50 protein-coding genes and 2 tRNA genes (2 of these 52 cut by a window edge) are annotated in these 57671 nt (G+C 67.4%); 22 read left to right on the top strand and 30 right to left on the bottom strand.

The genetic code is table 11. From position 1 onward, the window contains the following. A protein-coding gene (gene hslU, locus ACV229_RS06140; protein ID WP_448082220.1) for an ATP-dependent protease ATPase subunit HslU crosses the window boundary here: on the top strand, positions 1 to 9 show its 3' portion. Its footprint begins 1335 nt before the window's first position; 9 of the gene's 1344 nt are visible here — the last part of the coding sequence; its start codon lies off the left edge, out of view; it ends in the stop codon at positions 7 to 9. Positions 10 to 101: 92 nt separating this feature from the next. On the opposite strand, the gene ACV229_RS06135 is transcribed toward hslU, so the two are convergent. The 3 genes from ACV229_RS06135 to ACV229_RS06125 form a co-directional block, all read right to left on the bottom strand. Then, complete coding sequence (locus ACV229_RS06135; RefSeq protein WP_448082219.1) at positions 102 to 644, bottom strand: response regulator transcription factor; 543 nt, start codon at positions 642 to 644, stop codon at positions 102 to 104. 13 nt (positions 645 to 657) lie between these two features. Further along, positions 658 to 2019, bottom strand: a complete 1362-nt coding sequence (locus ACV229_RS06130) for an ATP-binding protein (RefSeq protein WP_448082218.1) — start codon at positions 2017 to 2019, stop codon at positions 658 to 660. A gap of 86 nt (positions 2020 to 2105) precedes the next feature. Beyond that, positions 2106 to 2330 (bottom strand): cysteine-rich CWC family protein, encoded by a 225-nt coding sequence (locus ACV229_RS06125; RefSeq protein WP_448082217.1) that lies wholly within the window; start codon positions 2328 to 2330, stop codon positions 2106 to 2108. A 276-nt stretch (positions 2331 to 2606) separates the two neighbouring features. Here ACV229_RS06125 and argB point away from each other — a divergent pair, with 276 nt between their 5' ends. From argB to ACV229_RS06085, 8 genes are all read left to right on the top strand, one after another. Continuing rightward, complete coding sequence (gene argB / locus ACV229_RS06120; protein ID WP_017334603.1) at positions 2607 to 3506, top strand: acetylglutamate kinase; 900 nt, start codon at positions 2607 to 2609, stop codon at positions 3504 to 3506. Further along, positions 3503 to 4294, top strand: coding sequence for a pyrimidine 5'-nucleotidase (locus tag ACV229_RS06115; RefSeq protein ID WP_448082216.1), 792 nt, complete (start codon positions 3503 to 3505; stop codon positions 4292 to 4294). The genes argB and ACV229_RS06115 overlap by 4 nt, the downstream gene beginning before the upstream one ends. Beyond that, positions 4261 to 4950 (top strand): nucleoid occlusion factor SlmA, encoded by a 690-nt coding sequence (gene slmA / locus ACV229_RS06110; protein WP_448082215.1) that lies wholly within the window; start codon positions 4261 to 4263, stop codon positions 4948 to 4950. The genes ACV229_RS06115 and slmA overlap by 34 nt, the downstream gene beginning before the upstream one ends. Positions 4951 to 5380: 430 nt before the next feature. Continuing rightward, positions 5381 to 8509 (top strand): autotransporter family protein, encoded by a 3129-nt coding sequence (locus tag ACV229_RS06105; protein WP_448082214.1) that lies wholly within the window; start codon positions 5381 to 5383, stop codon positions 8507 to 8509. Between the two features lie 295 nt (positions 8510 to 8804). Next, a complete protein-coding gene (gene metX, locus ACV229_RS06100) occupies positions 8805 to 9950 on the top strand; it encodes a homoserine O-succinyltransferase MetX (protein WP_448082213.1) in 1146 nt (381 codons plus the stop codon). After that, positions 9947 to 10555: a methionine biosynthesis protein MetW gene (metW, locus tag ACV229_RS06095; RefSeq protein WP_448082212.1), complete on the top strand. Its 609-nt coding sequence runs from the start codon at positions 9947 to 9949 to the stop codon at positions 10553 to 10555. Before metX ends, metW begins: the two co-directional genes overlap by 4 nt. Positions 10556 to 10718: 163 nt before the next feature. After that, positions 10719 to 12032 carry an AmpG family muropeptide MFS transporter gene (locus ACV229_RS06090; protein ID WP_448082211.1) on the top strand — a complete coding sequence of 438 codons (1314 nt, stop codon included), beginning with the start codon at positions 10719 to 10721 and terminating at the stop codon, positions 12030 to 12032. Next, positions 12022 to 13101, top strand: a complete 1080-nt coding sequence (locus ACV229_RS06085; protein ID WP_448082210.1) for a M48 family metallopeptidase — start codon at positions 12022 to 12024, stop codon at positions 13099 to 13101. The genes ACV229_RS06090 and ACV229_RS06085 overlap by 11 nt, the downstream gene beginning before the upstream one ends. A gap of 34 nt (positions 13102 to 13135) precedes the next feature. Here the strand turns inward: ACV229_RS06085 and ACV229_RS06080 are convergent, their stop codons facing one another. Next, positions 13136 to 14086 carry an AraC family transcriptional regulator gene (locus ACV229_RS06080; RefSeq protein WP_448082209.1) on the bottom strand — a complete coding sequence of 317 codons (951 nt, stop codon included), beginning with the start codon at positions 14084 to 14086 and terminating at the stop codon, positions 13136 to 13138. 214 nt (positions 14087 to 14300) lie between these two features. Here ACV229_RS06080 and ACV229_RS06075 point away from each other — a divergent pair, with 214 nt between their 5' ends. Next, entirely contained in the window at positions 14301 to 15359 is a 1059-nt protein-coding gene (locus ACV229_RS06075; protein WP_448082208.1) for an NAD(P)-dependent alcohol dehydrogenase, read from the top strand. Positions 15360 to 15485: 126 nt separating this feature from the next. Here ACV229_RS06075 and ACV229_RS06070 read toward each other — a convergent pair whose 3' ends face one another. The 5 genes from ACV229_RS06070 to gatC all read right to left on the bottom strand — a co-directional run bounded on the left by ACV229_RS06070 (position 15486) and on the right by gatC (position 20731). Next, positions 15486 to 16256: an exodeoxyribonuclease III gene (locus ACV229_RS06070; RefSeq protein ID WP_448082207.1), complete on the bottom strand. Its 771-nt coding sequence runs from the start codon at positions 16254 to 16256 to the stop codon at positions 15486 to 15488. An 87-nt stretch (positions 16257 to 16343) separates the two neighbouring features. Then, a complete protein-coding gene (locus ACV229_RS06065) occupies positions 16344 to 17183 on the bottom strand; it encodes a PPK2 family polyphosphate kinase (protein ID WP_448082206.1) in 840 nt (279 codons plus the stop codon). A 111-nt stretch (positions 17184 to 17294) separates the two neighbouring features. Then, positions 17295 to 18767, bottom strand: a complete 1473-nt coding sequence (gene gatB, locus ACV229_RS06060) for an Asp-tRNA(Asn)/Glu-tRNA(Gln) amidotransferase subunit GatB (protein ID WP_448082316.1) — start codon at positions 18765 to 18767, stop codon at positions 17295 to 17297. A 2-nt stretch (positions 18768 to 18769) separates the two neighbouring features. Beyond that, positions 18770 to 20341, bottom strand: coding sequence for an Asp-tRNA(Asn)/Glu-tRNA(Gln) amidotransferase subunit GatA (gatA, locus tag ACV229_RS06055; RefSeq protein WP_448082205.1), 1572 nt, complete (start codon positions 20339 to 20341; stop codon positions 18770 to 18772). Positions 20342 to 20431: 90 nt separating this feature from the next. After that, entirely contained in the window at positions 20432 to 20731 is a 300-nt protein-coding gene (gene gatC, locus ACV229_RS06050) for an Asp-tRNA(Asn)/Glu-tRNA(Gln) amidotransferase subunit GatC (RefSeq protein WP_448082204.1), read from the bottom strand. Positions 20732 to 21095: 364 nt separating this feature from the next. Between gatC and ACV229_RS06045 the strand changes: the two genes are divergently transcribed. From ACV229_RS06045 to rodA, 5 genes are all read left to right on the top strand, one after another. Beyond that, complete coding sequence (locus tag ACV229_RS06045; RefSeq protein ID WP_004189550.1) at positions 21096 to 22139, top strand: rod shape-determining protein; 1044 nt, start codon at positions 21096 to 21098, stop codon at positions 22137 to 22139. 126 nt (positions 22140 to 22265) lie between these two features. Then, on the top strand, positions 22266 to 23333 hold the full coding sequence (gene mreC / locus ACV229_RS06040; protein WP_448082203.1) for a rod shape-determining protein MreC: 1068 nt from the start codon (positions 22266 to 22268) through the stop codon (positions 23331 to 23333). Next, positions 23330 to 23842, top strand: a complete 513-nt coding sequence (gene mreD / locus ACV229_RS06035; RefSeq protein WP_448078998.1) for a rod shape-determining protein MreD — start codon at positions 23330 to 23332, stop codon at positions 23840 to 23842. Before mreC ends, mreD begins: the two co-directional genes overlap by 4 nt. 128 nt (positions 23843 to 23970) lie before the next feature. Beyond that, positions 23971 to 26232, top strand: coding sequence for a penicillin-binding protein 2 (gene mrdA / locus ACV229_RS06030; protein WP_448082202.1), 2262 nt, complete (start codon positions 23971 to 23973; stop codon positions 26230 to 26232). 11 nt (positions 26233 to 26243) lie between these two features. Continuing rightward, entirely contained in the window at positions 26244 to 27392 is a 1149-nt protein-coding gene (gene rodA / locus ACV229_RS06025; RefSeq protein ID WP_448082201.1) for a rod shape-determining protein RodA, read from the top strand. A 64-nt stretch (positions 27393 to 27456) separates the two neighbouring features. Here the strand turns inward: rodA and ACV229_RS06020 are convergent, their stop codons facing one another. The 14 genes from ACV229_RS06020 to def form a co-directional block, all read right to left on the bottom strand. After that, the gene (locus tag ACV229_RS06020; RefSeq protein WP_448082200.1) at positions 27457 to 28251 is read right to left on the bottom strand and encodes a tetratricopeptide repeat protein; all 795 of its coding nucleotides are present in this window, start codon (positions 28249 to 28251) and stop codon (positions 27457 to 27459) included. Next, positions 28248 to 29033 (bottom strand): HpcH/HpaI aldolase family protein, encoded by a 786-nt coding sequence (locus ACV229_RS06015; protein ID WP_448082199.1) that lies wholly within the window; start codon positions 29031 to 29033, stop codon positions 28248 to 28250. Before ACV229_RS06015 ends, ACV229_RS06020 begins: the two co-directional genes overlap by 4 nt. A 332-nt stretch (positions 29034 to 29365) precedes the next feature. Further along, positions 29366 to 29818, bottom strand: coding sequence for a 6-carboxytetrahydropterin synthase QueD (gene queD / locus ACV229_RS06010; RefSeq protein WP_448082198.1), 453 nt, complete (start codon positions 29816 to 29818; stop codon positions 29366 to 29368). An 18-nt stretch (positions 29819 to 29836) separates the two neighbouring features. Beyond that, entirely contained in the window at positions 29837 to 30469 is a 633-nt protein-coding gene (gene queE, locus ACV229_RS06005; protein ID WP_448082197.1) for a 7-carboxy-7-deazaguanine synthase, read from the bottom strand. Positions 30470 to 30538: 69 nt separating this feature from the next. Beyond that, complete coding sequence (queC, locus tag ACV229_RS06000; protein WP_448082196.1) at positions 30539 to 31273, bottom strand: 7-cyano-7-deazaguanine synthase QueC; 735 nt, start codon at positions 31271 to 31273, stop codon at positions 30539 to 30541. 327 nt (positions 31274 to 31600) lie between these two features. Continuing rightward, a tRNA-Phe gene (locus tag ACV229_RS05995) sits at positions 31601 to 31676 on the bottom strand. Between the two features lie 61 nt (positions 31677 to 31737). Further along, on the bottom strand, positions 31738 to 32427 hold the full coding sequence (gene esaR, locus ACV229_RS05990; protein ID WP_448082195.1) for a response regulator transcription factor EsaR: 690 nt from the start codon (positions 32425 to 32427) through the stop codon (positions 31738 to 31740). After that, on the bottom strand, positions 32428 to 34851 hold the full coding sequence (gene esaS, locus ACV229_RS05985; protein WP_448082194.1) for a sensor histidine kinase EsaS: 2424 nt from the start codon (positions 34849 to 34851) through the stop codon (positions 32428 to 32430). Beyond that, positions 34841 to 35431 (bottom strand): DUF4390 domain-containing protein, encoded by a 591-nt coding sequence (locus ACV229_RS05980; protein WP_448082193.1) that lies wholly within the window; start codon positions 35429 to 35431, stop codon positions 34841 to 34843. The genes esaS and ACV229_RS05980 overlap by 11 nt, the downstream gene beginning before the upstream one ends. Next, positions 35428 to 36831: a 16S rRNA (cytosine(967)-C(5))-methyltransferase RsmB gene (gene rsmB / locus ACV229_RS05975; protein WP_448082192.1), complete on the bottom strand. Its 1404-nt coding sequence runs from the start codon at positions 36829 to 36831 to the stop codon at positions 35428 to 35430. Before rsmB ends, ACV229_RS05980 begins: the two co-directional genes overlap by 4 nt. A 192-nt stretch (positions 36832 to 37023) precedes the next feature. Further along, positions 37024 to 37881, bottom strand: coding sequence for a zinc metalloprotease HtpX (htpX, locus tag ACV229_RS05970; RefSeq protein WP_205799862.1), 858 nt, complete (start codon positions 37879 to 37881; stop codon positions 37024 to 37026). A gap of 106 nt (positions 37882 to 37987) precedes the next feature. Further along, the gene (locus ACV229_RS05965) at positions 37988 to 38629 is read right to left on the bottom strand and encodes a LysE family translocator (protein ID WP_448082191.1); all 642 of its coding nucleotides are present in this window, start codon (positions 38627 to 38629) and stop codon (positions 37988 to 37990) included. A gap of 111 nt (positions 38630 to 38740) precedes the next feature. Continuing rightward, a complete protein-coding gene (gene fmt / locus ACV229_RS05960) occupies positions 38741 to 39733 on the bottom strand; it encodes a methionyl-tRNA formyltransferase (RefSeq protein ID WP_448082190.1) in 993 nt (330 codons plus the stop codon). A 34-nt stretch (positions 39734 to 39767) separates the two neighbouring features. Beyond that, a complete protein-coding gene (gene def / locus ACV229_RS05955; protein ID WP_448082189.1) occupies positions 39768 to 40271 on the bottom strand; it encodes a peptide deformylase in 504 nt (167 codons plus the stop codon). Positions 40272 to 40457: 186 nt separating this feature from the next. On the opposite strand from def, the gene dprA reads away from it, so the two are divergent. From dprA to ACV229_RS05940, 3 genes are all read left to right on the top strand, one after another. Next, positions 40458 to 41915, top strand: coding sequence for a DNA-processing protein DprA (gene dprA / locus ACV229_RS05950; RefSeq protein WP_448082188.1), 1458 nt, complete (start codon positions 40458 to 40460; stop codon positions 41913 to 41915). A 37-nt stretch (positions 41916 to 41952) separates the two neighbouring features. Next, a complete protein-coding gene (locus ACV229_RS05945; protein ID WP_448082187.1) occupies positions 41953 to 42333 on the top strand; it encodes a thioredoxin family protein in 381 nt (126 codons plus the stop codon). Positions 42334 to 42524: 191 nt separating this feature from the next. Further along, entirely contained in the window at positions 42525 to 45122 is a 2598-nt protein-coding gene (locus ACV229_RS05940) for a DNA topoisomerase III (RefSeq protein ID WP_448082186.1), read from the top strand. Between the two features lie 121 nt (positions 45123 to 45243). Here ACV229_RS05940 and ACV229_RS05935 read toward each other — a convergent pair whose 3' ends face one another. After that, a complete protein-coding gene (locus ACV229_RS05935) occupies positions 45244 to 46293 on the bottom strand; it encodes a LysR family transcriptional regulator (protein WP_448082185.1) in 1050 nt (349 codons plus the stop codon). Between the two features lie 422 nt (positions 46294 to 46715). Here ACV229_RS05935 and ACV229_RS05930 point away from each other — a divergent pair, with 422 nt between their 5' ends. Then, positions 46716 to 47729: a D-2-hydroxyacid dehydrogenase family protein gene (locus ACV229_RS05930; RefSeq protein ID WP_448082184.1), complete on the top strand. Its 1014-nt coding sequence runs from the start codon at positions 46716 to 46718 to the stop codon at positions 47727 to 47729. 40 nt (positions 47730 to 47769) lie between these two features. On the opposite strand, the gene ACV229_RS05925 is transcribed toward ACV229_RS05930, so the two are convergent. Together ACV229_RS05925 and ACV229_RS05920 are read right to left on the bottom strand one after the other, a co-directional pair. After that, entirely contained in the window at positions 47770 to 48636 is an 867-nt protein-coding gene (locus ACV229_RS05925) for a patatin-like phospholipase family protein (RefSeq protein WP_448082183.1), read from the bottom strand. Positions 48637 to 48644: 8 nt separating this feature from the next. After that, on the bottom strand, positions 48645 to 49049 hold the full coding sequence (locus tag ACV229_RS05920; protein WP_448082182.1) for a PaaI family thioesterase: 405 nt from the start codon (positions 49047 to 49049) through the stop codon (positions 48645 to 48647). A gap of 192 nt (positions 49050 to 49241) precedes the next feature. On the opposite strand from ACV229_RS05920, the gene ACV229_RS05915 reads away from it, so the two are divergent. Further along, a tRNA-Lys gene (locus ACV229_RS05915) sits at positions 49242 to 49317 on the top strand. Positions 49318 to 50304: 987 nt separating this feature from the next. Here ACV229_RS05915 and ACV229_RS05910 read toward each other — a convergent pair. Continuing rightward, the gene (locus ACV229_RS05910; RefSeq protein WP_448082181.1) at positions 50305 to 50427 is read right to left on the bottom strand and encodes a hypothetical protein; all 123 of its coding nucleotides are present in this window, start codon (positions 50425 to 50427) and stop codon (positions 50305 to 50307) included. A gap of 422 nt (positions 50428 to 50849) precedes the next feature. Then, the gene (locus ACV229_RS05905) at positions 50850 to 53714 is read right to left on the bottom strand and encodes a bifunctional YncE family protein/alkaline phosphatase family protein (RefSeq protein WP_448082180.1); all 2865 of its coding nucleotides are present in this window, start codon (positions 53712 to 53714) and stop codon (positions 50850 to 50852) included. Between the two features lie 406 nt (positions 53715 to 54120). Between ACV229_RS05905 and ACV229_RS05900 the strand changes: the two genes are divergently transcribed. Continuing rightward, a complete protein-coding gene (locus ACV229_RS05900; protein ID WP_448082179.1) occupies positions 54121 to 54402 on the top strand; it encodes a hypothetical protein in 282 nt (93 codons plus the stop codon). Positions 54403 to 54593: 191 nt separating this feature from the next. Here the strand turns inward: ACV229_RS05900 and phnY are convergent, their stop codons facing one another. Both phnY and phnA read right to left on the bottom strand, forming a co-directional pair. Beyond that, positions 54594 to 56048: a phosphonoacetaldehyde dehydrogenase gene (gene phnY / locus ACV229_RS05895; RefSeq protein WP_448082178.1), complete on the bottom strand. Its 1455-nt coding sequence runs from the start codon at positions 56046 to 56048 to the stop codon at positions 54594 to 54596. A 28-nt stretch (positions 56049 to 56076) separates the two neighbouring features. Continuing rightward, on the bottom strand, positions 56077 to 57315 hold the full coding sequence (gene phnA, locus ACV229_RS05890; RefSeq protein ID WP_448082177.1) for a phosphonoacetate hydrolase: 1239 nt from the start codon (positions 57313 to 57315) through the stop codon (positions 56077 to 56079). Positions 57316 to 57518: 203 nt separating this feature from the next. On the opposite strand from phnA, the gene ACV229_RS05885 reads away from it, so the two are divergent. Continuing rightward, positions 57519 to 57671: the 5' end (the start) of a putative 2-aminoethylphosphonate ABC transporter substrate-binding protein gene (locus ACV229_RS05885; protein ID WP_448082176.1), read on the top strand. 912 nt of this gene lie beyond the right edge of the window; only the first 153 of its 1065 coding nucleotides appear in the window; it begins with the start codon at positions 57519 to 57521; the stop codon falls past the right edge of the window.

The raw sequence follows: 57671 nt of genomic DNA, 5'->3' as shown, positions 1-57671 counted from the left end.
GTGCTGTAACGCGCACGCAGTCCGCAGCAAGAACGGGCGGCGCCTTCGGGCCCGCCCGTTTTTTTATGCGCGGGCGGCCGGCGCGGGCAGCCGGCCCGAGCTTACTGGCGCACCGGCTTCTTCGCGAGCTTGCGCTGCAGCGTGCGGCGATGCATGTTCAGCGCGCGCGCGGTTGCCGAGATGTTGTTGTTGTTTTCCGCGAGCACGCGCTGGATGTGCTCCCATTCGAGCCGGTCGACCGACAGCACGACCGGATTCTCGAGCGCCTCGTCCGCCTGCACCTCGCTCGCATTGGTCTGCAGCGCGGCCAGGATCGATTCGATGTTCGCGGGCTTCGCGAGATAGTTGTCGGCCCCCTCCTTCACCGCCTGCACGGCGGTCGCGATGCTCGCATAGCCCGTCAGCACGAGGATCCGCGCGTCCGGCTGCAGGTCGCAGAGCGGCGCGATCAGGCTCAGGCCCGAATCCTCGCCGAGATGCAGGTCGACGGTGATGAACTGGAACTTGGCGCCGGCGGCGAGCTTGAGCGCCGTCTCCTTGTCATGCGCCTGCTGGACCGCATAGCCGCGGCGTTCGAGGCCGCGTGCGAGCGTGCCCGCAAACACCTCGTTATCGTCGATCACCAGGAAATTGTTGTCGCTCATGTGGTTTCTCCGTCTACGTGTTGGGGGTGGCGGCGGGCGACGCCGCATGGCGCGCGACCGGCAGGCGCAGCACGGCCCGCGTGCCGCGACCGACGGAAGCGCCGGCGGGGCGGCCGGCCGCCGTCCCGTTCGCGCCGTTCGGACGCCCGGCCGCATGGCCCGCGGGACGCGGCGTCACGTCGGACAGCTCGATCACGCCGCCGAGCCGCGCCGCCGCGCTGAACGCCAGGTACAGGCCGACCCCGTGCCCGCCCTGCGTGCTGTCGACCGGCATCGCGCCGAGCGACTCACGCAACGCGGCCGGAATGCCCGGGCCATCGTCGCATACTTCGAATTCGATTTCGTCCGCCGTGCCGCCATGCGCGACCTTCGCGGCGAGCGTCACGCGCTGCGGGCTCGCGCGCGCGGCGTTGTCGAGCAGGATCGTCAGGATCTGGCCCGCCGCGACGGTATCGTCGAGCGCGACGCCCGCGGGCCGTGCGCCGAGCAGCTCGAACTGCACGTGCGGATGCCGCAGGCGCCAGTGCTCGACAAACGTGTCGAGCCAGTCGTCGACCGGCTGGCGGTTCGCCGGCGCGCTCGCGCGGCTGCGCAGTCGCGCGAGCGCCGACGTGCACAGCATCATCTGTTCGTCCAGCACCTTCAGGTCGGCCTCGTAGCGGGCGAGCCCCGCGTCGGCGCGCGCGGCGTCGCGCAACTCCTCGGTCAGCATCGCGATCGTCGACAGCGGCGTGCCCATCTCGTGCGCGACGGTCGCCGCCTGCACGCCGAGCGCCACCGCACGCTCGTCGCGCAGCAGGCGCTGCTGCGCTTCGCCGAGCGCCGCGTCGCGCTGGCGCAGCGCATTCGACATGCGCGCGACGAACCACGCGATCAGGCCGACGCTCACCATGAAGTTCGCCCACATCCCGGTGCGGTAGTAGTCGAACAGGTTCGCCGGGTTGTCCAGGTTGAGCGGCACCGAATCGAAGCCGAGCAACGCATAGCACGCGACCGCGAACGCCGCGAGCCAGATCATCAGGTGCCACGGCAGCACGGCCGCCGCGATCGCGAGCGATGGCAGGTACAGCGACACGAACGGGTTGGTCGTGCCGCCCGACAGGAACAGCAGCGCCGACAGCGCGCCCAGATCCACCCACAGCTGGCCGAGCAGCTCGAAATTGGTCTCGGGCCGCGCGCGCAGCACGCGCACCCAGGTCAGCGCGTTGAAGACGATCTCGAGCGCGATCACCATCAGCATCGCCGGCAACGGCAGATGCACGCCGAAATAGGTCTGGACGACGCCGATCGTCACGAGCTGGCCGATGATCGCAAGGTTGCGCAGCCAGAACAGGTGGCTCAGGTTGACGCGGCCGGTGGTAGTGATTCGTTGCATCCGCGCAGTTTACCCGTTTAGCCGACGGTGCCTCCAGCAGAGGGCCAGACCATGGACGCGCCGGGCTTCATCCCGGCCGGTCCGCGCTAACCCGACGCCCCGGCGACGCGCCGCGCGGTCTCGTCGGCCAGGCATTCCGGGCACAGGCAGCGCGCGCCGAGCGCCGGCTGCGCGCCGTCGGGCAGTCCGGGCATCGACGCGCACCAGCATTCGAACGGCTGCGTGCGCGCGCCGCAATCGAAGTTGCGTCCGCAACGCGGACAGCGCGCGCGTCGCGGCTCGGAACGGCGGTCGGTGGCGGAGTCGGTCATCGGGCGGCGATAAAGGGTGGCGATCGAGAACGACGATCAACGGCGGGCGCGGCAGCGCCCAACGCGACAAGCATAGCGCGGCGGCCGGATTTTGCACGTCGGCCGACCGGCCGATGTCGCCGGCCGCCGCGTACGGGTACGCTTGCCGCAACCGTGTCGCCGCAGCCCCCGAGCCTGTTGCCGGACCTGCGCCGCCGGGCCAAAATCCCGATGCTGCGCTGCGCCACTCCTGTACAATTCGCCGTGTTTCAACCGTTCCCAGCCAGAGCCGCCGCCATGTCCGAGCCCATCGACCTCTCGCAGATCGCCCCCACGCTGAAAGCCGAAATCCTCGCGGAGGCGCTGCCGTACATCCGCCGCTACCACGGCAAGACCGTGGTCATCAAATACGGCGGCAACGCGATGACGGAAGAGCGGCTCAAGCAAGGCTTCGCACGCGACGTGATCCTGCTGAAGCTGGTCGGCATCAACCCGGTGATCGTCCACGGCGGCGGCCCGCAGATCGACCAGGCGTTGAAGAAGATCGGCAAGCAGGGCACCTTCATCCAGGGCATGCGCGTCACCGACGAAGAGACGATGGAAGTCGTCGAATGGGTGCTGGGCGGCGAAGTGCAGCAGGACATCGTGATGCTGATCAACCACTTCGGCGGCCACGCGGTCGGCCTGACGGGCAAGGACGGCGGCCTGATCCACGCGCGCAAGCTGCTGATGCCGGATCGCGACAATCCGGGCCAGTACATCGACATCGGCCAGGTCGGCGAGGTCGAGGCGATCAACCCGGCGGTCGTGAAGGCGCTGCAGGACGACGCGTTCATCCCGGTGATCTCGCCGATCGGCTTCGGCGAAGACGGCCTGTCGTACAACATCAACGCCGACCTGGTCGCCGGCAAGCTCGCGACGGTGCTGAACGCCGAGAAGCTGCTGATGATGACCAACATCCCGGGCGTGATGGACAAGGACGGCAACCTGCTGACCGACCTGTCGGCGCGCGAGATCGACGCGCTGTTCGAGGACGGCACGATCTCGGGCGGCATGCTGCCGAAGATCGCGTCGGCGCTCGACGCCGCGAAGAGCGGCGTGAAGTCGGTGCACATCGTCGACGGCCGGATCGAGCACTCGGTGCTGCTCGAGATCCTGACCGAGCAGCCGTTCGGCACGATGATCCGCTCGCATTGAGCGCCCGTCGCAAGACCGCCGCACCCGACCTGCCGGCCGCAGCCCTGCGCCGGCGCGTATCGCGCAGCCGGCCCCGCGCCGGCGCCCCGGTGTGGCTGTTCGACCTCGACAATACCCTTCACCACGCATCGCACGCGATCTTCCCGGAGATCAACCGTGCGATGACGCAATACATCATCGACGCGCTCCAGGTCGAGCGCGCGGAAGCCGATCGGCTGCGCACCGGCTACACGCAGCGCTACGGCGCGGCGCTGCTCGGCCTCACGCGGCATCATCCGATCGATCCGCACGACTTCCTGCGCGTCGTCCACACGTTCCCGGACCTGCCCGCGATGCTGCGCGCCGAGCGCGGCCTCGCACGGATCGTCGCCTCGCTGCCGGGCCGCAAGTTCGTGCTGACCAACGCGCCGGAAAACTACGCGCGCGCGGTGCTGCACGAGCTGCGCATCGAGCGGCTGTTCGAACGCGTGATCGCGATCGAGCACATGCGCGACCGCCGCACGTGGCGCGCGAAGCCCGACCACACGATGCTGCGCCGGACGCTGCGCGCCGCCAACGCGCGGCTGGCCGACGCAATCCTCGTCGAGGATACGCGCGGCCACCTGAAGCGCTACAAGCGGCTCGGCATCGGCACCGTGTGGATCACCGGCCATCTGCCGGGCCACCTGCCGAGCACCGGCCGTCCGCATTATGTCGATCAGCGCATTCGTTCGCTAAAATCGCTGCGACTGGGCACTCGATCGGGGCGACAGAAATGCAGCCGACTCACCCGCAGGACCAAGCGGTAACGGACGACCAGGCCACACCCACCCGCACCCGCGCGCGTCCGAAGCCCGGCGAGCGCCGCGTGCTGATCCTGCAGACGCTCGCGGCGATGCTCGAGGCGCCGAAGCGCGAGAAGATCACGACGGCCGCGCTCGCGGCCCGGCTCGACGTGTCGGAAGCCGCGCTGTACCGCCATTTCGCGAGCAAGGCCCAGATGTTCGACGGCCTGATCGAGTTCATCGAAACCACGTTCTTCGGCCTCATCAACCAGATCGCCGCGAAGGAGCCCGACGGCGTGCTGCAGGCGCGCGCGATCGCGCTGATGCTGCTCAATTTCGCGGCGAAGAATCCCGGCATGACGCGCGTGCTGACGGGCGAGGCGCTCGTCGGCGAGCACGAGCGGCTCGTCGAGCGCGTCGACCGGATGATCGAGCGTGTCGAGGCGACCGTCAGGCAGAGCCTGCGCGTCGCGGTGATGGAAGCGAACGCGCGCCGCGACGGCAACGCGCACGCGGACGCGGCGGGCGCGGTCCCGCTCCCCGCCGACTACGATCCTGCCGTGCGCGCGAACCTGCTCGTCAGCTACGTGATCGGCTGCTGGCATCGCTTCGAACGCAGCGGGTTCGCGAAAGCGCCCGGCGAGCAGGCCGACGCGAAGATCCGGCTGATCCTGCAGTGACGGTGCCCGGGCAGGCGCTGCTGAGCGGCGACGAGCCCTACCAACGGTCGAACGCCGCGGCCTGACCGAGTCGCGCAACTCTTTATGCAGAGTGGTACCCACCCTGGTTTTGCGAAGCTTCTCGAAGCGATGACGAAATAGGTTGAACCAGCACCCCGAAGCCTGTCTTTCGTGCCGGCTGCCGCTCGCGGCGAGCCGTGATTTTGCTAAGGACCGGGTGCGCGGATCTCATCGAGGCTGCGGGCGTGCTTCGGCGATCGCCCATCGGGCAAGCCGGATACATGCATGCAGACCGTTTCGACATCACAAAAAAGAAGCTTGCAAAAGGCGTTGGGTCCATACACGCACGAAAGTTCGTACACGTCCAATTTCAATTATCTCGTCTCTTCATTATTTTCGCCTATTCAAGCGAAATTCAGAAGGGGCAGCAATGCGATACAGGCTACAACGCGCCGGCGGGCTGCCCGCGTCCGGCGACATCGCGCCGCCGCGTCCGGCCGCCACATCGTCGCATGGCCGGCGCGGTCCGCGGCGGCTCGTGCATTCCGCGCTGATCGCCGGCGCCGCGCTGCCGCTCGCGCCGCTCGCCGAGGCCACGGCCGGTGGCGCGCAATACGCGAACGGGATCGCGCTCGAGGTCGCGCCGGGCGACTATGCAACGACGATCTCCGGCCAGCATGTGCTCTACGCGACCAACGGCGGCGTACTGACCACGGCCGGCAAGGTACGGCTGGCGTCGGCGGGTTTCGCCGCAGCAGGCGCCTATGCGGACGGCGTCGGCTCGCACATCGAGCTCGACGGCGCGGAAATTCGTACGATGAACATGCTCGGCATCGGCCTTCAGGCCCAGTATGGCGGCACGGTATCGGCGCGCGACGTCACGATCGACACCGAAGACGTCAGCGGACACGGTCTCTATATCAACGGTGGCCGCAACGACGGCAGTACCCCAAACCGGATCGACGTCTCCGGCGGCGCGATCCGCACGAGCGGCCGCGACGCGGCCGGCATCATGATCAACCATGCGCCAGGCTCCTCGATCAACGTGACGGATGCGCAGGTCCGCACGACCGGCGCGACCGCGTACGGCGTGTTTCTCAGCTATGACGACATCGGTGCGACGCTCGAGCGCGTGGATCTCGGCACGACGGGCGACCTCGCGTCGGCCGTCTACATGCCTGGCCAGTCGACGGCGACGATACGGGACTCGCATCTTCGGACCGAAGGAGACATGTCGCTCGGCGTGGATAGCCGCGCGGGCCATGTCGAACTCGCGCGCACGCGCGTGCTGACGCAAGGCGCGAGCGCGCACGGGCTGTACGCGTCGATGGAGTACGCGGCGACGCCGACGGTGCAGGCGACGGACACCGACGTCGTGACGACCGGCAACCGCTCGATCGGCGCGCTTGCCCGGCGCGGCGGACAGGTCGCGCTGTCGGGCGGCAGCATCGAAACCTTCGGTGAGCGATCGTACGGGTTGTTTGCTTCTGGCGCGAATTCGCTCGCGTCGCTGAGCGACGGCACACTCACGACACATGGCGCCGGCGCCCCAGCCGTCTACGCGGGCTCCCTCGCGCGCGTCGAATTGCGCAACACGGACGCGCGCACCACAGGCGACGACGCATGGGGAGCCGTCGTCACCGGCGGTTCGCTCACCGTCGACGGCGGTTCGCTCGCGAGCGAGCGTCATGGCGCCATCGAGGCTGCCGACGCGACGATCGCGTTGAAGAACGGCGCACACGTGACGGGCGGCAACGGCATGCTGCTGGCGGTCAATGCTGCGGCCGGCGCGCCCGTCAGCCTGTCGCTCGACGGCAACGCGCGCGCCGTCGGCGATATCGCGAACCTGCCGGACGACGACGGCCACGTGCCGCCCGCGGTGACGAACGTCGTGCTGTCGAACGGCTCGACGTGGCGCGGCGCAAGCGACGCGGTGCACACGCTGTCGCTCGATGGCGGCAGCAACTGGCACGTGACGGGCGATTCGACGATCGGATCGCTGTCGCTGAACGACTCGGCCATCACGTTCGCGCCGCCGTCACCGGGCACATTCCGTTCGCTCGTCGTGGCAGGCGACTACGCGGCGCGTCACGGCCGCGTCGTCGTCAACACCGTGCTCGGCGACGACGCGTCGCCGTCCGACCGGCTCGTGATCGACGGTGGCCGCGCGTCCGGCGATACAGCCATCGTCGTGCGGCGCGCCGGTGGCGACGGCGCGCAGACGACGGTCGGCATCCCGCTGGTCGAGACCCGCAACGGCGGTACGACCGATGCGACCGCGTTCACGCTCGATGCCGGGTCGGACGGCTACCGGAAGGGCTTCGGCACGCTGTCCGCGGGCGGCTACGACTACATGCTTGCACGCGGCGGCAACGGCGGCCGTGCGGAAGACTGGTATCTGGTGTCCGCCGCGAAACCTGTCGAACCGCCCCCTGTCGACCCACCGCCCGTCGAACCGCCGCCCATCGAGCCGCCGCCCATCGAGCCGCCACCCATCGAGCCGCCACCCATCGAACCGCCGCCAGCGCCCGATCCAGGCGAAGACAACTCGGCCACCCATCCGGAAACCATCGATCCGCCCCACCCCGCCGCCGTCGCACCGGAGCCGGACGCCTATCTCGCGAATGCCGACGCAGCCGCGGCGATGGCGATCCACACACTGCGCCAGCGTGAGAGCCGCTCGCTACGCAGCGACGGCCCGCGCTCGGGCCCGCTCGACGGCGCAGTCTGGGTGCGTGCGGAAGGTGAACTCGCGTCGCATTCCGGCGGCGAGCGCAGCGTGCGCGGCAACGGCCGCCTCGTGCACGCGGGCGCCGACCTGCTGCGCTTCGACGACGGCCGCGGCGGCAGTTTCCGGCTCGGTGCGATGGGGATGTACGGCAGTTTCACGAGCTGGTCGACGCGCACGCTGTGGAACGCGGCCGAGCAGCGCGAAGCGCCGGCGACCGCGCGCGGCAGCGTCGACGGCTACAACGTCGGCCTGTACGGTACGTGGTACGGCAATCGGGACATCCTGTCGGGGCCGTACGTCGATACGTGGTGGATGTACGGTGCCTACCAGAACTCGATCGGCGGCAGCCTCGCCGGCGATTCGTACCGGTCGAGCACGGTGACGGGCTCGGTCGAGGCAGGCTATTCGCTGCCGTTCTACGAACAGGGCGAGTCGCGCTTCTTCGTCGAGCCGCAGGCGCAGGTCGTCTATTCGCACTACCACGCATCGGCGCACGACGCGCCGTCCGGGCGCATCGGCACGCAAAGCGCGAACGACGTGCTGGCGCGGCTCGGCGTGCGCGTGCACGGCGTGACCGCGATGCCTGCGGGACGCGAATTGCGGCAGTTCGTCGAAGCGAACTGGTGGCACGGCCCCGGCTCGCGCTCGCTGACGATCGACCGCAACACGTTCGACTACGGCGTGCCGCGCGATCGCGCCGCGCTCGCGGCCGGCGCGACCGGGCAACTCACGAAGCGCGTGAGCGTGTCGGCGAGCATCGGCGTCGATACGGACTTCGGCGACTACGCGACCGTGAAGGGGCAGCTCGCGGCGAAGTACCGGTGGTAAAGGCGCCCCGACACCACGACGGCGCGCACGGACGCAGCCCGGACGACCGCGCGCCGCCCGCTGCGCCCCGCCGGCCGAACTTCGGCTATACTCTGCCGACTGCCGCCACCTTGGCGGCAGGTCGGAAGCGCGCCGATTTGCTGACTCGATTGCGGGCGCGCGAACCGGCCGGGGCCTTGGTTTGTCTTGGTCCCGGCGGTTCACTACAAATGCGGCTAAAGAGGTCGTCAGCCGCGCATCTTCGACTCCGCGCATCGCCGACACCATTTAGCCGCCCAGTCATAAGGCGGAACGAATGGAATCGATCGGCATCGTCGCTCCACAGACCATGCATTTCGCCGAACCGCTGCGCTTGCAAAGCGGCAGCGTGATCGGCAACTATCAGCTCGTCGTCGAGACGTACGGCGAGCTCAACGCCGCACGTTCGAACGCGGTGCTCGTCTGCCACGCGCTCAACGCGTCGCATCACGTCGCCGGCGTCTACGCGGACGATCCGCGCAGCACCGGCTGGTGGGACAACATGGTCGGCCCGGGCAAGCCGCTCGACACCAACCGCTTCTTCGTGATCGGCGTGAACAACCTCGGCTCGTGCTTCGGCTCGACCGGCCCGATGAGCACCGATCCGTCCACCGGCAAGCCGTACGGCGCGCGCTTTCCGGTCGTCACCGTCGAGGACTGGGTGCATGCGCAGGCACGCGTCGCCGACGCGTTCGGCATCGAGCGTTTCGCCGCGGTGATGGGCGGCAGCCTCGGCGGGATGCAGGCGCTCGCGTGGAGCCTGATGTATCCGGAGCGCGTCGCGCACTGCATCGACATCGCGTCGACGCCGAAGCTGTCCGCGCAGAACATCGCGTTCAACGAAGTCGCGCGCTCGGCGATCCTGTCCGACCCCGACTTCCACGGCGGCGACTACTACGCGCACGGCGTGAAGCCGAAGCGGGGCTTGCGCGTCGCGCGGATGATCGGCCACATCACCTACCTGTCCGACGACGACATGGCCGAGAAATTCGGCCGCGCGCTGCGCCGCGCCGACGGTGCGCTCGATGCGTACAACTTCAGCTTCGACGTCGAGTTCGAGGTCGAGTCGTACCTGCGCTACCAAGGCGACAAGTTCGCCGACTACTTCGACGCGAACACCTATCTGCTGATCACGCGCGCGCTCGACTACTTCGACCCGGCGAAGGCGTTCGACGGCAACCTGACGGCCGCGCTCGCGCACACGCAGGCGAAATACCTGATCGCGAGCTTCTCGACCGACTGGCGCTTCGCGCCGGCGCGCTCGCGGGAAATCGTCAAGGCGCTGCTCGACAACAAGCGCACGGTCAGCTACGCGGAGATCGACGCGCCGCACGGCCACGACGCGTTCCTGCTCGACGACGCGCGCTATCACAACCTGATCCGCGCCTATTACGAACGAATCGCCAACGAGGTGGGCGCATGAACCAGCAAGCGCTGAAATCCCTGTCCTCACGCGCGGACTTCCGCGCGATCGCCCGCTGGGTCGAGCCGCGCTCGACCGTGCTCGATCTCGGCTGCGGCGACGGCTCGCTGCTGTCGCTGCTGATGGAGGAACTGGACGTCACCGGCTACGGGATCGAACTGAACGACGCGGGCGTGCTCGCGAGCGCGAAGAACGGCATCAACGTGATCCAGCAGAACCTCGAGGACGGCCTGCGCCTGTTCGAGGACCACAGCTTCGACTTCGCGATCCTGTCGCAGACGCTGCAGACGATCCACCAGACCGCCGCGATCCTGCGCGAGACGGCGCGGGTCGGGCGCGAATGCATCGTGTCGTTCCCGAACTTCGGCTACTGGGCGCACCGGCTGTCGGTGCTGCGCGGCCGGATGCCGGTGTCGAAATCGCTGCCGTACCAGTGGCACAACACGCCGAACGTCCGGGTGCTGACGATCAAGGATTTCGAGGCGCTCGCGCCCGAGGTCGGCGTCACGATCCTCGACCGCATCGTGCTGCACGAAGGGCAGCCGATTCGATGGGGCGAGAACTGGCGTGGTAGTCTTGCTGTCTATCGCGTCAAGCGCAGCTGAGCCGGGGGGCCGTTGACGAACGGTACGGCCGGTCAGGTACGGCCGGTCAGGTACGGCCGGTCACGACCGGCCCGCGCCGTACGGGCGGCCGACACGCTGCGCCGCCCCGGCCGCCGCATGCGCTGCCGCCGCCCTAACGCCCAACGCCACCCAGTTCCAGTACATGTCCAAAACGCCACACGAGGCGCCCGCACTCACCGCTCACGAGGATCATCCCGGCTGGCGCGCCTTCCTGAACACGCACATGCTGATCTGCGTGTTTCTCGGCTTCACGTCCGGCCTGCCCCTCTTCACGCTCGTCTATCTCGTCCAGGCCTGGCTGCGCTCCGAAGGCGTCGACCTGAAGGCGATCGGCCTGTTCGCGCTGATCCAGTTCCCGTATACGTGGAAGTTCCTGTGGGCGCCGCTGATGGACCGCTACGTGCCGCACCTGCCCGGCTGGCGGCCGGGCCGCCGGCGCGGGTGGATGCTGCTCACGCAGATCCTCGTCGCGGGCGCGATCGCCGCGCTCGGCTTCGTGTCGCCGCGCGACTCGATCTGGACGGTCGCCGCGCTCACGACGCTCGTCGCGTTCTTCGGCGCGAGCTCGGACATCGTGATCGACGCGTATCGCCGCGAGCTGCTGCGCGACACCGAGCAGGGCCTCGGCAACGCGGTGCACGTGAACGCCTACAAGATCGCCGCGCTGATCCCGGGCTCGCTGTCGCTGATCCTGTCCGATCACCTGCCGTGGAGCGGGGTGTTCGCGTTCACCGGCGCGTTCATGCTGCCGGGCATCGTGATGACGCTGCTCGTGCGCGAGCCGGAAGTGATTGGCGCGCCGCCGCGCAACCTGCGCGACGCGGTGATCCTGCCGTTCCGCGAATTCATCCTGCGCGACGGCTGGGCCGGCGCGCTGCTCGTGATTGCGTTCATCTTCCTGTTCAAGCTCGGCGATACGATGGCGACGACGCTGTCGACGTCGTTCTTCCTCGACATCGGCTTCAACAAGACGCAGATCGGCGTGATCGCGAAGACGACCGCGTTCTGGGCGAGCCTCGCGGGCGGCATCATCGGCGGCGTCTGGCTCGTGAAGATCGGCATCGCGCGCGGGCTGTGGATCTTCGGCATCCTGCAGATCGTGTCGACGCTCGGCTTCGCGTGGCTCGCGAAGGCCGGCGCGCAGCCGGGGCTGATGGCCGCCGTCTACGGCTTCGAAACGTTCTCGACGGGCCTCACGCTCGCCGCGTTCACCGCGTACATCGCGAGCACCACCGACCCGCGCTACACCGCGACGCAGTTCGCGCTGTTCACGAGCCTCGCGTCGGTGCCGCGCACGCTCGCGTCCGCCGCGAGCGGCTACATCGTCGCCGACATGGGCTGGTTCAACTATTTCCTGCTGTGCGCCGCGCTCGGCATTCCCGGCATGCTGCTGCTGTTCAAGGTCGCGCCGTGGAACGGCGACGCACGCGACAACGGGGTCGCCCGTGCGCAATGACCGACTGCGGCGCCTCGCGCATCGCAGCGCATCGCTGAGCATCATCGCTGCGGCGGCGCTCGGCGCGGGTTTCGCGCACGCGGGCGACACGGGGGCGGCCGCGCCCGGCTCGGCGCCGTCGGCCGCGCCGAACCCGCCTGCGTTGCCCGCGCAGGCGATCTCCGCGCCAGCCACGCCGCCCGCACCACCGGCCGCGCCCGCCACCGCCGAGCCGGCCCAGCCGACCGGCGCCGCCGCGTCCGCGAAGGCGTACACGCCTGCGCCGCAACAGGTTCGCTTCGGCGAGGCGGTCGCATTCCGCACGTTGATTCCGTCGCCGTTGCTCGAGCAGCTGACCGCGAACGAATACGCGCAGATCGTGGTGGCCGCCGCCCAGGCCAACCGGCTGCTCCCCGCGAACCAGCCGCGCGTGAAACGCCTGCGCGCGATCGTCGCGAAGCTCGCGCCGTATTCGGTGAAGTGGAACGACCGGGTCAAGACGTGGTCGTGGGAAGTCAATGCGATCCGCTCGCGCGACATCCGCCTGTCCTGCCTGCCGGGCGGCAAGATCCTCGTCTACGGCGGGATGCTCGACCGTGTCCGCCTGAACGACGACGAGTTCGGCGTGCTGCTCGCGCACGGCATCGCGCATGCACTGCGCGAACACGCGCGCGGCAATTTCAGCGAAGCGTCGCAGACCTCGCTGCGCGCGGCGTCGCTGCCGCCGCTGTTCGGCGTCGGCGATCCGCTGCCGCAGCCGCTGAACCTCGGCGAGCGCCTGCAGACGCTGCGCTACGACCCGACCGACGAGACCGAAGCCGACGTGATCGGCGGCGACATCGCCGCGCGCGCCGGCTTCGACCCGCGCGCCGCGATCACGCTGTGGGACAAGCTCGCGGTTGCGACGCGTGCGAACAAGGCGACGGGCTACATCTACGCGCATCCGTACAGCGCCGCGCGCCGGCAGGATCTGCTGAACCGCCTGCCCGACCTGATGCCGCTGTACGCGAAAGCGATCGGCAAGCACGTCGACACGCTGCCCGACTACGCGGGGATCAGCGCGCAGCGACGCAAGGTCGTGCGGCGCTGAACGGGCTGCGCTATGCACAGCCCTTCGTCCCGGCCTACAGATCGATCGCCGTACGCGCCTCGAATCGCTGGCTCCCCATCTCGCGCATCCAGCGCACTTCGTCGCCGGGGCTGCGGCCGAACAGCCGCTTGAACTCGCGGCTGAACTGCGACGCGCTCGCGTAGCCGACCCGCGCGGCCGCCGTGCCCGCGCCCACCCCGTCCTGCACCATCATCAGCCGCGCCTGGTGGAGGCGCGCGGCCTTCACGTACTGCATCGGCGATGTCGCCGTCACGTGCTTGAACTGCGCGTGGAACACCGCGAGGCTCATGCCGGCCTCGCGCGCGAGCATATCGACGTCGAGATCGGCGGTCGGGTCCGCGTGGATGCGCGTCAGCGCCTTCGCGACGCGGCCGAAATGATGCCGCTGCACGAGCGCCGCGCGGATCGCGTCGCCCTGCGCGCCGGTCAGCACGCGGTACGCAATCTCGCGCATGATCGACGGCCCGAGCACGCGCGTGTCGTGCGGCGACACGAGCGTCTCGAGCAGCCGCAGCACCGCATCGGCGAGCGGCGTGTCGAGCGGGGTCGAATACACGCCGCGCGGCTCGCTGACGGCGGCGCCGCGCGTCTCGTCGAGCAGGATCGACAGCTCGGCGACCACCGCGAGATCGATACGGATCGAGATGGCGAGAAACGGCTCGTCCGCGCTCGCGAACGTCTCGCATTCGAACGGCAGCGGCACCGACAGCAGCAGATATTGCTGCGCGTCGTAGACGAACGACTGCTCGCCGAGATAGCCGAGCTTGCGCCCCTGGCAGACGACGACGATGCTCGGCTCGTACAGCACCGGCATGCGCGGCACCGGCCGGTTCACGCGAATGAAGCGCACGCCTTCGAGATCGGCACGCGTATCGCCTTGGTTCGGCGCGAGACGCCCGAGCAGGTCGATCATGCGGCGCTGCACGCGGTCACCGGTATCGGCAAAAAGGGGCTGGAAGCTCATCGGCGCAATCCTGTGCTGCAAGAGAAACTGGCTTGCAATGTAGCACTTCGAAAGCGTTTTTTCGGCAGCCGGGCGGCAATTCGAGAGGAATAGGCAAAGCTTCGAGATCTTCAGGTATTTCACCGTGGCGGCCTGCTCCTTACGATGGCGTCCTGTCTCGCCGCACCGCCACATGGTGCGACGGCAGTCTCTTTTGCCGAACCAGGAGCCACGCATGAGCACAACCTATGCCTACGCCGCGACCGACGCGCAGTCGCCGCTCGCCCCGTTCGAATTCCAGCGCCGCGCGCTGCGCGACCTCGACGTGCAGATCGAGGTCCTCTATTGCGGCGTCTGCCACTCGGACCTGCACCAGGCCCGCAACGAATGGAAGAACACGATGTATCCGGTCGTGCCCGGCCATGAGATCGTCGGCCGCGTGACCGCGACCGGCGCGCAAGTGTCGCGCTTCAAGGTCGGCGAACTGGTCGGCGTCGGCTGCCTCGTCGATTCGTGCCGCACCTGCGCGAGCTGCGCGGAAGGGCTCGAGCAGTATTGCGAGAACGGCTTCGTCGGCACCTACAACGGCCAGGATCGCGTGACCGGCGACATCACGTACGGCGGCTATTCGACGCAGCTCGTCGTCGACGAGGCGTTCGTGCTGCGCGTGCCGGAGACGCTCGATCCGGCCGGCGCCGCGCCGCTCCTGTGCGCGGGAATCACGACCTATTCGCCGCTGCGCCAGTGGAACGTCGGCCCCGGCAAGAAAGTCGGCATCGTCGGTCTCGGCGGCCTCGGCCACATGGGCGTGAAGCTCGCGCGCGCGATGGGCGCGCACGTCGTGCTGTTCACGACGTCGCCGTCGAAGGTCGAGGACGGCAAGCGGCTCGGCGCACACGAAGTGGTGATCTCGAAGGACGAAGCGCAGATGAACGCGCACCTGAACAGCTTCGACTTCATCCTGAACACGGTCGCCGCGCAGCACGACCTGAACCCGTTCCTGCACCTGCTGAAGCGCGACGGCACGATGACGCTCGTCGGCGCGCCGGAGCACGACCACCCGTCGCCGCAGGTGTTCAACCTGATCTTCAAGCGCCGCCGCCTCGCGGGCTCGCTGATCGGCGGAATCGCCGAGACGCAGGAAATGCTCGACTTCTGCGCGGAGCACGGCATCACGTCGGACATCGAAACGATTCCGATGCAGCAGATCAACGCCGCTTACGAACGGATGCTGAAGAGCGACGTGAAGTACCGGTTCGTTGTCGACATGGCATCGATCAAGCCGAAGCGCTGAGCATCAGGCGACGTGCGGCGATGGCTGTGCACGCCATTGCCGCGCCAAGCACAAAGGGCCGCGACATTCGCGGCCCTTTGTGCATCCGACGGCATCCGGCGCCCGCGCAACGCGCGGACCGGCTGCTTACTTGTAGTCGTAATCGACCGTCAGCGGCGCATGGTCGCTGAACTTGATGTCGCGGAAGATCGACGTCTGCTTCGCGGTGCTCGCGACACCCGGCGTCGCGATCTGGTAGTCGATCCGCCACCCGACGTTCTTCGCATACGCCTGGCCGCGGTTGCTCCACCACGTGTACTGCTCGGGACGCGCATCGAGGGTGCGGAACACGTCCACGTAGCCGACATCGTCGAACAGCTTCGTGAGCCATGCGCGCTCGTCCGGCAGGCAGCCCGAGTTCTTCTGGTTGCTCTTCCAGTTCTTGATGTCGATTTCCTTGTGGACGATGTTCACGTCACCGCACAGGATCACTTCGCGCTTCTTCTTCAGCTTGGCGAGATGCGGCATGAACTCGTCCATGAAGCGGTACTTCGCCTGCTGGCGCTCGTCGCCGCTCGAGCCGGACGGCACGTACACCGACACGACCGACAGCTTGCCGTAGCGCGCCTCGACGTAGCGCCCTTCCGAATCGAATTCGCTGCTGCCGAAGCCGATGATCACGTCGTCGGGCTCGTGGCGGCTGTACAGGCCTGCGCCGCTGTAGCCCTTCTTCTCCGCGTGGTGGAAGTAACTCTTGAAGCCGTGCGGCTCGACGAATTCGGCCGGCAGGTCGTCGGCCGAGACCTTGATCTCCTGCACGCATACGCAATCGGCGTTCTGCTCGCCGAGCCAGTCGAAGAAGCCTTTCTTCGCGGCGGAGCGGATGCCGTTCAGGTTGGCGGTAATCACACGCATCATGTCGGTTCCGTTCAGTGTTCTCAGGTTCGTATCGTAGCGCAGCGCCGCGTTGGCCGCGCACGGCCAGGCGCGCGTGCCCGGCCGCGCCTAGCTGATCTTCACGCCTTCGAGCTCGGGCTTCGGCGGCGGGAATTCCAGCTTCATGTCGGTCAGCGTGCGCAGCAGCAGCTCGGCGATCATCACGTTGCGGTGCGTCTTCGAGTTCGCCGGAATCACGTACCACGGCGCATGCTCGGCCGACGTCGCGGCGAGCGCGTCGCGGTAGGCGGCCTGGTACCCATCCCAGTGCTTGCGCGCGTCGAGATCGGAGATGTCGAACTTCCAGTGCTTGTTCGGATCGTCGACCCGCGCCTGCAGCCGGTCGCGCTGCTCGTCCTTCGAGATGTGCAGGAAGCACTTGATGACCGTCGTGCCGTTCTCGACGAGCATCGTCTCGAAGTCGCGGATCTGCCGGTAGCGGCGTTCGCACTCCTTGTCGTCGATCGTCCCCAGCACGCGCGGCACGAGCACGTCCTCGTAGTGGCTGCGGTTGAAGATCGCGAGCTCGCCGGCCGCCGGCACCTGCGCGTGCACGCGCCACAGGAAGTCGTGCGCAGCCTCGATCGGCGTCGGCGCCTTGAACGACACGACGCGCAGGCCCAGCGGGTCGACCTCGCGGAACACCGCGCGCACGGTGCCGTCCTTGCCGCTCGTGTCCATTCCCTGCAGCACGAGCAGCACGCGCTTCTTCTGCTGCGTGTGCAGCCGTTCCTGCTGCGTGTCGAGCTCCGTCGACACGGCCGACAGCCGTTCGCGGTCGGTTTCCTTCGAGCCCGACGAGAACGGCTTCGCGGACGGATCGAACGCGTCGAGCGCGAACGCCGCGGCGTCCTTCTCGCGCGTGTGGTACGGCACCCGGTAGTCGTCGAGCGACGGTTGTTTCGCCATGCGTTCCTCCGTGTGACGGCGCGCACGCGGCGTGCGCACCCGTTAAAACGGGCCGCCCCGAACAGCGTCGGCGGCGGCCCGTCGTCAAGCGCGGTTCAAGGCGTGCGCCGCTTACCCGAGCTTCTTCTTCAGCAGTTCGTTGACCTGCTGCGGGTTTGCCTTGCCCTTCGTCGCCTTCATCGCCTGGCCGATCAGCGCATTGAACGCCTTTTCCTTGCCCGCGCGGAATTCCTCGACCGATTTCGCGTTCGCCGCGAGCACCTCGTCGATGATCGCCTCGAGCGCGCCGGTGTCGGAGATCTGCTTCAGGCCCTTCGCGTCGATGATGCGATCGGCGGCAGCTTCGTCGGTCGCCTTCTCGTCCCACATCGTCGAGAAGATTTCCTTCGCGATCTTGTTCGAGATCGTGCCGTCGGCAATGCGCTGCAGCACGAGCGCGAGCTGCGCGGCCGACACCGGGCTCGCGTCGATCTCGATGCCGTCGCGGTTCAGCTGCGACGACACGTCGCCCATCAGCCAGTTCGCTGCGATCTTCGCGTTCGCTGCGCCGGCCTTCGCGACCACCGCCTCGAAGTACGCGGCCATCGCCTTGCCCGACGTCAGCACGCCCGCGTCATACGCGGACACGCCGTACTGCTCGACGAAGCGCTGCTGCATCGCGGCCGGCAGCTCGGGCATGCCGGCCTGCACGCGCTCGACCCAGTCGGCGCCGATCACGAGCGGCATCAGGTCCGGATCCGGGAAGTAGCGGTAGTCGTGCGCGTCTTCCTTGCTGCGCATCGAGCGCGTCTCGCGCTTGTCCGGGTCGTACAGGCGGGTTTCCTGCACGACTTCGCCGCCGTCCTCGATCAGCTCGATCTGGCGGCGCACTTCGAAGTTGATCGCTTCCTCGAGGAAACGGAACGAGTTCAGGTTCTTGATCTCGGCGCGCGTGCCGAACTTCTCCTGGCCGACCGGGCGCACCGACACGTTCGCGTCGCAACGGAACGAGCCTTCCTGCATGTTGCCGTCGCAGATGCCGAGCCACACGACGAGGCCGTGCAGCGCCTTCGCATACGCGACCGCCTCGGCCGCGCTGCGCATTTCCGGCTCGGTGACGATTTCGAGCAGCGGCGTGCCCGCGCGGTTCAGGTCGATGCCCGTCATCCCCGCGAAGTCTTCGTGCAGCGACTTGCCTGCGTCCTCTTCGAGGTGCGCGCGGGTCAGGTTGACGGTCTTCGAATACGCGTCCTTGCCGGCCTTTTCATTCGCCGGCACCTGGATCGTGATCTGGCCGCCCTGCACGACCGGAATCTCGTACTGGCTGATCTGATAGCCCTTCGGCAGATCCGGGTAGAAATAATTCTTGCGCGCGAACACACTGCGCGGCGCGACGGTCGCGCCGATCGCGAGGCCGAAGCGGATCGCCCGCTCGACCGCGCCGCGGTTCAGCACCGGCAGCACGCCCGGCAACGCGAGGTCGACCGGACAGGCTTGCGTGTTCGGCTCCGCGCCGAACTGCGTCGGCGCGCCCGAGAAAATCTTCGAGACCGTCGACAGTTGCGCGTGCGTCTCGAGACCGATAACGACTTCCCATTGCGTCATATTCATGCCTCCCGCCGAGCCGCCTCAAGGGAGGCATGCGCCCCCTCGCGGGGCAGCGAACAAAGTGAGCGTGGGGGCTCGTTCCCCACCCCCGCCGGAACTTGCTTGTGCCAATCGGTCGCGCGCTGGAACGCGTCGGCGACCTGCAGCATCCGGGCTTCGTTGAAATAGTTGCCGATGATCTGCAGGCCGACCGGGCGCTTCGCGTTCGCGCCCGCGCCGAAGCCGCACGGCACGCTCATGCCGGGCAGGCCCGCGAGGCTCACCGACAGCGTGTAGATATCCGCGAGATACATCTGCACCGGATCGTCGCCCTTCGCGCCGAGGTCCCATGCGACCGTCGGCGACGCCGGGCCCATGATCACGTCGCAGGACTTGAACGCTTCCTGGAAATCCTGCGCGATGATGCGGCGGATCTTCTGCGCCTGCAGGTAATACGCATCGTAGTAGCCGTGCGACAGCACGTAGGTGCCGACCAGGATGCGGCGCTTCACCTCGGGCCCGAAGCCCTCGGCGCGCGACTTCTTGTACATGTCGAGCAGGTCGCGGTACTCGGCCGCGCGGTGGCCGAAGCGCACGCCGTCGAAGCGCGACAGGTTCGACGATGCCTCGGCCGGCGCGATCACGTAATAGACGGGGATCGACAGCTCGGTCTTCGGCAGCGACACGGGCACGAGCGTCGCGCCGAGCGCTTCGTATTGCTTGAGCGCCGCGTCGATCGCCGCGCGCACGTCGTCGGCGAGGCCGTCGCCGAAGTATTCGTTCGGCAGGCCGATGCGCAGGCCCGCGAGCGGCCTGGCCGCATCGTTGCCGGGCGCCCACGGCTCGCCGAGGTGGCGCGTGAAATCCTCGTCGTCGCGCTCGAGGCTCGTCGAGTCGCGCTCGTCGAAGCCTGCCATCGCGTTGAGCAGCAGCGCGCAGTCGGCGGCGCTCTGCGCCATCGGGCCGCCCTGGTCGAGCGACGACGCGAACGCGATCATCCCGTAGCGCGACACGCGGCCGTAGGTCGGCTTGATGCCCGTCACGCCGGCGAACGACGCCGGCTGGCGGATCGAGCCGCCCGTGTCGGTGCCGGTCGCGGCCGGCGCGAGGCGCGCGGCGACGGCGGCCGAGCTGCCGCCCGAGCTGCCGCCCGGCACCGCGCGCGTGTCCCACGGGTTCTTCACGGGGCCGAATGCCGAGTTCTCGTTCGACGAGCCCATCGCGAACTCGTCCATGTTGGTCTTGCCGAGCGTGACCATGCCGGCCGCCGACAGGCGGGCGACGACGGTCGCGTCGAACGGGCTCGCGTAGTTCGCGAGCATCTTCGAGCCGGCGGTCGAGCGCCAGCCGCGCGTGACGAACACGTCCTTGTGCGCGATCGGCAGGCCGGTCAGCGCGCCGGCCGCGCCGCGCGCGAGCTCGGCGTCGGCGGCCTTCGCCTGCGCGAGGGTGAGATCGGCGTCGACATGGACGAACGCGTTCAGGTCCTGCGCGGCGTCGATCCGTTTCAGGTAGTGCTGGGCCAGCTCGACGGCCGAGCATTCCTTGGCGGCGAGCGCGGCGCGCAGTTCGGTCAGGCTTTTTGCGTGCATTGAGTGATTTTCCTGGGAATTCCTGGGCGCGTGCGGCGCAAAGTGGTACGAAGTGGCCATGAAGCGGCGCGCACGCTTGTAGTCGAACGCTTACTCGATCACCTTCGGCACGAGGTAGAGGCCGTCCTGGACGGCCGGCGCCGGCTGCTGGTTGTCGTCGCGGTTCACGGTTTCCGTGACGGCGTCGTCGCGCAGGCGCTGCGCGACTTCCTGGATCTGTTCGATCGGGTGGGCGAGCGGCGCGATGCCGGTGGTGTCGACTGCCTGCATCTGCTCGACGAGGCCGAAGAATTCATTGAGCTGGCCGAGCGTATGCTCGGCGTCGGCGTCGGCCATTTCGAGCCGCGCAAGGTGCGCGATGCGTTTCACATCGGTCAGGGTCAGGGCCATGCGGTCACCGGAAAACAAGGCGGCGCAGCACGCGAAATGCGGGGCTGCGGCGTGGGTTGGAGGGTGCGATCCCACCCTCAAAAATCGGGGACGAAGCGGCAAAAATACCGTCCGTTTCGATTCAAATACCGCGAAATTATAAGGTATCATTACGCGTTCGACCCAAACCCGGCAGCCTTTTCCCGCACCGTTTCGCCCCGCTTCGGCAAGCCGTGCGAGCTTCGTGCGACTCCCGGTAGATTTCACTCGCAGCTTCGAGCGCCGCGGCGGCCGCTTCCGCCACGATCCGAGGCTGTTATTTTTTCCGCTGCCCGCCCTCGGCGATCGCTATGCAGGGCCGGCCCAGAGCGAAACAGGATTCTGAATGTTCGGTTTTTTGCGCAGCTACTTCTCCAACGATCTCGCGATCGACCTCGGCACCGCAAACACCCTGATCTACATGCGCGGCAAGGGCATCGTGCTCGATGAGCCGTCCGTGGTGTCGATCCGCCAGGAAGGCGGCCCCAACGGCAAGAAGACGATCCAGGCGGTCGGCAAGGAAGCCAAGCAGATGCTCGGCAAGGTGCCCGGCAACATCGAGGCGATCCGCCCGATGAAGGACGGCGTGATCGCCGACTTCACGGTGACCGAGCAGATGATCAAGCAGTTCATCAAGACGGCCCACGAGTCGCGCATGTTCTCGCCGTCGCCGCGCATCATCATCTGCGTGCCGTGCGGCTCGACCCAGGTCGAGCGCCGCGCGATCAAGGAAGCGGCCCACGGTGCAGGCGCATCGCAGGTCTACCTGATCGAGGAGCCGATGGCGGCCGCGATCGGCGCCGGCCTGCCGGTGTCGGAAGCGACGGGCTCGATGGTCGTCGACATCGGCGGCGGCACGACGGAAGTCGGCGTGATCTCGCTCGGCGGCATCGTCTACAAGGGCTCGGTGCGCGTCGGCGGCGACAAGTTCGATGAAGCGATCGTCAACTACATCCGCCGCAACTACGGGATGCTGATCGGCGAGCAGACCGCCGAGGCGATCAAGAAGGAAATCGGCTCCGCCTTCCCGGGCTCCGAAGTCAAGGAAATGGAAGTGAAGGGCCGGAACCTGTCGGAAGGCATTCCGCGCAGCTTCACGATCTCCAGCAACGAAATTCTCGAAGCGCTGACCGATCCGCTGAACCAGATCGTGTCGTCGGTGAAGATCGCGCTCGAGCAGACCCCGCCGGAACTCGGCGCGGACATCGCGGAACGCGGGATGATGCTGACGGGCGGCGGCGCGCTGTTGCGCGACCTCGACCGCCTGCTCGCGGAAGAAACCGGCCTGCCGGTGCTCGTCGCGGAAGATCCGCTCACCTGCGTCGTGCGCGGCTCGGGCATGGCGCTCGAGCGCATGGACAAGCTGGGCAGCATCTTCTCGTACGAGTGATCGTCTAAGCTGTTTCGTTGACATGACGCACCCGCGGCGTGGCCGGCTCGCTCGTTTAGAACGAACCGCCGCGCCGTTTGCGCGTCTGAGCATCATTTAACCGATCACATGCGCCCGGCGCCGACCATGGAATACAGTCCGCCGCCCCTCTTCAAGCAAGGCCCTCCCGCGCTCGCGCGGCTCATCTTCTTCGTCGCCGTCGCGATCGCACTGCTCGTGTCGGACGCGCGCTTCAACACGCTCGAGATCGTCCGCGGGGTGCTCGGCACCGTGCTGTATCCGCTGCAGCGCGCAGCGCTCGTGCCGCGCGACCTGTTCATGGGCGCGGCCGACATCGCCACGACCGGCGCGACGCTGCGCCACGACAACCAGCAATTGCGCGCGCGCAACCTGCAGCTGTCGACGCAGGCCAACCAGGCCGCCGTGCTCGCGCAGGAGAACATGCATCTGCGCGCGGTGCTCGAGCTGCGCCAGCACATCGCGACGCAGTCGACGCCCGTCGAGATCCAGTACGACACCGCCGACCCGTTCACGCAGAAGATCGTGATCGGGCAAGGCTCGCAGCAAGGCATCCAGAACGGCGCGCCCGTCGTCAGCGAAGACGGCGTGGTCGGCCAGGTCACGCGCGTGTTCCCGCTGCAGGCCGAAGTCACGCTGATCACCGACCGCGATCTCGCGATTCCGGTCCAGGTGCTGCGCACCGGCCTGCGCAGCGTGATCTACGGCACGCCGAAGGGCGATTCGCTCGACCTGCGCTTCGTGCCGACGAGTTCCGACGTCATCGTCGGCGACGAGCTCGTGACGAGCGGCCTCGACGGCGTCTATCCGCCGGGCCTGCCGGTCGCGAAGGTCGTGCGCGTCGACAAGCTCGCCGACACCGCATTCGCACGCGTGACCTGCGCACCGGTCGCAGCCGTGCGCGGCGCGCGGCAGATGCTGGTGCTGCATTACCAGAACGACATCCCGCCGCGCCCGGCCGAGCCGGAACCGGCCACCGACAAGAACGCGAAGGGCGGCAAGAAGGCCGCCAAGGCGGCCGCAAAGCCGGCCGACAAGGCCGCCGACGCAGGCGCGCAGCCGGCCGCCGCCGCGCCGCCGGGCGCGAAGCCCGCGCCGGCCGCCAAGGGCGCGCCGGCCAAACCCGCCGCCGCACCTGCGAAGCCCGCGGCTGGGCAATCAGGAGCCCAGCGATGAACCGCCCGCAATACATCCTGCAGCCGGTCAACCCGTACTTCATCGTCTTCAGCCTCGCCGCCGCGTTCCTGCTGAACCTGATGCCGTGGGGCCGCCTGCCCGGCATCCCCGACTTCGTCGCGCTCGTGCTGCTGTTCTGGAACATCCACCAGCCGCGCAAGGTCGGGATGGGCGTCGCGTTCGCGCTCGGCATCCTGATGGACGTGCACGACGCAGGCCTGCTCGGCGAGCATGCGCTCGCGTATACGCTGCTGTCGTACGGTGCGATCACGATCCACCGCCGCGTGCTGTGGATGCCGATCGGCGTGCAGGTGCTGTACGTGACGCCGCTGCTCGTCGTCGCGCAGCTCGTGCCGTTCGTGATCCGCCTCGTGATGGGCGCCGCGTTTCCCGGCTGGCGCTACCTGGTCGACGGTTTCGTCGAGGCCGCGCTGTGGCCCGTCGCGAGCCACCTGCTGCTGATGCCGCAGCGCCGTCCGGTCGATCCGGACGACACGCGCCCCATCTGAGCCGCGCCCGCGCCGCCTGGATCGAGCCTTGAACACCCGCCGCCCGTTCACCCGCCGCGCGCTGCGTCACGGGCAGGCGCCACGCCCGTGTGCGTTCGCCGCGCGCGGGTCCGATCGACCGTAATCGCATGACCGAATTCAACGACACCCAACAGCAGCTCTCGAGGTTTCGCTTCCGCGTCGCGGCGGCGGGCCTGTTCGTGTTCGTCTGCTTCGGGCTGATCGCGAGCCGTTTCTTCTACCTGCAGCTGTTCCAGCACGGCAAGTACGCGCTGCAGGCCGAGGAAAACCGCATCTCGGTCGCGCCGATCGTGCCGAACCGCGGCATCATCACCGACCGCAACGGCGTCGTGCTCGCGAAGAACTACTCGGCGTACACGCTCGAGATCACGCCGTCGAAGCTCACCGACACGCTCGAGAACACGATCGACAAGCTGTCGACGATCGTCCAGATCGACGCGCGCGACCGCCGCCGCTTCAAGAAGCTGCAGGAAGACTCGAAGAACTTCGAGAGCCTGCCGATCCGCACCCGCCTCACCGACGACGAAGTCGCGCGCTTCACCGCGCAGCGCTTCCAGTTCCCCGGCGTCGACGTGCGCGCGCGGCTGTTCCGCCAGTACCCGCTCGGCACGACGGCCGCGCACGTGATCGGCTACATCGGCCGGATCTCGAAGCGCGACCAGGACAAGATCGACGCGATGAGCGACGACAACGACAGCGATCAGGAAAACTACGATCCCCGCCGCGACGCGAACAACTACAAGGGCACCGACTACATCGGCAAGATCGGCGTCGAGCAGAGCTACGAGACCGAGCTGCACGGCCTGACCGGCTTCGAGGAAGTCGAGGTGACGGCCGGCGGCCGGCCGGTGCGCACGCTGTCGCGCACGCAGGCGACGCCCGGCAACAACCTCGTGCTGTCGCTCGACATCGGGCTGCAGCAGGTCGCCGAGCAGGCGTTCGCCGGCAAGCGCGGCGCGCTCGTCGCGATCGAGCCGAAGACGGGCGACGTGCTTGCGTTCGTGTCGTCGCCGAGCTTCGACCCGAACTCATTCGTCGACGGCATCGACCAGCAGACCTGGGACGAGCTGAACAACTCGCCCGACAAGCCGCTGCTGAACCGCCCGCTGCACGGCACCTACCCGCCGGGCTCGACCTACAAGCCGTTCATGGCGCTCGCGGGCCTGACGCTCGGCAAGCGCACGCCGAGCTGGGGCATCCAGGATCCCGGCTACTTCACGTTCGGCGGCCATACGTTCCGCAACGACGTGCGCTCGGGCCAGGGTTTCGTCGACATGAACAAGGCGATCATGGTGTCGAACGACACCTACTTCTACATGCTCGCGCGCGACCTCGGCGTGAACGCGATCGCGAGCTTCATGAAGCCGTTCGGCTTCGGCCAGATCACCGGCATCGACATCCAGGGCGAGGCGCGCGGCATCCTGCCGTCGCCGGACTGGAAGCGCAAGACCTTCAAGAAGGCCGCGCAGCAGAAGTGGTTCGACGGCGAGACGATCAGCCTCGGGATCGGCCAGGGCTACAACTCGTTCACGATCCTGCAGCTCGCACACGCGACCGCGACGCTCGCGAACAACGGCGTCGTGATGAAGCCGCACCTCGTGAAGGAAGTCGAGGATCCGATCACGCGCGGGCGCCACCTGACGGTGCCGAAGGAAAGCGACGTGATCCCGCTCAAGCAGTCGGATATCGACGTCGTGAAGCGCGGGATGGAGAACGTGATCGAGAACCCGTCCGGCACCGCGTACAAGCTGTTCCGCGGCACGCCATACCTCGCCGCCGGCAAGACCGGCACCGCGCAGGTGTTCTCGCTGCAGGGCGGCAACTACAAGGGCCACCTGCTCGCCGAGCACCTGCGCGACCACGCGCTCTTCATCGCGTACGCGCCCGTCGACCATCCGCAGATCGCGCTCGCGCTGATCGTCGAGAACGGCGGCTGGGGGGCGCAGGCGGCCGCGCCGATCGCGCGCCGCGTGCTCGACTTCTACCTCGTCGATCGCCAGAAACCGGAAAACGAGGTGGCCGCCGTCGCCGCCGCCGCGTCGGCGACCGAGCCGATCAACGCGCCGGTGATCGGCGATGCGTCGAAGGCCGTGACCGTCGCGGCCGGCTTCAAGGCGCTGCCGCAGCCGGTCGTGCCGACCGCGGCCAGCGCGGCGGACGCGGCGTCGGCCGCATCGGCGCCGGAACCCTCGGGCGCATCCGCGGCCAGCGCCGCGGCGCCGGTGGCCGCGAGCCTGCCGCCGATCCGGCGCATGCCGCACCGGCCGCGCCGGCCTGCAAGCGACGCGCAGCCGCTGGCCGCCGCGCCGCGGGACGACAACCGTGCAACGTCCGCCGCGAAGACGGCGGACGCCGGCACCGCTCATTAACGGAGAAAGGCATGCAATTCGACAAGCGCGCCTGGCTCGACAAGATCAAGCAGATGTTCGCGGGCTTCGACCGCCCGCTCGCCCTCATCGTGTTCCTGCTGCTGTGCGTCGGCATCGTCACGCTGTACAGCGCGAGCATCGACATGCCGGGCCGGGTCGAGGACCAGTTGCGCAACATCCTGCTGACGTTCGTGCTGATGTGGGTGATCGCCAACATCCCGCCGACGACGCTGATGCGCTTCGCGGTACCGCTCTATACGTTCGGCGTCGCGCTACTGGTCGCGGTCGCGCTGTTCGGGATGACCAAGAAGGGCGCGAAGCGCTGGCTGAACGTCGGCGTCGTGATCCAGCCGTCTGAGATCCTGAAGATCGCCACGCCGCTGATGCTCGCGTGGTACTACCAGCGCCGCGAAGGCGGCGTGCGCTGGTACGACTTCGTCGCCGCGTTCGGCATCCTGCTGCTGCCGGTCGGGCTGATCGCGAAACAGCCCGACCTCGGCACCGGCCTGCTCGTGTTCGCCGCCGGCTTCTTCGTGATCTACCTCGCGGGCCTGTCGTTCAAGCTGATCGTGCCGGTGCTCGTCGCCGGCGTGATCGCGGTCGGCTCGATCGCGGTATTCGAGGAGCGGATCTGCCAGCCGGAAGTGCAGTGGCCGCTGATGCACGATTACCAGAAGCATCGCGTCTGCACGCTGCTCGACCCGACCTCCGACCCGCTCGGCAAGGGCTTCCACACGATCCAGGCGGTGATCGCGATCGGCTCCGGCGGCGTGCTCGGCAAGGGCTACCTGAAGGGCACGCAGGCGCACCTCGAGTTCATTCCGGAAAAGCACACCGACTTCATCTTCGCGGTGTTCTCCGAGGAGTGGGGCCTGGCCGGCGGTCTCGTGCTGCTCACGCTGTACATGGCGCTGATCGCGCGCGGGCTGTACATCGCCGCGCAGGGCGCGACACTGTTCGGCCGGCTGCTCGCCGGATCGCTCACGCTCGCGTTCTTCGTCTATGCGTTCGTCAATATCGGGATGGTGAGCGGCGTGCTGCCCGTCGTCGGCGTGCCGCTGCCGTTCATGAGCTACGGCGGCACTGCGCTCACGACGCTCGGCATCGCGATCGGCATGATCATGAGCGTCGGCCGGCAGAGACGCTTGATGAAAAGCTGACCGGGGATCGGTCTCGGGCGGCGGCGCGTCGTACGTGCCGCCGCATTGCGGTGTTATTGCGTCGTCATTGCGGCGTCCCGTGCGGGCTCGAGTCGGTCGCCGGGCCCTGCGCCTTCAGGCGCTCGCTCAGCTCCTTGAATTTCAGGCCGGCCGTCTCGTCGCCCTGCGCGGCCGCCGCCGCGTAATACGCGCGCGCGATGTTCAGGTTCTGCTCGACGCCGTCGCCGCCGCGCTCGTAGAACGATGCGGTCACGTACTGCGCGGTCGGCTCGCCGGCGTCGGCGGCCTGCTTGTACCAGACGAACGCCTGGCGGTTGTCGCGCGGCGTCCCGCGCCCGTCGAGGAACTGGTTCGCGAGCGACAGCTCGGCCTGCACGTGGCCCTGCCGCGCCGCCTTCAGGAACCAGCGATGCGCTTCAGCGGGATTGCGCGCGACGAACTCGCCGTCGTCGAGCATCCGGCCGTACACATACTGCGCATGCGACATGTTCGCGTCTGCCGCGCGCCGCAGCCAGCGCACGCCCTCGTCGACATTCGCCGTCACGCCCTCGCCCGTCAGCAGCATCATCGAGTAGTTGAATTCCGCGAGACGGTCGCCGCGCTCGGCCGCGTCGCGGAACTGCACGAGCGCGGCCCGAAAGTTGCCCGCGTTGTAGTCGGCGATCGCGGACTGCGTCTCGCGCGCCGCGTCCGGCTGCGTGCGAGCGCCCGGCGCATTCTGCGCGCTCTGCGAACTCTGCGCGGCTGCCAGGCCGCAGGCGGCCCACAGGCCGAGTGCCGCGGCGCCTGCACGCAGCGCGCCTGCATGGGCGCGCGCCCAGTCGCACGCACCGTCGCACGCACCGTCGATGCCGTTCATGACCGCACCTCCTGCAGCGCCTGCCGCGTCGCGCGCAGCAGCCAGCTCACGTCGGCGGACAGCGAGATCATCCGGTAGCCGGCCTCGCGGTATTGGCGCGCGGCCGCCGTGTCCGCCGCAAAGATGCCGACCGCGACACCCGCCTGCCGGCCCGCCGCGAGCACACGCGCCATCGCCGATTCGACGTCCGGATGCCGGATATCGCCGAGGTGCCCGAGGCTCGCCGCCAGGTCGGCCGGGCCGATGAACAGGCAGTCGATGCCGGGCGTCACCGCAATCCGCTCCACGTCGTCGACGCCGCGCGCCGATTCGATCTGCGCGATCACCGCGACCTGCGCATTCGCGGTCTGCAGATAATCGCGCCGCATCCCGAATGCCGCCGCACGCACCATCCCCGCGACGCCGCGCTGCCCGTCCGGCGATTCCGGCGACGGGTAGCGGGTGAGCCGCACCGCGTGCGCGGCGTCGTCGACGCTTTCGATGCTCGGGAACATCAGCGTGCGCGCGCCCGCGTCGAGCGCGCGCTTCACGAGCCACGGCTCGCGCGCCGGCACGCGCACGACCGGCTCGCTCGGCAGGTGCGCGGCGGCCAGCGCCCGCAGCTGCGACGCGACGTCGTGGCTGTCGTTCGGCGCGTGCTCCATGTCGATGCAGAGCCAGTCGTAGCCGGCATGCGCGAGCGCCTCGGCGGCGGCGTCGCTCGCAAGCGTCAGCCACAGGCCGTACAGCGGGTCGTCGCCGTCGTGCAGACGTTGTTTGAGGGAATTGGTGAGCGTGCTCATCGAAACGGCCTCCTGGCGGAACGGCAATCGAAAGGGACAAGCAACAGGCGGGGCGCGACGCCGGACGGCGCCGGGCAGTCGAATCGTTCGGCGGCGGCGCCGGACCCGGCCGTCGAACGTCAGTCGGTCGATGGCGGCCGATCTGACAGCGCAAACCGCTCGACCGCGGCGCGTGGACGCATTTCGCGACGCCACGCAACGATCATAGCGCGGCGCCGTACGGAATGTGGGAACGGACAGGCCGGCGGGCCGGAACGGATGACGGCGGTGGCGCGCCGTGGCGGGCAGCCCGCACCGGCGTGCGGGACTGCCGCGAAGGGAAGCTCAGCGGATCAGCGGCCGGGCTCGCGCTCGACGTCGGCCCAGCAGTTCGGGGTTTCGTACAGGCGCACGCGCTCGAGGCGCAGGTTCACGCCGTAGTGCGCGTCGTAGACGTTCGCGAGGATGTCGAACGCGATCGCAGCGAGGTTCTCGACGGTCGGGATCCGGTCGATCACGACGGTCTTGTGGTCGGCCATCTGCTCGAGGAACGAGCGTACGACCTCGTCGCGTGCATAGACGAGGAACGCGTGATCCCATTTGCCGACCAGATGCTCCATGGCAAGCGCTTTCACGTCGGCGAAATCCATCACCATGCCGCGGTCGGGCGCGCCCTCGACATCGACGAGATCGCCGCGCAGCGTGATTTCGAGCACGTAGCGATGGCCGTGCAGGTTCCTGCACTGGCTGCGGTGATCGGGGATGCGGTGGCCCGCGTCGAATTCGAGTTTTCGGGTAATCAGCACGATGTCAAAAGCCGTGGCTCAGGGAATGTTCAGATATTTGTGCGTCTGCATCGACAGGCGCCATTGCGGATGGCGCTTGCACCAGTCGATCGCGAGCTTCGTGTTGAGGTCGCGCGACGGGCCGTCCATCGGCTGGACGAGGAAATAGTCGAAGTCGAGCTTCGCGTAGTCGGCGAGCCGCTGGTTGTCCTGCGGGATCACGACCTTCAGCTCGTTGCCCTTCGTGACGACGAGCGGCGCGTCGGCCTTCGGGCTCACGCAGATCCAGTCGATCGTTTCGAGCACCGGCAGCGAACCGTTGGTCTCGATCGCAATTTCGAAGCCTTCCGCATGCAGCGCGTCGACGAGCGGCTGGTCGAGCTGCAGCATCGGCTCGCCGCCCGTGCAGACGACGAAGCGGTGTGCCTCGCCTTCCGGCCACAGGCTCGCGACCTTCGCGGCGAGCGCCGCGGCGTTCTTGAACTTGCCGCCGTTCTCGCCGTCGGTGCCGACGAAGTCCGTATCGCAGAAGCGGCACACCGCTGCTTCGCGGTCTTCTTCGCGGCCCGACCACAGATTGCAGCCGGCGAACCGGCAGAACACGGCCGGACGGCCCGCATTCGCGCCCTCGCCCTGCAACGTGTAGAAAATTTCCTTGACCGCGTAAGTCATCGTTCCTGGTCCGGCTCGCGCCGTGCGTTGTCGATCAGTTCATCCATTGTGCGCCGCCGCGCGCACGCGTCACAGCGGCGCTTCGGTCACCCGTTCGCCCTTCAGGTAAGCCTCGTAGCCGCGCTTGCGCAGCTTGCAGGCCGGGCATTCGCCGCAGCCGAAACCCCAGTCGTGCAACTCGGCGCGCTCGCCGACATAGCACGTATGCGTCTCGACGCGAATCAGCTCGACGAGCGCCGGGCCGCCAAGCTGCTCCGCGAGTTGCCAGGTCTGCGCCTTGTCGAGCCACATCAGCGGCGTCTCGAGCACGATGCGCGTGTCCATCCCGAGGTTCAGCGCGACCTGCAGCGCCTTCATCGTGTCGTCGCGGCAGTCCGGATAACCGGAGAAGTCGGTTTCGCACATCCCGCCGACCAGCACGCGCAGCCCGCGGCGGTAGGCGATCGCCGCGGCGATCGTCATGAACAGCAGGTTGCGGCCCGGCACGAACGTGTTCGGCAGCCCGTTCGCCGACGTCTCGATCTCGATCGCGCGCGTCATCGCCGTATCGCTGATCGCGCCCAGCACCGACAGGTCGATCATGTGATCGTCGCCGAGCCGGTCCGCCCACGCGGGAAACTGGCGCTTCAGCGCTTCGCGCACGCCTTCGCGGCACTCCAGCTCGACGCGATGGCGCTGGCCGTAGTCGAAGCCGAGGGTCTCGACCGTCTGGTAACGCTCGAGCGCCCATGCCACGCACGTGGCCGAATCCTGCCCGCCGGAAAACAACACGAGCGCGCCGTCTTTAGCGTCTGTCCGAATCACCGTGATACTCCGTGAATGTGTAGGCTCGCGTCGCGCTGCGCGCTGGCGGCCGGCTGCAGCCAGGCGGCCCGACGCGTGCCGGCATGCGCCGGCCCGACCAGTATAGGCAGCGCCGCTCGCCGCGAAGACGGCGGGACGCTTATACCGCCCATCGCGCGGCATCGCGCTGCATACCGGACCGGCCGCTTCGCGATGCTCGCGAAGCAATGCGCTAAGTCATTGAGCGGACACGGATTTTATCACGCCGCCACCGATGCCGCCCGGCGGCATGCGCCACCACAAACGAAAAACCCCAAGAATCTTGCGATCCTTGGGGTTCGGTAATGCTGGTGGCCTGGGACGGAATCGAACCATCGACACGCGGATTTTCAATCCGCTGCTCTACCAACTGAGCTACCGGGCCAACGAAGAAATGAGAGTATATCGGTGTATCTGGTACTGCACAAGAGGTTTCGTGAAATTTTTTACACGGCGCCTTCCGAGGGCTTCTTGCCGAGCTCGACGCCGAGCTGCTTGAGCTTGCGATACAGGTGCGTGCGCTCGAGGCCCGTCTTCTCCGCGACGCGCGTCATGCTGCCGTTCTCGCGCGCGAGGTGATACTCGAAGTACGCGCGCTCGAATGCATCGCGCGCCTCGCGTAACGGAATGTCGAACGGAATGGCCGCCGTCTGCCCCGCGAGGCCGAGCGTCGACGCGATGTCGTCGCCGAGCGTCGGCAGCGCCGCCGAGGACGCGACCGACGCCATGCCCGCGACCGGCTTCGACGACGCGTTGACGGTCACCGGCGCCGCGCCGCGCGCGAGCCCGTGCTCGACCGCCTTCAGCAGTTTCTGCAACGCGATGGGCTTCTCGAGGAAATCGAGCGCGCCGATCTTCGTCGCCTCGACGGCCGTGTCGATCGTCGCGTGCCCGGACATCATGATCACGGGCATCGTCAGCAGGCCCTGTGCCGCCCATTCCTTGAGCAGCGTCACGCCGTCGGTATCGGGCATCCAGATATCGAGCAGCACGAGATCGGGCGCCTGATCGAGGCGGTATTCACGCGCGGCCTGCGCGTTCTCCGCCGCCTCGACGACATGTCCTTCGTCGCTGAGGATCTCCGAGAGCAATTCCCGGATGCCCATTTCATCATCTACCACCAGGATGGTTGCCATTTACGCTGCCTTTGTCTGCACACTTGCTTTTGTCTTTGCCGGGGCCGGCCCACCCTGCGCGCCTGGTTCGGCGCCCGGCGCATCGCTCGCCAGCTGCAGGAACAGGATCGACACCTGCGCACCCTCGACGGTCTCGCCGTGCATGCGATTGCGCAGATCGATCCGCGCGCCGTGCTCGTCGACGATCTTCTTGACCGTGGCCAACCCGAGGCCTGTGCCCTTCGCCTTCGTCGTCACGTAAGGCTCGAACGCGCGGGTCAGGATCCGTGCCGGAAAGCCCGGCCCGTTGTCCGACACGACAAGACGAACCGCGACGCGCGTTTTGCCCTCGGCGTCGGGATCGCCATATTCTACTGTCTTGGTTTCGATCACCACACGCGGTTGCGCGACGTCCGCAACCGAATCCTGCGCATTCTGCAGCAGGTTGTGGATCACCTGACGCAGTTGCGTCGCATCGCCGCGGATCACCGGCAGCGGCGCGAGCTCGACCGCGATCGGGCTCTTGCCTTCGCCGACACCGTACAGCCCAAGCACTTCGCTCACAAGCTCATTGAGCTGCAGGTTCGCGAGCACAGTGGGCGGCGTGCGCGCATATTCGCGGAAATCGTCGACCATCCGCTTCATCGCCGCGACCTGGTTGACGATCATCGTCGCGCCGCGCTTCAGCACGTCCGCGTCGGACGGCGCGAGCTTGTCGGTGAGCTTCATCTGCAGCCGCTCGGCCGACAGCTGGATCGGCGTCAGCGGATTCTTGATCTCGTGCGCGAGCCGGCGCGCGACTTCGCCCCATGCGACCGAACGCTGGGCCGAGATCACGTCGGAGATGTCGTCGAACACGACGACGTAACCGGACGTCTGCGGATCGTCCACCTGCCCGTCCGCCTGCCCTTCCGCCGTCGACACGAGACGCGTGCCGCGCACGAGCAGCGTCAGCGGATCGGCCTCGCCCGGCACCTCGATCGCGAACTGCTGCTGCCAGTGGCCGTGATCGCCGCCGCCGTTGTCGGACGCCGCCTCGCGATCGGCGAACGCCTTGCGCACCATCGCGCCGAATTCCGCGACGACGCCGACCTGGTCGAGCGTCGCGCCGATCAGCGCATTGAACGGCTGCCGGAAGATCCGCTCGGCGCCGCGGTTCGCCGTCGTCAGCCGGAACTGGCGGTCGAGCACGAACACGCCCGCGGTCAGGTTCGCGAGGATGCTTTCGAGATACGTCTTCGAATGCTCGAGCGCGATGCGGTTCTTCTCGACCGCGAGCCGCGCCTCGGACAGCTGGCGCGTCATCGCGTTGAACGACTGCGTGAGGAAGCCGAGCTCGTCGCGCGTCTTGATCTCGCGCTTCGGCGTGTAGTCGCCTTCCGCGACCTCCTTCGTGCCCTGCGCGAGCAGGAACAGCGGCCGCGCGAGCTGCTGGCCGAGCGCGAGCGCAAGCATCATCGCGATGAAGGTCGCGAGGAACAGCGCGAGCGTCAGCGTGCCGATGTACATCTTGCGCAGACCCGTGCGGCCGAGCGCCTTCTCCTGGTATTCGCGATACGCGCGCTGCACCGCGTCCGCGTTGTGCGCGAGCGTCGGCGGCACCGGCTGCGTGAGCTGCAGGAAACGCTCGGCCGGCTGCAGCATCGATGTGGTCGCATCGGGGATCACGCGGATCACGCGCAAGCGCAGCGCGCCCTTCGCGCCGTGCGCATGCGGATCGCCGTCGACCTCGCCTTCGATCGCCGCGTACACGCCGTGCTCGCGCGCCTGGCTCAGCATCAGCGGGGTCGGCAGGTCGTCGGGAATCAGCGCCGCGAAATTGCCGGACGCCTGCGCGACGATGTGAAGATCGGGCGCGGCGCCCGAACCGCTGCGGCCGGGCTCGACGATCGTCGCGTCCTGCACGCCGAACTGGTCGCGCAGGCGCAGCAGTGTGAGCGTCGTGCCGTTCGTGTTCGTATCGGCGCTCGCGAGCTGGTCGGACATCAGCCGCGCCTTCGTCTGCAGGTCGGACAGCGATGCATCGAGCATCCCGCGGCCGAGATTGAGGCCGGCCGTCAGCGCGGTCTCGACGTTCACGTCGAACCACGATTCGATGCTGCGCGACACGAACTGGTACGAGACGACGTAGATGATCCCGCCCGGCACCACGCCGACGAGCGCGAAGAACACCGCGAGCTTCGCGAGCAGCCGCGTGCCGAACTTGCCCTTCCTCAGGCGCAGCACGATCATCCCGATCAGGCCGACCACGACCAGCAGGAACACGAGCGCGACGATGATGTTCGCCGCGTACAGCCACGAGTAGTAGCGATCGAAGAATTCCGTGTTCGCGCTCGCGGCCGCGAGCAGCACGAGCAGCAACAGCGCGGTGATCGCGACCGTCGACACGATCACGCGAACGAGGAGGCTCTTCCCGCTGGTCGCGCGGCGCACTCTATTTAGCACGTTCGGCCACCGTGAAGGTAAAGCGCTTCCAGTCCGAGCCGAGCGACCAGTCGCGGTTGTTGACCGCGTCGACCTGGAACGGCTTCGGCATCAGCGCCGTGTCGAGCTGCATTCGCACCGAGGCCGTATAGCTCTCGCCCTGGTGCACCTGATTCCGGTCGATCACGTGCCACGACGTGATGTGCCTGACGACCGCGAGCGCATCCTTCAGCGTCGCGAAGCCGAGCTGCAGCCCGCCCGTCGACACGCGGTATTCGCGCGTGAGCGGCTGGAACGACAGGCGGATCGTCTGCGACACCGCCACCGGCTGCTCGTCGAACCAGTACCAGCGCGCGCGGCTCAGTTCGAAGTCGGTCGTGAAGTAAAGCGGAATGCCTTTGTTGACGGCGTCCTCGAGGTTCGCGTTCAGCTCGAAGTCGAAGCGGGCGTCGAGACTCCAGCCGCTGCCGTCGGCTTGCAGCGATGCGCGCTGTACGGCGATCGACTGCGCGTGCGCCGGCCTCGCGACAGCCAGGCACAGCGTCAGCGCGACCATCAGCACGGTCGCGAGCCGGAGTGGAATGAGGCGTTTGATCGTCACCGTTTCTGAAACCGCGCGTAGAAAAATCCGTCGTGATCGGTGGTCGGGTCGAGTGCGCTCGCGACCGAACCGCCCTGCGCCCCGCCCTGGACGGCGCGCGGCAGCAGCTGGCCGGGCGCGTCCAATCGTACCGCATCTTCACAGGCGGCTTCAAACCAGCGCGCCTGCTGCTCGCCTTCTTCCGGGAAGATCGAGCACGTGACGTAAAGCAATTCGCCGCCCGGTTTCACGAGCGGCCACAACGCCGACAGGATGCGGCGCTGCTCGGCGACGAGCGCCGGGATGTCGGCCGCGCGGCGCAGCCAGCGGATGTCGGGGTGACGGCGCACGATGCCGGATGCGGAGCACGGCACGTCGGCGAGGATGCGGTCGAACGGCCGGCCGTCGTGCCAGTCGCCGGGTGCGCCTGCATCGCCGACGCGCACGTCCGCAACGAGCGACAGGCGCGCGAGATTCTCGCCGATGCGCGCCGCGCGGGCCGCGTCGCTTTCGAGCGCGACCACCTCCGCGTCGGCCAGCTCGAGAATGTGCCCGGTCTTGCCGCCGGGCGCCGCACACGCGTCGAGCACACGCATGCCGTCGGCCGCGCCGAGCCATTCGGCGGCGAGCTGCGCGCCGGCATCCTGCACGGACACGACGCCGTCGGCGAAGCCCGGAATGCGGTCGACCGGCAGCGCGGACGCGAGCCGCACCGCATGCTTGCCGATTGCGGCCGCATCGATGCCGTGCGCACGCAACGTGTCGAGATACGCGTCGACCGTCGTGCGGCGCGCGTTCACGCGCAACGTGAGCGGACCCGGACGATCGCCGGCCGCGAGCATCGCCCGCCAGTCGTCGGGCCAGGCGGCCTTCACCGCGTCGGCCCACCATGCACGGTAATTCCAGCGCGCGACCGGATCGTCCTGCATCGCCGCGACGAGTGTGTCGCGTTCCCGCAGGAACCGCCGCAGCACCGCGTTGACCATCCCTTTCGCGAACACGAACTCGCGGCGCGCGCCGATCGTAGTCACGGCCTGGTCGACGACGGTGAACGGCGGGTACGCAGCCGTGTCGGCATCGTCGAGCAGCAGCGCGATCGCGCACGCGAGCACCGCATGAACCTGCGCGGGCGGCGCCTTGCTGACGAGCCGGCCGATCAACCAGTCGGCGCTGCCGAGGCGCCGCATCGTCCGGTACGCGACGTCCTGCGTCGCACCGCGTGCAAGCGCCTGCGCGCCGGACGCCATGCCCGCGAACACCGCTGCCAGCGCCGCCGGCAGCGCGGTGCCGCGGCGCACTGCGTCGACCGCCTGTGCGGCCGCATCGAGCGCAAAGGCGAGCGAATCGGGCGCGACGTGCAACGCGGACAGGCGGACCGGGCGGCTGGAGGAAGGTTTGGCGGAGGAGCGGGTTCGTGTCATCGGAGAAACGTCGGCAAACGGCGGGCGTCGGGGCTGGCACATGGGCGCCCCGATCCCAAACCGGGCATTGTAGCGCGCGGTCATGCGCCCCTCTTTTCGAGACGCACAAACAGAACACCCCGCAGCACGAAGCATGCGGGGTGGGTCGAGCGTGCGCGACGGTGACGACCACGCACGGTACGACAGGGGGACTTAGTCGAAGCGGCCCGTGCGCGCCATTTCCATCAGGCGCGCGATGCGCTCCTCGGTGGCCGGGTGCGTCGAGAACAGGTTCTGCAGGCCGCCGCCGTGCAGCGGGTTCATGATCATCATCTGCGCGGTGGCCGGATGCTCCTCGGCCGCCGGGAACGGAATGCCCGCCGCGTAGCGATGGATCTTGTCGAGCGCCGACGCGAGCGCCTGCGGATCGCCGGAAATCTGCGCGCCGCCGCGATCCGCCTCGAATTCGCGTGCCCGCGAGATCGCCATCTGGATCAGCGCGCCCGCGATCGGCGCGAGCAGCGCGACCGCGATGCCGGCGATCGGGTTGGCCGGACGGCCGTTCTCGTCGCGCCCGCCGAAGAACATCGCGAAGTTCGCGAGCGCCGAGATCGCACCCGCCATCGTCGCGGTGATCGTCGAGATCAGGATGTCGCGGTGCTTCACGTGGGCAAGCTCGTGCGCCATCACGCCGCGCATCTCGCGCTCCGACAGCACGCGCAGGATGCCTGTCGTCGCCGCGACGGCCGCGTGATCGGGGTTGCGGCCCGTCGCGAACGCGTTCGGCGCGTCCTCGTTGATCAGGTAGACGCGCGGCATCGGCAGGTTCGCGCGCGTCGCCAGCTCGCGCACCATCCGGTAGAACTGCGGCGCCGTGTTCTCGTCGACTTCCTGCGCGTTGTACATGCGCAGCACCATCTTGTCGGAGAACCAGTAAGAGAAGAAATTCATGCCGAGCGCGAACAGCAGCGCGATCGTCATGCCACGCGATCCGCCGATCATCCCGCCGATCACGATGAACAGGGCCGTGATCGCGGCCATCAGCATCGCCGTTTTGACCCAATTGAACATACGTCGACTCCTTATCCGAATGCGACTCCCGCCGGCTGCCTCAACCCGGCACGGCAGAAAATTGTAAGCGATCTGTTAGATAAGTGCGCGTCGGAAAAATTCAATTTCAACGCTGCGACGTTGCAAGCCGGAGACCCAGGCCGACGAACGCACTGCCGACCGTCCGGTCGAGCCATTTCTTGACGCCCGGCTTGCCGGAAAAACGGCGCGTCACGCTGCCCGCGACCCACGCCAGCATGCTGTTCCACAGCGTGCTCATCACGACGAACACCCCGCCGAGGGTCAGGAACGCCAGCGCCTTGTGCGCGCTGTCGGCGGACACGAACTGCGGGAAGAACGACACGAAGAACAGCACGACCTTCGGATTCAGCACGTTGGTCCAGAAGCCCTGCATGAACAGCTGGCGCAACGGCTTCGCGGCCACCGCGGGCGCAGCCGGCGCAGCATCGGCCCCGGCACCCTGCTTCGCGAAGATCATCCGCACGCCCAGATAGATCAGGTAGGCCGCGCCCACCAGCTTGATCACCGTGAACGCCGCGGCGGACGCCGCCAGCAGCGCGGTCAGGCCGAACGCACAGGCGAGCGCGTGCACGCAGCAGCCGGCGGAGATGCCGAGCGCGGACATCAGCCCCGCGCCGCGCCCTTGCGCGACGCTGCGGCCGACGATGTACGCGGTGTCGGGCCCCGGCGTGACGTTCAGCAGGAAAACCGCGAGGAGAAAGAAGCCGAAATGGGTGATGCCAAGCATGGGAACCTCGGAACCGGGGAAGCGCACAGAAATTCTACGCGCGAGCGCCGTGCGGCGCGACTCGGCCGTTCGGCCGATTGTGCGCCGGCGGCAGGCCACGTCAAATCACGGTCAGGATGCGTCGGAAAGCGTGAATCGCTGCCCTGCGGCGAGCGGCGAGCCGGCCAGGAACTCGCGCGCCGGCAGCCGCTTGCCGCCCGGCTTCTGCAGCTGGGTCACGCGCAACGCGCCCGCGCCGCACGCAACGACCACACCATCCTGCCCCGCGTCGACGATCGTGCCGGGCGCCGCGTCGGCGATCGCGCCGCGCGCCGCCACGGGCTCCGCCGCCCACAGCTTCAGCGCCGCGCCGTCGAGCGTCGCGACGCCGCCCGGGAACGGGTCGAACGCGCGCACCTGGCGCGCCAGCACGTCCGCGGGCTTGCGCCAGTCGAGCGCGGCCTCGTGCTTGCCGATCTTTTCCGCATAGGTCACGCCGTCGGCCGGCTGGGGCGTCGACGGCAGGCTGCCGGTGCGCTCGAGCTGCGCCAGCGCGTCGACGATGAGCCGTGCGCCCTCAGCGGCAAGCCTGTCGTGCAGCGTGGCGGTCGTGTCGTCGGGCGCGATCGCGAGGCGCGCATCTTCCAGCATCGCGCCGGTGTCGAGCCCGGCATCCATCTGCATCAGCGTGACGCCCGTCTCGGCGTCGCCCGCCTCGATCGCGCGATGGATCGGCGCAGCGCCGCGCCAGCGCGGCAGCAGCGACGCATGGATATTGATGCAGCCGTGACGCGGGATGTCGAGCACCTCCTGCGGCAGCAGCAGGCCGTATGCGGCGACCACCATCACGTCGTGCGGGGTCGCGCGCAGCAGCTCGATCGCTTCGGCCGCCTCGGCCGGATACTTGCCGGCGCGGCGCAGCGACGGCGGCTGGGCGACGGGCATGCCATGCTCGACGGCATAGCGCTTCACGGCGCTCGCCTGCAGCTTCATCCCGCGCCCGGCGGGGCGGTCCGGCTGCGTGAGGACGAGCGGCACCGGAAATCCGGCCTCGTGGATCGCGGCGAGTGCGGCCGCGGCGAATTCCGGCGTGCCGGCAAAAATGACGCGCAACGTATGTGTCATGACTACGGTCGGGATCAGGCAGGGCGAACGCGCGTCACATCGCGCGTTCGAGTTTCTTCATCTTCGTCTTGATGCGGGTCTGCTTGAGCGGCGACAGGTATTCGACGAACACGCGGCCCATCAGGTGATCCATCTCGTGCTGGATGCACACGGCGAGCAGGCCTTCGCAATCGAGCTCGAACGTCTCGCCCTTTTCATTGAGCGCGCGCACGCGCACGTGGTCCGGACGCTCGACTTCGTCATAAATGCCCGGCACCGACAGGCACCCTTCCTCGTAGACCTGCTTCACGTCGCTCGACCACACGAGCTCGGGATTGATGAAGGCGCGCAGCTCGTTCTTGTCTTCGGAAATGTCGATCACGATCACGCGCTCGTGCACGTCGACCTGCGTGGCGGCGAGGCCGATGCCTGGTGCGGCGTACATCGTCTCGGCCATGTCGGCGACGAGCTTGCGGATCCGGTCGTCGACCTTGTCGACCGGCTTGGCGACCTTGTGCAGCCGCTTGTCGGGGTAGTGAAGGATGTTGAGCAAAGCCATGGTGTTCGGTAATCGGTAGAGCGGCGCGTTGCGCCGGCCATCCGGCCAGCTGGCGGAGCCGCCGGGATGCAATGAAGATGAGGCGGAAACGCGGCGAATCAACGCTCGCGGATCGCGCCTCCTGCAACCAGCCGCACGCCTGCGCGCGCGGCCTCTTGAATTATTTCGGATGATGAAAATTTTAACATGGCGACACGCGGCCCGCTGGCCGCTGCGTTCGACGGAGCATTCATGTCGCCGCAAGCGCTGAGCAGCGCCGAGCTGCGTGCATGGCTCCGGATCGCGGACACGCCCGGCCTGACACCCGCCGCGCTGCGCGCATTGCTCGATACGTTCGGTTCTCCGGCCGGGCTGCTCGACGCACCGGACGATGCGATCGCCGCGGCGAGCAGCGCGGCGACGGCGCAGGCCGTGCGTGCCGGCATGCGAGGCGATCTCGACGCGCGCACCGATGCGACGCTCGCGTGGCTGGACGCGCCGGGCAACGGCATCGTCACGCTCGGCGATCCGGCCTACCCGCCGCGGCTCCTCGACCTGCACGATCCGCCGCCGCTGCTATATGTAAAGGGCCGCGTTGCCCTGCTGCACGCGCGCAGCATCGCGATCGTCGGCAGCCGCCACGCGACGCCGCAAGGGCTTGCCGATGCGACGCGCTTCGCGCGCACGCTGTCCGACGCCGGGCTCGCGATCATTTCCGGCCTCGCACTCGGCATCGACGGCGCCGCGCACCGGGGCGGGCTGGACGGCCGGTCGGGCACGATCGCGGTGATCGGCACCGGCGCTGACCTCGTCTATCCGGCGCGGCATCGCCCGCTCGCGCACGAGATCGCCGCGCACGGCGCCATCGTGTCGGAATGGCCGCTCGGCACGCCGGCCCGTGCGTGGCACTTCCCGCAGCGCAACCGGCTGATCGCCGCGCTGGCGAGCGGCGCGCTCGTCGTCGAGGCGGCGCCGCGCTCCGGTTCGCTGATTACCGCGCGGCTCGCGAACGAAATGGGGCGCGACGTGTTTGCGGTGCCGGGTTCGATCCATGCGCCGCTCGCTCAGGGTTGTCATGCGCTGATCCGCGACGGCGCGAAGCTCACCGCGACGCCCGAGGATGTCCTGGAGGAATACGGGCTGAGCGAATGGTCGCGTCGCGCACCGGGTCACGTGGAAGCGGCTGCTGGCGCAAACCCCGGTTCAGTCGCTGCTTCATTCGTCGATGCGGGTGATTGCGGCGGCATAAGTGCGGGGTCGGATGGTGGGTCGAGTTGCCGGAATGTCGGCGTCGGTGTCGGTGTCGGCGTTGGCGCTGACGCTGGGACTGGGAGTGGCACAGGTGCACATGAGAATCCCTGCACGGGATCCGACATGACCTCGACGACAGATGAAAACGCAGGCGTGCACGACGGAACCACGACGCCCGCGGCGCCGTCGACCTGCAGCACAGCCGAGCGAGCCGTCCTCGCTACACTCGGGTATGGCCCCGTTACCTACGAATGGCTCGCCGAGCACAGCGGGCTGTCCGACGACGCGCTCCACCGGGCCCTCCTCGCGCTCGAACTGGCCGGCCGCGTCGCGAGCCTGCCGGGCGGCCGGTTCGCGCGGCTCGACGCGGCGGCCACCCCGCCCGCGCGCGGCGTGCTACATTCCGGCGCATAGGGGCGGCCGCGCCGCCCGCCGACCTGCAAGGAAACCCATGCCTGTGCTGAATCTCGACACCGATGCGGATCGGATCGCCGAGCGGCTCCGCCATCCCGACACGCTGCTCGTCGCCTGCCTGTGCGCCGAGTGGTGCGGCACGTGCCGCGACTACCGTACGGCCTTCGACCAGCTCGCCGACGCGCACCCCGACATGTGCTTCGCGTGGATCGACATCGAAACGCACGCCGACCAGCTCGACGACCTCGATGTCGAGAATTTCCCCACGATCCTGATCGAGGATGCCCACGCCGCACGCTTCTTCGGCACGGTGCTGCCGCACGCGGCCATCGTCGACCGGATGCTGTCCGACCTGACCGCGCTGCCGGGCGTGCCGCATGCACCAAAATTGCGCAACATCCTGAACGTCGAGGCGTGAGCCGCATGCCGGCGCCGCGGTTTTTCGTGCAAAAGCGCGGCCGGCCGCGCCGGGCGCTTGCCGCCGTCACGGCCCCCCTCTATGATGAGCCGCTTTTTGCATGCCGAGCCGCCGTCACGGCGCCGTGTGCTATAAAGCGGTCGTAAAAGGGACCCACAACCGGCAAACCGGTCTACCAACATACACCAGTCATGTCCAAAGCTCTGATCATTGCGGAAAAGCCTTCTGTCGCGAACGACATCGCGCGCGCTTTGGGTGGCTTTACCAAGCATGACGAATACTACGAGAGCGACGAGTACGTCCTGTCGTCCGCTGTCGGCCACCTGCTGGAAATCGCTGCCCCGGAGGAATACGAGGTCAAGCGCGGCAAGTGGAGCTTCGCGCATCTGCCCGTCATTCCGCCGCATTTCGACCTGAATCCGATTGCGAAGAGCGAGTCGCGCCTCAAGGTGCTGACCAAGCTGATGAAGCGCAAGGACGTCGATCACCTGATCAACGCATGCGACGCAGGACGCGAGGGTGAGCTGATCTTCCGCCTGATCGTCCAGCACGCGAAGGCAAAGCAGCCTGTCCAGCGCCTGTGGCTGCAATCGATGACCCCGCAGGCGATTCGCGACGGCTTCGCGCACCTGCGCAGCGATTCGGACATGCAGCCGCTCGCGGATGCCGCCCGCTGCCGCTCGGAAGCGGACTGGCTCGTCGGGATCAACGGCACCCGCGCGATGACGGCGTTCAACAGCAAGGGCGGCGGCTTCTTCCTGACGACGGTCGGCCGCGTACAGACGCCAACGCTGTCCATCGTCGTCGAACGTGAAGAGAAAATCCGCCGATTCGTTCCGCGCGACTACTGGGAAGTCAAGGCGCAGTTCGCGTGCGCAGGCGGCTTCTACGAAGGCAAGTGGTTCGACCCGAAATTCAAGCGCGACGAGTTCGATCCGGAAAAGCGCGACTCGCGGCTCTGGAGCCTGCCCGCCGCGGAAACGATCGTCGCGGCCTGCCGCGACCAGATCGGCACGGTCACCGAGGAATCGAAGCCGTCGACGCAGCTGTCGCCGCTGCTGTTCGACCTGACGAGCCTGCAGCGCGAAGCGAACAGCCGCTTCGGCTTCTCCGCGAAGAACACGCTCGGCCTCGCGCAGGCGCTGTATGAAAAGCACAAGGTGCTGACCTACCCGCGTACCGACGCGCGCGCGCTGCCGGAAGACTACATCGCGACCGTCAAGTCGACGCTCGAGATGCTCAAGGAGAGCCACAACTACCTGCCGCACGCGAAGCAGGTGCTCGACAAGGGCTGGGTGAAGCCGAACAAGCGCATCTTCGACAACTCGAAGATCAGCGACCACTTCGCGATCATCCCGACGCTGCAGGCGCCGAAATCGCTGTCCGAGCCCGAGCAGAAGCTCTACGACATGGTCGTGAAGCGCTTCCTCGCGGTGTTCTTCCCGGCTGCGGAATACAAGGTCACGACGCGGATCACCGAAGTCGTCGGCCATTCCTTCAAGACCGAGGGCAAGGTGCTCGTCGAGCCGGGCTGGCTGCAGGTGTACGGCCGCGACGCCGAAGGCGCCGATGCGAACCTCGTGCCGGTGCAGAAGAACGAGAAGGTCAAGACCGACGAGATCGCCGCACAGGCACTCGTGACCAAGCCGCCCGCGCGCTATTCGGAAGCGACGCTGCTGTCGGCGATGGAAGGCGCGGGCAAGCTGGTCGAGGACGACGAGCTGCGCGAGGCGATGGCCGCGAAGGGGCTCGGCACGCCGGCCACGCGCGCGGCGATCATCGAAGGGCTGCTCGGCGAGAAATATCTCGTGCGCGAAGGCCGCGAGCTGATCCCGACCGCGAAGGCATTCCAGCTGATGACGCTGCTGCGCGGGCTCGGCGTGAAGGAACTGACCGCGCCGGAGCTCACCGGCGAATGGGAATACAAGCTGTCGCAGATGGAACGCGGCAACCTCGCGCGCGACACGTTCATGCAGGAAATCGCCCGCATGACGCAGCAGATCGTCAAGCGCGCGAAGGAATACGATTCCGATACGATCCCCGGCGATTACGCGACGCTCGAGACGCCGTGCCCGAACTGCGGCGGCCAGGTGAAGGAAAACTACCGCCGCTTCGCGTGCACGAAGTGCGAGTTCTCGATCTCGAAGATCCCGGGCAGCCGGCAGTTCGAAATCGCAGAAGTCGAGGAGCTGCTGCAGAAGAAGGAAATCGGCCCGCTGTCCGGTTTCCGCAGCAAGATGGGTCGGCCGTTCTCGGCGATCCTGAAGCTGTCGTTCGACGACGAGACGAAGAACTACAAGCTCGAGTTCGATTTCGGCCAGGATCAGGGCGGCGAGGAAGGCGAAGCGCCGGACTTCTCCGCGCAGGAGCCGGTCGGCGCGTGTCCGAAGTGCAAGGGCCGCGTGTTCGAGCACGGGATGAGCTACGTGTGCGAGCACTCGGTCGCGAACCCGAAGACCTGCGATTTCCGCTCCGGCAAGGTGATTCTGCAGCAGGAAATCACCCGCGAGCAGATGGGCAAGCTGCTTGCCGACGGCCGCACGGACCTGCTGCCGAACTTCAAGTCGTCGCGCACCGGCCGCAATTTCAAGGCGTATCTCGTGAAGCAGCCGGACGGCAAGATCGGCTTCGAGTTCGAGAAGAAGGAGCCGAAGGCGGCCGCCGCGAAGAAGACGGCAAAATCGGCGACGAAGGAAGCGGAAACGGTGACGGAAGGCGCAGAAGAGAAACCGGCGCCGGCTCGCAAGACCGCCGCACGCAAGACGACGACGCGCAAGACCGGCTCGTAACGCCTTCGAGCGCCAGCCCGGCGCGCAGCGCCGGGCCGTCCACAAAAAAAACGCGGATCGATTGCTCGATCCGCGTTTTTTATTGCGCGGGCGGTTCCGGACCGCCCCGCCCTGCGCCGCGTTACAGCGGCGACGGCACCGCGACGCGCGTGCGCGGCGAACGCGGCAGGCGCGGCGACAGCTTCGGGTCAGCCGCTTCCGGCCGCTCGGTGCGCGCCTCGACGCCGATCGGTGCGGCCGCGACGCCCTGCGCCGCCCATTGCTCGCCCATCATCGCATCGGTCGAATGGCTGAAATGCTCGACGAGGTGGTCGATGAAGGTCCGCACCTTGGCCGGCAGATGGCGCCGGCTCGGGTACGCGATGTTGATCTCGACCTGCGGCAGCCGGAAATCGGGCAGCAGCCGCACGAGCGCGCCGCGCGCGATATCGTTGCCGATCAGGTAGCTCGGCAGGATCGCAACGCCCATGCCGAGCAGCGCGAACTGACGCAGCATCGCGGTGTTGTTCGCGACGATCACGTTGGTCGGCCGCACCCGCACTTCCCCGTCCGGGCCCGTAAACACGCGCTCGTCGCCCCAGTATTCGGTCGGCAGGCTCAGGCTCGGGTGTTCCGCGAGCTGTTCCGGATGGGTCGGCACGCCGTGCTTCTCCAGATAGCTCGGCGTCGCGCAGACGGTCATGCAGCCGGTCGTGAGGCGCCGCGTGACGATGCTCGCGCTGCGCATCTGGCGCGTGACCACGATGCCGACGTCGAAGCCTTCCTCGACGAGATCGACCTGCCGGTCGACCAGCGTCAGATCCGGCACGACTTTCGGGAACTGCTCGGTGTAGGACTGCAGGACGGGCGCGAGGTTGTGCAGGCCGAACACGACCGGCGCAACGATGCGCAGCGTGCCGACCGGCTCGTGATTGCGCGCGACGACCATCTGCTCGACATCCTCGAGCTCATCGAGGATCTGGCGCGCGCGCTCCAGATAGACCTGGCCGGACTCCGTCAGCGAGAGGCTGCGCGTGGTGCGATTGAGCAACCGCGTGCCGAGACGGCCTTCCAGATCGGCGACGTGACGTGTCGCAACCGCGTTGGAGATATCCATTGCACTCGCGGCCCGCGCGAAACTGCCGAGATCCGCAACCTTGACGAACACTCGCATCGACTGCAAATGATCCATAAACGACTCCTGCCGCTGTTACCGCTACAAAAAGATGAAGCAAATGCGTAATTCTCCTACGACAGCGGAATCGATGCAGAGTTGCTCACCAAGCCCCCAAACTCCGATAAAAATAGTCAAACTTCCTCGGGTTACGCGGACGGATGATCTGATTATTCTGATTGGAGCAACAATTGGGTGAACCTCGTCTGCGAAGCGGCGGATTCAGCAAGGACGTGTTTGATGCGACACAGCATCGCATGGGGCCTGACCTCGAAACCGGCGCAGGGGCAGGCTTGGCGCCAATTGCGGCAGGGCGTAACAACCTGTTAAAAAGACACCACGCGGCCGTTCTGCATAGCATCATGTCGGCCCCGGCCGGGCGGGGGCGGTGCGCAACGCGCCGTCACTGCCCCTGATTCAACGCGCGACTCCCGCTCACCATGAAAATTGCCATCCTCGACGACTACCAGGACGCCGTCCGCAAGCTGAACTGCTTCCAGATGCTCGCCGACCACGACGTGAAGGTCTTCAACAACACGGTACGCGGCCTGGGACAGCTCGCGAGCCGCCTGGCGGAAGTCGAAGCGCTCGTGCTGATTCGCGAACGCACCCCGATCTCGTCGCAACTGCTCTCCAAGTTGCCGCACCTGCGCATGATCAGCCAGACCGGCCGCATCGGGACCCACATCGATCTCGACGCCTGTACCGAACGCGGCATCTCCGTGCTCGAAGGCTCGGGCTCGCCGATCGCGCCCGCTGAACTGACCTGGGCGCTGATCATGGCCGCCCAGCGCCGGATTCCGCAGTACGTCGCGAACCTGAAGCAGGGCGCCTGGCAGCAGTCGGGCCTGAAGACGTCCGCGATGCCGCCGAACTTCGGCCTCGGCCAGGTGCTGCGCGGCCAGACCCTCGGCATCTGGGGGTACGGGAAGATCGGCCGGCTCGTCGCCGGCTACGGCAAGGCATTCGGGATGAACGTGCTGGTCTGGGGCCGCGAGCACTCGCTCGAGGCGGCGCGCGCGGACGGCTACACCGCGGCCGACAGCCGCGAGGCGCTGTTCGAGCAGAGCGACGTGCTGTCGCTGCACCTGCGCCTGCACGACGACACCCGCGGGATCGTCAAGCAGGACGACCTGATGCGCATGAAGCCGACGTCGCTGCTCGTCAACACGAGCCGCGCCGAACTGTTCGAGGAGAACGCGCTCGTCAACGCGCTGTCGCACAATCGGCCGGGGATGGTCGCGATCGACGTGTTCGAGAGCGAGCCGATCCTGCAGGGCTACGGCCTGCTGCGGATGGAGAACGTGATCTGCACGCCGCACATCGGCTATGTCGAGCGCGAAAGCTACGAGCTGTACTTCAGCGCGGCGTTCAGGAATATCCTCGCGTTCGACCAGGGCGACACGTCGAACGTCGTCAACCCGGAAGCGCTGACACCGATCCGCAAGCGCTGACCGTCAGCCCGGCCGCGCTTGCCGCGGCCGTCCGTTGCCGTCAGGCGACCACCCGGCCGCCCGTCATTGCCGCAACGCGGGTGAGGAAATGCTCGCCGTCGCGCCGGCCGAGGTCGTACGCGTGCCGCATCTGCAACGGGCTCGTGTAGTCCCAGCTCGAGATCGGCACCTTGCTCGACGGCTGCACATACAGGCGCTGCTGGTCGCCATGCGCGACCGTAAACATCTGCGGCCGCGGGTACAGCCGGGTGACGAGCACCAGCACCTGCCCCGGCGACGCGTCGAGCGCATCGACCGGCACGTTGTCGACCATCCCGCCGTCGAGCACCGGCCGCCCGTTGCGGCGCAGGACCGGCGTGAACGGCGGCGTGCACGACGACTGCAGGATCAGGTCGGCCAGCTCCTCGACCCGCGTGCACGCCTGCGCGCGCATGAATTCCGGCCGGAAGCCGAGCTTGCGCCCGAGCGTCGGATGCAGCGTCTTGCGCACGTACTTCTCGATGTTGTACGCGACGAGGCCCGCCGCGACCGCGCTGCGCGCGCCGAGCCAGCGCGGCACGTGCGACACGCCGATGCGGATCTCGGGCGCGTCGGCGAGTTTCGCGAACGGCTCGCCGTAGATGTCGAGCAGCGCCTGCCGGTAGATCCGGTAGTGCGGAAACACCGGCTCGCGGCCGAACAGGTTGCCCCAGTACGCGTTCTTCCGGTTGTGGCGCAGCGCCGCTTCGTAATAGCGCATCACCCACGCCGCGTCGCGCGTATACAGCATGCAGGCCGTCGCGGCGCCGGCCGAAATGCCGGCGATCACGCGCGGCCGCAGCGCGAGCGCGGGCTGCACGACGTCCCAGAAGCCCGCCTGCCACCAGCAGCGGTTGCCGCCGCCCGCGAACACGATCTGGTCGAACATCGCGCCGCTCAGCCGACGAGCGCGTAGGTCGACGTCGCGTGGACGGCCATGTTGCCCTCCTCGTCGTACAGCTCGACCTCACCGAACACCAGGTTGCGGCCCATCCGCAGCACGCGCGCGGTGACGAGCACGTCGCCCTTGCGCACCGGGCGCATGAAGTTCGTGTTCAGCGACACGGTCGTCATCGGGCGGAATTCGCCGAGCGCGACCGAGATCGCCACGACCATCGCGGTATCGGCGGCGGCCGTGAACACCTGGCCGCAGATGCCGCCGCCGGAGTGGCGGAATTCACCGGAAAAAGGCAAGCGCAGCGTGACGCTGTCGTCGGCGATCGAAACGGGGACCAGACCGAGCGAGCGGACCCACGGGGCCAGCAACCGGTCCAGCAATTCGCGGACTGCGTTTTCGTCCATCTTCGAATGTCCAGGAAATGTTGCGCGACCGCCGCGCAACAGGTGTGGTCGTCATCATACCGGGAGCGCGGCGACTGCGATCGCTCGCGGACTCGCCGGCTTCGTTGCACGGCGATGACGAAATATTTTTGAGAAATTCGCAGAAAGGGCTTGCGCGCCCCGAAAAAGCCGTGCATAATTTCACTTCTGTTGGGGGCGTTAGCTCAGTTGGTAGAGCAGCGGACTCTTAATCCGTAGGTCGAGTGTTCGAGTCACTCACGCCCCACCAAAGAATTCAAGGGCTTAGCAGCGATGCTAAGCCCTTTTTTCTTTTCCGCCTGCCAACCGATCGTCAACGCTGCTGCGTTGATTCCCCAATGACCCAAGCCTGCATGTAGGCGATGCTCTGCCAAAGAGCAATGTTGCTTCGCACTCGCACGCGCTTGCCGCAAGCGCCGCCAGACCGCACAACAAACAAGTACGGGTCAATGTCCCATCGAAATTGCGCGCATCCGCCGATGCAACGCGAATGACGATTGCGAACTGCGCGGAGAAGGCCCGGCACGCTCAGTTGCCAGGCGGCCGGGGCGGCACTTTTTGCCAGCCGCCCGGGCAAGTTCTGACATAGGGGTAGTAGCGGGCAGACTGCGCGCAGTAGTACCAATAGTCCGCAGGCGGCGCCGTGCCCGCGCCGGGCTGCTCGCCCGGCCCTGATTCAGTGTATTGGGTCGGCTCGGCATACGGGGCATACGGGGCATATGGAACTGATGCAGCCGGCCAGTAGGGGTAATAGGGATAAGGGTAGCCGTAATACGGATAGGGATAACCGTATCCCCAGCCGGGGCCCCAGGCGAACCCGACGGACCAGCCGCAGCAACCGCGGCCATGGTAATACCCGCGGTAGTAGCCACCGTGGTAGTAACCGCCACCATGGTAGTAACCGCCACCGTGGTAGCCGCCTCCGCCGTGGTAGTAACCGCCGCCCCCCCAGCCCCCTCCGCCTCCGTGGGCAATGGCCGTACCGCTGGCGCCCAAGGCCGCCAACATCAGTATCAGCTCGCAAATCCTGCGCGTGCTCATGGTGTCACCTCGATCGGCGACGGATTCGGACGGTGTCCGAGTCAGAACCGGCTTCTATGAGCAGTTTAGGTTCTTGCGCGGGTTCTGTCGCATCTTGCCGGTGGCCCGAGCGCGTGCGGCATGGTCGCCTGGCGCACCGGCAGTTCAGGCGTACCGAGCCGCCGCCCCCATGCCTTCACTGCATCGGCGCGGCGGTTCAGTTGCAGGCCAAAATGTCGCCCTCGCCGAGCACCACCAAACAAATAGCTTTCATATTTCTTTCGTTTTTATTTTTGACAAGGTTAAATGGCATCTCCACACCTTGCGCGGAGATACCCATGACCAATTTCGAACGCGGCGCCTTCACATTAGGCGGATGCATCGGGGCCTACACGCTCCTCGTCGGCATCCTCAAGTTCTTCGGCGTATAGAGTGGGAGCAATTGGCGGGCCGCCCCAGTCCCCAAAATTCTGGTAAGCATATGGCCGGCCTGCCGCCCGGTACCGATGCCCACGCACGTGTGTAGATCACTTGATGCGCTAGGCCGCAACCGGCGCCGGCGGAATCTCAGTGCGACGAGCGATTTCCTCCCATTGATCCTTCGGATAACCGGCATAGCCGAGTCAGTCACGCCCCACCAGAAAAAAATGGCCGGTCCAGCAAAAGCTGACCGGCCTTTTTCATTTCTGTAGCTGTCATCCTGACCGACGCGCGACACCGCGCCCCCACCGCGGCGATCGGTGCCGGCAGGCCGCACCCGCTTCAGCCCTTCGTTACGCGCTTGCCTGCCGCCGGCGCATCGTCGTCGTCACGTTCATGCCGCCGCGCCGGCGACGCATCCCCCACCCGCACCGGATACGCCTTCCCTCCCATCAACCCCTTCCACAGCACCTTGTTGTACGCGACCGCATCGACCCGGTCCTCGACCGAGAAATCCATCCCGCGCGTCACCGCCGCCCAGTAACTCACCCCGTGCGTCGGCTTCAGCGCGGCGGTCTTGATGTCGCCCGCCGGAATCGGCAGCTGCGTGTTCGCGAGCAACCCCGACGCGACCGCCTTGTACGTCCACTTCGGCTGACCCAGGTCGAACACGTCGGTCATCGGCCCTTGCGTCGCATCGAACAGGCCGAGGTGATCGAGGCCCAGCACCTCGGTGATCGTGCGGATCATGTTGACCGTCGTGTAGTGCGTGCTGACGACGGCGTTCTGCTTCACGTACGGCCCGATCACGAACGCGGTGCTGCGGTGCGCATCGACGTGGTCGGGCCCGTCCTGCGCGTCGTCCTCGACGACGAAGATCAGCGTGTTCGATGCATACGGGCTGTTCGAGACCGCCTGAGCGACGCGGCCGACCGCATAGTCGTTGTCGGCGAGCTGCAGCTCCGGCGTGTTGACGCCGTCGATCGCCGCCTTGTACGCGCCGGTGTGGTCGTGCGGCAGGCGCAGCAGCGTCAGCGACGGCAACTGGCCATTCGTGACGAAGCCGTTGAACTCGCGCTCCCATTCCAGCTCGCGGTAAAGATCGGGGTACGCATTGTCGTAGCCGCGGAAGAACTGATCGGTGCGATCGACCAGCGCAGGGCTCGTCGCATAGGCCTGCAGCGTGTTGTCGACGAACGGCGCGCGGTCGCGGGGAATCGCGTTGGCGCCGCTGTAGCGCGCGAGATCGATGAAGAAGCCGTAATTGCGCACCGTGAGGCCCGCGCGCAGCGCGGCGTTCCAGATGTAGCCCTGCTGGATCGCGTCGGACGGGCCGTCCGGCGCGGACACGTCCGCGTTGCCGGGCAGCAGGTCCGGGTCGGCCGGCAGCGCGGGATTCTCCGCGAGCCGCTGCGCGCCGGCCAGGCCGACGTTGACGTTGCGGTTCGCGCCTTCCCAGTCGTACGAGCCGCCGCGCGAGCCGTTGGGCAGCGGGCTGCTCGAGTAATTGACGGGCAGCATCTTCGCGCCGGCGTCGGATTCGCGCGCGCCGGTCGTCCACGGCCAGCCGTTGCCGCTCACGTCGCCGGAATCATGGAAGTTGTCGAGCGTGACGAACGTCTTCGCGAGCGCGTGCATGTTCGGCGTCGTCGCGTTCGGGAATTCGGCGAGCGAAGGATCACCGTTGCCCGTGCCCAGATCGCCGAGAATCTGGTCGTAGGTGCGGTTCTCCTTGACGATATAGATCACGTGCTTGATCTTCTGCCGCAGCGCGGTCATCGTCGCGACGTCGGCCGCGGACAGCGCCGCGTTGAAGCTGTTGTTGTCCGCGACCTGCTTCGTCAGCAGATCGAGCGTCGTGCCATCCGGCGCGGGCATCCACATGAAGCCGCCCTTGCTCAGCTGCTCGATGTACTGATTCTGCACCTGCGCGACCGGCGAGTTCTTCACGGGGCACGGCGACGTGCCGTAACCGAGGCAGTTGCCGCGATTCGGGCCCGGCATGTTCTTCGTGTAGACGACGTAGAGCCCGTTGTTCGCGCCGACCGCGACATCGGACGGGTACCAGCCGGTCGGAATCAGCCCGGTCACCTTCGGCGTGTCGCCGGACAGCGACACGACCGCGACGTCGTTGGTGCCGCGGTTGCTCACGTACAGCGTGGTTTCGTCCGGCGACAGCGCGAGCCCGTTCGGCGACGCACCGCGATACTGCATCTCGGTGACGAGCCCGGCCGGCGCGACGGTCGACACGCTCGACACCACCTTGTTCGCCGTCGTGTCGATCACCGACACGACGTCCGCGTTGTCGGACGCGACGAAGAGGCGCGTCTGCGCGCGGTTCAGCACCATCTTGTTCGGATTGCCGCTGACCGGGATGCGCGCGACGACCTGCGGCGCATTGGTCGAGATGTCGACCACGACGACCTCGCGGTCGCGCTCGCTCGACACGTAAGCAGTCTTGTTGCCGACGATGCGAACCGCGTTCGGATATTCGCCGCCCGCCGCACCGGACGCGCCGCCGCTCTTGCCCGGCCGCAGGTCGCGTTCGCCGAGCACCGCGCCGGCCGCGAGATCGACCAGCGTGACGGAGTCGTGATAGCGGTTCGCGACGACCGCGCGCTTGCCGTCCGCTGTCACGTCGACGCCGGTCGCGAGCGGCGAGCTGCCCAGACCGTTGCCACCCTTGTGATTCAGCGCGATCGGCGCACCCGCTTCGCCCCACGCGCCCTGCGAAAACGCGAATACGTGCAGGTTGTCGTCGCCGCCGCCCGTCACGTAGAAGTGCTGGCCATCCGACGCGAATGCGATGCCGACATAGGTGTCCGGCACCGGCAGCACCTGTTTCTTCACCGGCGCGCCGCCCGACACGTCGAACACGAACACGTACTGGTTCGAATCGGCGTTGATCAGCTTGCCGCTCGCGTCCACCACATTGTTGTAGCCGCTCGTCAGCACGAGCAGCGTCTTGCGGTCGGGGCTGAGCGCCTCCGACACGGGCTGGCCTGCGACGAAGTCCGGCAGGTCCGTCAGCCCCGGGTTCAGTACGACCGGCGTCGTGCCGGGTGCAGCTGCCGGTGTGATGCGCTGCCCGGTCGACAGCAACGTCGACGTCGTGTCGCCAAGCCTCGCGGCGGGATCGACGGAATCGCTGTTGCACGCGGTGAACGTCGCGGCAACCGCAGCAGAAAGGAGGAGAGTCTTGTACACGGGCACCCCTGTTAGCTGGATGAAAACGTTTCCGCGCAAAGGCGGCATTGTGGTGGAAATGGCAACGTCGAGGTAATAATTCGTAATGGTCGGCAGACTAATGGCCGCGAATGAAGCGGCGATGACAGCGCGTGCGCGTGGGTCGGATACGGGCGGACGCCGCGGCCGCCCGCCAGCAGCCCGCGCCGCAGGTCACGTGGGGTCGGCGATTGCGCCGATCGCGGCGCCCGGTTTGCGGATCGGCAGGCACTGCCGCATGCGCGCGGGTCGATCGGCGGCCGCGCCGTTACCGACTGTTACACAAGCGACAACGCGGTATCACCCGCCCGGCCTGCGCTACGTACCATTCAGTCAGGATGAACTGGTTGCTCGCGTGCCTGGAAGGCAGCGAACGGAGTGAAAGTAAATGAAACGAATCCTGTTATCCGGTGCCGTCGGCGTGGCCGCCGCCTGCCTGTCGGCCAGTGCGTTCGCGCATGCCGACATCGGCGTGTTCCTCGGCGTGCCGGGACCCGTGATCGAGGCGCCGCCGCCGGTGGTCTATGCACCGCCGCCGCCTGTCGTGTATGAACCGGCGCCGGTCTATTACGGCCCGTACTACGGCGGATACCGCTACCGCCGCGAATGGCATGACAACGGCTGGCATCGCGGCTGGCACCATCATCATCACGACGACGACGACGATTGATTTTGCGCAGGCGGCCATTGCGGCCGCCTATCGCCGGGGGACATCCATCCGCGCGCAACGGCGACGCGGTATCCGGCAGCGCAACGCATGCGCTTGCCGCACTGGCGTATGAGCAGCCCCCAACCGCATGCCCCCCGCCCATCAACGAACCGCGCCGGCCTGACAGCCGGCGCGTTCGCATCACCTCCCGCTTACCACGGCAGCGAATACGTCTTCGTATTCGTGAAGCTCTTCATCGCTTCCTGCACGCCTTCCTTGTAGCCGAGCCCCGAATCCTTCACGCCGCCGAACGGCGTCAGTTCGAGCCGGTACCCCGGCACTTCGCGCACGTTCACGCTGCCCACCTCCAGCTCGGTGATGAAGCGCGTAATGGAGTCGAAGCGGTTCGTGCAGATCGACGACGACAGCGCATAGTCGGTGCTGTTCGACATCCGGATTGCCTCGTCGATGTCCTTGAAGCGCATGATCGGCGACACGGGCCCGAACGTCTCGTACTTCACGAGCGGCATGTCGGGCGTCACACGATCGACGACCGTCGGCGAATACAGCGCACCGTCGCGCACGTTGCCGACCAGCAGCCGCGCACCGCGCGCGATCGCATCGTTCACCTGCTGCTCGCAGAACCGCGCGGCCGCTTCGTCGATTACCGTGCCCATGTCGACCGACGGATCAGCCGGATTGCCGTATGACCATGCGCGCGTTTTCTCGACCACCAGCTCGGTGAAGCGGTCGGCCACCGCTTCGTGCACGAGCATCCGCTTGATCGCCGTGCAGCGCTGCCCCGAATTCTTGTACGAACCCGACACCGCGAGCGTGCTCGCCTCGTCGAGGTCCGCGTCCTCCATCACGATGATCGGATCGTTGCCGCCGAGCTCGAGCACCGCGCGCCGGTAGCCCATGCGCGCAGCAATCGACTTGCCGATCGACACACCGCCCGTGAACGTGATCAGGTCGATCGCGGGGTTCGTGATCAGCTCGTCGGCGATCTCCTTCGGGTCGCCGGTGATCACCTGCAGCATCTTCGGCGGCAACCCCGCTTCATACAGGATGTCCGCGAACAGGTAGCACGACAGCGGCACCTTCTCCGACGGCTTCACGACGAGCCGGTTGTTGGTCGCGACCGACGGCACGACCTTGTGCGCGACCTGGTTCATCGGATGGTTGAACGGCGTGATCGCCGAGATCACGCCGAGCAGCGGCTCGCGCTGCGTGTACACGCGGCGCTTCTTGCCGTGCGGCGTCAGATCGCACGAAAAGATCTGACCGTCGTCCTTCAGCACTTCGCCCGCGCCGAACGTCAGCACGTCGGCGACGCGGCCGGCCTCGTACGTCGAGTCCTTGATGCACAGCCCGGCCTCGGCGGTGATCAGCCGCGCGATCTCGGCGGTGCGCGCCCGCACGATGTCGGCTGCGCGGCGCAGGATCGCCGCGCGGTCGTGCCGCGTCAGCGTCGGCCGGTAGGCGCGCGCAACCGCGAAGGCGCGCCGCACGTCGTCGAGCGTCGCCTTCGGCACGGTGCCGACGAGCGAGCCGTCGTACGGATTGCGCACCTCGATCACTCGATCGCGGCGGATCTGTTCGCCGTCGATCCGCAACGCCTCGTGGCGGATCTCGTTGACGGCCGTCGATGCTGCAATGGCATTCATGAATGAGCCCCTTACGGATTCGTTCGGATCACTGAAGATGATTGAGCGCGATATCGATGATGTCGAAGTTGCGCAGCCGCGTGCGGCCGGTCACGTCGGCGGCGACCGGCTTGCTGAAGATCAGCGGCACGATCTGCTCGGAAATCCCCCCGTGCGAGCGCAGGGGCACGTCGAGCCCCGACAGGTCGTGCTTGATGCGCCGCGTGCCGAGCACCACGTGCTGCTTCGAGATCACGATCAGGTCGCCCATCCGCGCCGGCGGCAGCTCGAAACGTGCGCAGCCTTCGGCGCCCGTCAGCACGACCTCGATGCCGTCGACGGCGGCGAGCCGCGCGCGCAGCGCGTCAAGATCGGCCGAATCCGGCACGTAGACGGTCGCGAACGAACCGAGCGCGCCGTGGTGCACGACGTACGGATCGGTGATCGGCAGGATCACGCGCGCGGCGTCGTGGCCGAGCCAGTCGTCGAACAGCTCCTGCAGGTAGATCACGTTCGGCTCGCCGGTCGTGTCGTCATGCTTCGCGTTCATCCCGTGGTCGGCCGTGATCGCGACGATCGCGCCGAGCTCGTCGAGCCGCTTCAGGTACTTGTCCATCATCTGGTAGAACGCGTTCGCGCCGGGCGTGCCCGGTGCGCACTTGTGCTGCACGTAGTCGGTGGTCGACAGGTACATCAGGTCGATCGGGCGCGTCTCCAGCAGACGCACGCCCGCGGCGAACACGAACTCCGACAGCTCCGCGCTGTACACGCTCGGCACCGGCTTGCCGACCAGCTCGAGCACGTTGTCGATGCCGTTCTCGTCGACGGTCGCCTCGTCGGCCTTCTCCGACGAGAAGCAGATGCCCTTCAGCCCCTTGCCGAGCAGGCGGCGCAGCTTGTCCTTCGCGGTCACCACCGCGACGCGCGCGCCCTGGTCGGCAAACGTCGCGAGCACGGTCGGCGCGACGAGGTACTTCGGGTCGTTCATCAGCACTTCGGCGCCGCTTTCGCGATCGTAAAAATAATTGCCGCTGATACCGTGTACCGAAGGCGGCACGCCCGTCACGATCGACAGGTTGTTCGGGTTCGTGAAACTCGGCACCACGCACTCGCCCTTCAGCGCGGTGCCGGGCTTCAGCAGCGTGCGCAGGAACGGTGCGACGCCGGCCTCGGCGGCCAGCTCCAGGTATTCGTATGCGCAGCCATCGACGCACACGACCACTACTGGCCTGCTCATCCAGTTGTAGCGGCGGCCGTTCACTTCTACGGAAACAGGCGTTTCGGTCATGACAGTCCTTTCAGTTCTGAGGGGTTGAGCCGTCGGCGCCCGCGGCGCGCCGCCATGGTGATTTCCATGCTTGACATTAAAATTGATGATTTGTAGATTGTCAACAACATGCAGAGAACAGAAAGCAAAGTGTCGTAGCAGAGAGAGGGCTGGTCACCACTCATCCGCCGCGTGCCGCGGCGCCACAGTCAAGGGGTCTGAAGATGAACGAAGTGCCGGTAAGCAAGCGTTTCAAGGCGTGGGCGGCGGGCGCGGCCCGTTGTGCGGTCGTCATGTCGGCTGCGTCGGTCGCGCTGGGTGTCGCCCCCGCGGCGCACGCGAAGACGTCGCTGCTCGTCTACACCGCGCTCGAAGAC

Source organism: Burkholderia sp. MR1-5-21 (assembly GCF_053427715.1).
Note: the sequence above shows the minus strand (reverse complement) of the source record. Positions and strands in the feature narration are given on the sequence as shown.

Excerpts from the sequence above, each read along its gene's own strand:
- ACV229_RS06135 (WP_448082219.1), bottom strand. The coding sequence starts at position 644 with ATGAGCGACAACAATTTCCTGGTGATCGACGATAACGAGGTGTTTGCG.
- ACV229_RS06130 (WP_448082218.1), bottom strand. The coding sequence starts at position 2,019 with ATGCAACGAATCACTACCACCGGCCGCGTCAACCTGAGCCACCTGTTC.
- ACV229_RS06125 (WP_448082217.1), bottom strand. The coding sequence starts at position 2,330 with ATGACCGACTCCGCCACCGACCGCCGTTCCGAGCCGCGACGCGCGCGC.
- argB (WP_017334603.1), top strand. The coding sequence starts at position 2,607 with ATGTCCGAGCCCATCGACCTCTCGCAGATCGCCCCCACGCTGAAAGCC.
- slmA (WP_448082215.1), top strand. The coding sequence starts at position 4,261 with ATGCAGCCGACTCACCCGCAGGACCAAGCGGTAACGGACGACCAGGCC.
- ACV229_RS06105 (WP_448082214.1), top strand. The coding sequence starts at position 5,381 with ATGCGATACAGGCTACAACGCGCCGGCGGGCTGCCCGCGTCCGGCGAC.
- metX (WP_448082213.1), top strand. The coding sequence starts at position 8,805 with ATGGAATCGATCGGCATCGTCGCTCCACAGACCATGCATTTCGCCGAA.
- metW (WP_448082212.1), top strand. The coding sequence starts at position 9,947 with ATGAACCAGCAAGCGCTGAAATCCCTGTCCTCACGCGCGGACTTCCGC.
- ACV229_RS06090 (WP_448082211.1), top strand. The coding sequence starts at position 10,719 with ATGTCCAAAACGCCACACGAGGCGCCCGCACTCACCGCTCACGAGGAT.
- ACV229_RS06080 (WP_448082209.1), bottom strand. The coding sequence starts at position 14,086 with ATGAGCTTCCAGCCCCTTTTTGCCGATACCGGTGACCGCGTGCAGCGC.
- ACV229_RS06075 (WP_448082208.1), top strand. The coding sequence starts at position 14,301 with ATGAGCACAACCTATGCCTACGCCGCGACCGACGCGCAGTCGCCGCTC.
- ACV229_RS06070 (WP_448082207.1), bottom strand. The coding sequence starts at position 16,256 with ATGATGCGTGTGATTACCGCCAACCTGAACGGCATCCGCTCCGCCGCG.
- ACV229_RS06065 (WP_448082206.1), bottom strand. The coding sequence starts at position 17,183 with ATGGCGAAACAACCGTCGCTCGACGACTACCGGGTGCCGTACCACACG.
- gatB (WP_448082316.1), bottom strand. The coding sequence starts at position 18,767 with ATGACGCAATGGGAAGTCGTTATCGGTCTCGAGACGCACGCGCAACTG.
- gatA (WP_448082205.1), bottom strand. The coding sequence starts at position 20,341 with ATGCACGCAAAAAGCCTGACCGAACTGCGCGCCGCGCTCGCCGCCAAG.
- gatC (WP_448082204.1), bottom strand. The coding sequence starts at position 20,731 with ATGGCCCTGACCCTGACCGATGTGAAACGCATCGCGCACCTTGCGCGG.
- ACV229_RS06045 (WP_004189550.1), top strand. The coding sequence starts at position 21,096 with ATGTTCGGTTTTTTGCGCAGCTACTTCTCCAACGATCTCGCGATCGAC.
- mreC (WP_448082203.1), top strand. The coding sequence starts at position 22,266 with ATGGAATACAGTCCGCCGCCCCTCTTCAAGCAAGGCCCTCCCGCGCTC.
- mreD (WP_448078998.1), top strand. The coding sequence starts at position 23,330 with ATGAACCGCCCGCAATACATCCTGCAGCCGGTCAACCCGTACTTCATC.
- mrdA (WP_448082202.1), top strand. The coding sequence starts at position 23,971 with ATGACCGAATTCAACGACACCCAACAGCAGCTCTCGAGGTTTCGCTTC.
- rodA (WP_448082201.1), top strand. The coding sequence starts at position 26,244 with ATGCAATTCGACAAGCGCGCCTGGCTCGACAAGATCAAGCAGATGTTC.
- ACV229_RS06020 (WP_448082200.1), bottom strand. The coding sequence starts at position 28,251 with ATGAACGGCATCGACGGTGCGTGCGACGGTGCGTGCGACTGGGCGCGC.
- ACV229_RS06015 (WP_448082199.1), bottom strand. The coding sequence starts at position 29,033 with ATGAGCACGCTCACCAATTCCCTCAAACAACGTCTGCACGACGGCGAC.
- queE (WP_448082197.1), bottom strand. The coding sequence starts at position 30,469 with ATGACTTACGCGGTCAAGGAAATTTTCTACACGTTGCAGGGCGAGGGC.
- esaR (WP_448082195.1), bottom strand. The coding sequence starts at position 32,427 with ATGGCAACCATCCTGGTGGTAGATGATGAAATGGGCATCCGGGAATTG.
- rsmB (WP_448082192.1), bottom strand. The coding sequence starts at position 36,831 with ATGACACGAACCCGCTCCTCCGCCAAACCTTCCTCCAGCCGCCCGGTC.
- htpX (WP_205799862.1), bottom strand. The coding sequence starts at position 37,881 with ATGTTCAATTGGGTCAAAACGGCGATGCTGATGGCCGCGATCACGGCC.
- ACV229_RS05965 (WP_448082191.1), bottom strand. The coding sequence starts at position 38,629 with ATGCTTGGCATCACCCATTTCGGCTTCTTTCTCCTCGCGGTTTTCCTG.
- fmt (WP_448082190.1), bottom strand. The coding sequence starts at position 39,733 with ATGACACATACGTTGCGCGTCATTTTTGCCGGCACGCCGGAATTCGCC.
- def (WP_448082189.1), bottom strand. The coding sequence starts at position 40,271 with ATGGCTTTGCTCAACATCCTTCACTACCCCGACAAGCGGCTGCACAAG.
- dprA (WP_448082188.1), top strand. The coding sequence starts at position 40,458 with ATGGCGACACGCGGCCCGCTGGCCGCTGCGTTCGACGGAGCATTCATG.
- ACV229_RS05945 (WP_448082187.1), top strand. The coding sequence starts at position 41,953 with ATGCCTGTGCTGAATCTCGACACCGATGCGGATCGGATCGCCGAGCGG.
- ACV229_RS05940 (WP_448082186.1), top strand. The coding sequence starts at position 42,525 with ATGTCCAAAGCTCTGATCATTGCGGAAAAGCCTTCTGTCGCGAACGAC.
- ACV229_RS05935 (WP_448082185.1), bottom strand. The coding sequence starts at position 46,293 with ATGGATCATTTGCAGTCGATGCGAGTGTTCGTCAAGGTTGCGGATCTC.
- ACV229_RS05930 (WP_448082184.1), top strand. The coding sequence starts at position 46,716 with ATGAAAATTGCCATCCTCGACGACTACCAGGACGCCGTCCGCAAGCTG.
- ACV229_RS05925 (WP_448082183.1), bottom strand. The coding sequence starts at position 48,636 with ATGTTCGACCAGATCGTGTTCGCGGGCGGCGGCAACCGCTGCTGGTGG.
- ACV229_RS05920 (WP_448082182.1), bottom strand. The coding sequence starts at position 49,049 with ATGGACGAAAACGCAGTCCGCGAATTGCTGGACCGGTTGCTGGCCCCG.
- ACV229_RS05910 (WP_448082181.1), bottom strand. The coding sequence starts at position 50,427 with ATGGGTATCTCCGCGCAAGGTGTGGAGATGCCATTTAACCTTGTCAAA.
- ACV229_RS05900 (WP_448082179.1), top strand. The coding sequence starts at position 54,121 with ATGAAACGAATCCTGTTATCCGGTGCCGTCGGCGTGGCCGCCGCCTGC.
- phnY (WP_448082178.1), bottom strand. The coding sequence starts at position 56,048 with ATGAATGCCATTGCAGCATCGACGGCCGTCAACGAGATCCGCCACGAG.
- phnA (WP_448082177.1), bottom strand. The coding sequence starts at position 57,315 with ATGACCGAAACGCCTGTTTCCGTAGAAGTGAACGGCCGCCGCTACAAC.